At 52.3% G+C, this 57,190-nt stretch carries 56 protein-coding genes and 1 pseudogene (2 of these 57 only partly in view); 36 read left to right on the top strand and 21 right to left on the bottom strand.

The features are described 5' to 3' along the window. From I2C21_RS09905 to I2C21_RS09895, 3 genes are all read left to right on the top strand, one after another. Positions 1-794, top strand: the 3' portion of a protein-coding gene (locus I2C21_RS09905; RefSeq protein WP_193538367.1) for a DegV family protein. 79 nt of this gene lie to the left of the window's left edge; 794 of the gene's 873 nt are visible here — the last part of the coding sequence; the start codon falls outside the window, past its left edge; the stop codon is at positions 792-794. Between the two features lie 287 nt (positions 795-1,081). After that, positions 1,082-1,699, top strand: a complete 618-nt coding sequence (locus I2C21_RS09900) for a CatA-like O-acetyltransferase, family 2 (protein ID WP_193538366.1) — start codon at positions 1,082-1,084, stop codon at positions 1,697-1,699. Between the two features lie 60 nt (positions 1,700-1,759). After that, entirely contained in the window at positions 1,760-2,518 is a 759-nt protein-coding gene (locus I2C21_RS09895; RefSeq protein ID WP_195279188.1) for a MerR family transcriptional regulator, read from the top strand. A gap of 128 nt (positions 2,519-2,646) precedes the next feature. Here the strand turns inward: I2C21_RS09895 and I2C21_RS09890 are convergent, their stop codons facing one another. From I2C21_RS09890 to I2C21_RS09845, 10 genes are all read right to left on the bottom strand, one after another. After that, positions 2,647-3,246, bottom strand: coding sequence for a TetR/AcrR family transcriptional regulator (locus I2C21_RS09890; protein ID WP_195279187.1), 600 nt, complete (start codon positions 3,244-3,246; stop codon positions 2,647-2,649). 19 nt (positions 3,247-3,265) lie between these two features. Further along, a complete protein-coding gene (locus I2C21_RS09885) occupies positions 3,266-3,625 on the bottom strand; it encodes a dihydropteridine reductase (RefSeq protein WP_193538361.1) in 360 nt (119 codons plus the stop codon). Between the two features lie 4 nt (positions 3,626-3,629). After that, positions 3,630-3,965 (bottom strand): hypothetical protein, encoded by a 336-nt coding sequence (locus tag I2C21_RS09880; RefSeq protein ID WP_186964352.1) that lies wholly within the window; start codon positions 3,963-3,965, stop codon positions 3,630-3,632. A gap of 3 nt (positions 3,966-3,968) precedes the next feature. Next, positions 3,969-4,826 carry an AraC family transcriptional regulator gene (locus I2C21_RS09875; RefSeq protein ID WP_195279186.1) on the bottom strand — a complete coding sequence of 286 codons (858 nt, stop codon included), beginning with the start codon at positions 4,824-4,826 and terminating at the stop codon, positions 3,969-3,971. 130 nt (positions 4,827-4,956) lie between these two features. Further along, positions 4,957-5,352: an SRPBCC family protein gene (locus I2C21_RS09870; RefSeq protein WP_195279185.1), complete on the bottom strand. Its 396-nt coding sequence runs from the start codon at positions 5,350-5,352 to the stop codon at positions 4,957-4,959. A gap of 4 nt (positions 5,353-5,356) precedes the next feature. Next, complete coding sequence (locus I2C21_RS09865; RefSeq protein ID WP_195279184.1) at positions 5,357-5,914, bottom strand: DUF3795 domain-containing protein; 558 nt, start codon at positions 5,912-5,914, stop codon at positions 5,357-5,359. Positions 5,915-5,927: 13 nt separating this feature from the next. Continuing rightward, positions 5,928-6,830, bottom strand: a complete 903-nt coding sequence (locus tag I2C21_RS17920; RefSeq protein ID WP_452617746.1) for a GNAT family N-acetyltransferase — start codon at positions 6,828-6,830, stop codon at positions 5,928-5,930. A gap of 35 nt (positions 6,831-6,865) precedes the next feature. Next, positions 6,866-7,501 (bottom strand): GyrI-like domain-containing protein, encoded by a 636-nt coding sequence (locus tag I2C21_RS09855; protein WP_195279247.1) that lies wholly within the window; start codon positions 7,499-7,501, stop codon positions 6,866-6,868. Between the two features lie 2 nt (positions 7,502-7,503). Then, positions 7,504-7,827, bottom strand: a complete 324-nt coding sequence (locus tag I2C21_RS09850) for a TfoX/Sxy family protein (protein ID WP_195279183.1) — start codon at positions 7,825-7,827, stop codon at positions 7,504-7,506. 1 nt (position 7,828) lies between these two features. Next, complete coding sequence (locus I2C21_RS09845; RefSeq protein WP_195279182.1) at positions 7,829-8,737, bottom strand: helix-turn-helix transcriptional regulator; 909 nt, start codon at positions 8,735-8,737, stop codon at positions 7,829-7,831. 128 nt (positions 8,738-8,865) lie between these two features. Between I2C21_RS09845 and I2C21_RS09840 the strand changes: the two genes are divergently transcribed. From I2C21_RS09840 to I2C21_RS09830, 3 genes are read left to right on the top strand one after another with little or no spacing between them, the layout of a single operon-like run. Beyond that, positions 8,866-9,396, top strand: a complete 531-nt coding sequence (locus I2C21_RS09840; RefSeq protein WP_195279181.1) for a dihydrofolate reductase family protein — start codon at positions 8,866-8,868, stop codon at positions 9,394-9,396. Between the two features lie 6 nt (positions 9,397-9,402). After that, complete coding sequence (locus I2C21_RS09835; protein ID WP_195279180.1) at positions 9,403-10,152, top strand: GNAT family N-acetyltransferase; 750 nt, start codon at positions 9,403-9,405, stop codon at positions 10,150-10,152. Positions 10,153-10,161: 9 nt separating this feature from the next. Further along, the gene (locus tag I2C21_RS09830; RefSeq protein WP_195279179.1) at positions 10,162-10,605 is read left to right on the top strand and encodes a GNAT family N-acetyltransferase; all 444 of its coding nucleotides are present in this window, start codon (positions 10,162-10,164) and stop codon (positions 10,603-10,605) included. 53 nt (positions 10,606-10,658) lie between these two features. On the opposite strand, the gene I2C21_RS09825 is transcribed toward I2C21_RS09830, so the two are convergent. Then, positions 10,659-11,135: a flavodoxin gene (locus tag I2C21_RS09825; protein ID WP_195279178.1), complete on the bottom strand. Its 477-nt coding sequence runs from the start codon at positions 11,133-11,135 to the stop codon at positions 10,659-10,661. A 149-nt stretch (positions 11,136-11,284) separates the two neighbouring features. Here I2C21_RS09825 and I2C21_RS09820 point away from each other — a divergent pair, with 149 nt between their 5' ends. After that, complete coding sequence (locus I2C21_RS09820; RefSeq protein ID WP_207730614.1) at positions 11,285-12,196, top strand: LysR family transcriptional regulator; 912 nt, start codon at positions 11,285-11,287, stop codon at positions 12,194-12,196. A 203-nt stretch (positions 12,197-12,399) separates the two neighbouring features. Here the strand turns inward: I2C21_RS09820 and I2C21_RS09815 are convergent, their stop codons facing one another. The 3 genes from I2C21_RS09815 to I2C21_RS09805 are packed head-to-tail and all read right to left on the bottom strand — an operon-like array spanning position 12,400 to position 13,803. Next, positions 12,400-12,618 (bottom strand): aspartate dehydrogenase, encoded by a 219-nt coding sequence (locus I2C21_RS09815; protein ID WP_195279176.1) that lies wholly within the window; start codon positions 12,616-12,618, stop codon positions 12,400-12,402. Continuing rightward, complete coding sequence (locus tag I2C21_RS09810) at positions 12,581-13,360, bottom strand: alpha/beta fold hydrolase (protein ID WP_195279175.1); 780 nt, start codon at positions 13,358-13,360, stop codon at positions 12,581-12,583. The genes I2C21_RS09815 and I2C21_RS09810 overlap by 38 nt, the downstream gene beginning before the upstream one ends. Further along, the gene (locus I2C21_RS09805) at positions 13,357-13,803 is read right to left on the bottom strand and encodes a hypothetical protein (protein WP_195279174.1); all 447 of its coding nucleotides are present in this window, start codon (positions 13,801-13,803) and stop codon (positions 13,357-13,359) included. Before I2C21_RS09805 ends, I2C21_RS09810 begins: the two co-directional genes overlap by 4 nt. Before the next feature lie 204 nt (positions 13,804-14,007). Between I2C21_RS09805 and I2C21_RS09800 the strand changes: the two genes are divergently transcribed. Continuing rightward, entirely contained in the window at positions 14,008-14,412 is a 405-nt protein-coding gene (locus tag I2C21_RS09800) for a hypothetical protein (protein ID WP_186964336.1), read from the top strand. An 8-nt stretch (positions 14,413-14,420) separates the two neighbouring features. Here I2C21_RS09800 and I2C21_RS09795 read toward each other — a convergent pair whose 3' ends face one another. Together I2C21_RS09795 and I2C21_RS09790 are read right to left on the bottom strand one after the other, a co-directional pair. Further along, entirely contained in the window at positions 14,421-15,560 is a 1,140-nt protein-coding gene (locus I2C21_RS09795; protein WP_195279173.1) for a transglutaminase domain-containing protein, read from the bottom strand. A gap of 304 nt (positions 15,561-15,864) precedes the next feature. After that, entirely contained in the window at positions 15,865-16,416 is a 552-nt protein-coding gene (locus I2C21_RS09790) for a flavodoxin family protein (protein ID WP_195279172.1), read from the bottom strand. A gap of 126 nt (positions 16,417-16,542) precedes the next feature. Between I2C21_RS09790 and I2C21_RS09785 the strand changes: the two genes are divergently transcribed. The 3 genes from I2C21_RS09785 to I2C21_RS09775 all read left to right on the top strand — a co-directional run bounded on the left by I2C21_RS09785 (position 16,543) and on the right by I2C21_RS09775 (position 18,178). Next, complete coding sequence (locus I2C21_RS09785; protein ID WP_186964333.1) at positions 16,543-16,875, top strand: winged helix-turn-helix transcriptional regulator; 333 nt, start codon at positions 16,543-16,545, stop codon at positions 16,873-16,875. A 170-nt stretch (positions 16,876-17,045) separates the two neighbouring features. Continuing rightward, positions 17,046-17,411 carry an ArsR/SmtB family transcription factor gene (locus tag I2C21_RS09780; RefSeq protein WP_193538339.1) on the top strand — a complete coding sequence of 122 codons (366 nt, stop codon included), beginning with the start codon at positions 17,046-17,048 and terminating at the stop codon, positions 17,409-17,411. Continuing rightward, entirely contained in the window at positions 17,408-18,178 is a 771-nt protein-coding gene (locus I2C21_RS09775; protein WP_195279171.1) for a 4Fe-4S binding protein, read from the top strand. The genes I2C21_RS09780 and I2C21_RS09775 overlap by 4 nt, the downstream gene beginning before the upstream one ends. A 463-nt stretch (positions 18,179-18,641) precedes the next feature. On the opposite strand, the gene I2C21_RS09770 is transcribed toward I2C21_RS09775, so the two are convergent. Next, positions 18,642-19,313: an alpha/beta hydrolase gene (locus tag I2C21_RS09770; protein ID WP_193538958.1), complete on the bottom strand. Its 672-nt coding sequence runs from the start codon at positions 19,311-19,313 to the stop codon at positions 18,642-18,644. Between the two features lie 228 nt (positions 19,314-19,541). Here I2C21_RS09770 and I2C21_RS09765 point away from each other — a divergent pair. The 4 genes and pseudogenes from I2C21_RS09765 to I2C21_RS09750 all read left to right on the top strand — a co-directional run bounded on the left by I2C21_RS09765 (position 19,542) and on the right by I2C21_RS09750 (position 23,705). Then, positions 19,542-22,698, top strand: a pseudogene (locus I2C21_RS09765) (DEAD/DEAH box helicase). Next, positions 22,699-23,082, top strand: coding sequence for a (deoxy)nucleoside triphosphate pyrophosphohydrolase (locus I2C21_RS09760; RefSeq protein ID WP_195279170.1), 384 nt, complete (start codon positions 22,699-22,701; stop codon positions 23,080-23,082). It begins immediately after the preceding pseudogene. After that, positions 23,072-23,392 carry a nucleoside triphosphate pyrophosphohydrolase gene (locus I2C21_RS09755; RefSeq protein ID WP_195279169.1) on the top strand — a complete coding sequence of 107 codons (321 nt, stop codon included), beginning with the start codon at positions 23,072-23,074 and terminating at the stop codon, positions 23,390-23,392. Before I2C21_RS09760 ends, I2C21_RS09755 begins: the two co-directional genes overlap by 11 nt. 1 nt (position 23,393) lies before the next feature. Beyond that, positions 23,394-23,705, top strand: coding sequence for a hypothetical protein (locus I2C21_RS09750; RefSeq protein WP_195279168.1), 312 nt, complete (start codon positions 23,394-23,396; stop codon positions 23,703-23,705). 106 nt (positions 23,706-23,811) lie between these two features. Here the strand turns inward: I2C21_RS09750 and I2C21_RS09745 are convergent, their stop codons facing one another. Next, positions 23,812-24,072, bottom strand: a complete 261-nt coding sequence (locus I2C21_RS09745) for a hypothetical protein (protein WP_195279167.1) — start codon at positions 24,070-24,072, stop codon at positions 23,812-23,814. A gap of 151 nt (positions 24,073-24,223) precedes the next feature. Between I2C21_RS09745 and I2C21_RS09740 the strand changes: the two genes are divergently transcribed. The 8 genes from I2C21_RS09740 to I2C21_RS09705 all read left to right on the top strand — a co-directional run bounded on the left by I2C21_RS09740 (position 24,224) and on the right by I2C21_RS09705 (position 39,330). Beyond that, positions 24,224-27,499, top strand: a complete 3,276-nt coding sequence (locus I2C21_RS09740; protein WP_195279166.1) for a DUF8426 domain-containing protein — start codon at positions 24,224-24,226, stop codon at positions 27,497-27,499. 30 nt (positions 27,500-27,529) lie between these two features. Next, positions 27,530-28,840 (top strand): McrC family protein, encoded by a 1,311-nt coding sequence (locus I2C21_RS09735; RefSeq protein WP_286167259.1) that lies wholly within the window; start codon positions 27,530-27,532, stop codon positions 28,838-28,840. 73 nt (positions 28,841-28,913) lie between these two features. Further along, positions 28,914-31,616, top strand: a complete 2,703-nt coding sequence (locus tag I2C21_RS09730; RefSeq protein WP_286167258.1) for an AAA domain-containing protein — start codon at positions 28,914-28,916, stop codon at positions 31,614-31,616. Positions 31,617-31,653: 37 nt separating this feature from the next. Continuing rightward, on the top strand, positions 31,654-32,187 hold the full coding sequence (locus I2C21_RS09725) for a GDSL-type esterase/lipase family protein (RefSeq protein ID WP_195279164.1): 534 nt from the start codon (positions 31,654-31,656) through the stop codon (positions 32,185-32,187). Further along, the gene (locus tag I2C21_RS09720) at positions 32,184-32,564 is read left to right on the top strand and encodes a rhodanese-like domain-containing protein (RefSeq protein ID WP_193538964.1); all 381 of its coding nucleotides are present in this window, start codon (positions 32,184-32,186) and stop codon (positions 32,562-32,564) included. Before I2C21_RS09725 ends, I2C21_RS09720 begins: the two co-directional genes overlap by 4 nt. 99 nt (positions 32,565-32,663) lie before the next feature. Then, the gene (locus I2C21_RS09715) at positions 32,664-33,659 is read left to right on the top strand and encodes a helix-turn-helix transcriptional regulator (protein WP_195279163.1); all 996 of its coding nucleotides are present in this window, start codon (positions 32,664-32,666) and stop codon (positions 33,657-33,659) included. 116 nt (positions 33,660-33,775) lie between these two features. Further along, positions 33,776-37,246 (top strand): DEAD/DEAH box helicase family protein, encoded by a 3,471-nt coding sequence (locus I2C21_RS09710; protein WP_195279162.1) that lies wholly within the window; start codon positions 33,776-33,778, stop codon positions 37,244-37,246. Continuing rightward, positions 37,243-39,330 carry a hypothetical protein gene (locus tag I2C21_RS09705; RefSeq protein ID WP_195279161.1) on the top strand — a complete coding sequence of 696 codons (2,088 nt, stop codon included), beginning with the start codon at positions 37,243-37,245 and terminating at the stop codon, positions 39,328-39,330. Before I2C21_RS09710 ends, I2C21_RS09705 begins: the two co-directional genes overlap by 4 nt. Here I2C21_RS09705 and I2C21_RS09700 read toward each other — a convergent pair. After that, complete coding sequence (locus I2C21_RS09700) at positions 39,312-39,833, bottom strand: DUF6076 domain-containing protein (RefSeq protein WP_195279160.1); 522 nt, start codon at positions 39,831-39,833, stop codon at positions 39,312-39,314. The genes I2C21_RS09705 and I2C21_RS09700 overlap by 19 nt on opposite strands. Before the next feature lie 41 nt (positions 39,834-39,874). Then, positions 39,875-40,324 carry a zinc ribbon domain-containing protein gene (locus I2C21_RS09695; RefSeq protein WP_195279159.1) on the bottom strand — a complete coding sequence of 150 codons (450 nt, stop codon included), beginning with the start codon at positions 40,322-40,324 and terminating at the stop codon, positions 39,875-39,877. Positions 40,325-40,805: 481 nt separating this feature from the next. On the opposite strand from I2C21_RS09695, the gene I2C21_RS09690 reads away from it, so the two are divergent. The 13 genes from I2C21_RS09690 (at position 40,806) to I2C21_RS17585 (ending at position 56,563) form a co-directional block, all read left to right on the top strand. Continuing rightward, positions 40,806-41,423, top strand: a complete 618-nt coding sequence (locus I2C21_RS09690) for a TetR/AcrR family transcriptional regulator (protein ID WP_195279158.1) — start codon at positions 40,806-40,808, stop codon at positions 41,421-41,423. A 189-nt stretch (positions 41,424-41,612) separates the two neighbouring features. Continuing rightward, entirely contained in the window at positions 41,613-43,049 is a 1,437-nt protein-coding gene (locus I2C21_RS09685; RefSeq protein WP_286167257.1) for a DUF6138 family protein, read from the top strand. Positions 43,050-43,067: 18 nt separating this feature from the next. Next, positions 43,068-44,159, top strand: a complete 1,092-nt coding sequence (locus I2C21_RS09680) for an ankyrin repeat domain-containing protein (RefSeq protein ID WP_195279157.1) — start codon at positions 43,068-43,070, stop codon at positions 44,157-44,159. Positions 44,160-44,171: 12 nt separating this feature from the next. Then, on the top strand, positions 44,172-45,020 hold the full coding sequence (locus I2C21_RS09675) for a DUF2262 domain-containing protein (RefSeq protein ID WP_195279156.1): 849 nt from the start codon (positions 44,172-44,174) through the stop codon (positions 45,018-45,020). Between the two features lie 52 nt (positions 45,021-45,072). Next, positions 45,073-45,399: a DUF5713 family protein gene (locus I2C21_RS09670; RefSeq protein ID WP_015565826.1), complete on the top strand. Its 327-nt coding sequence runs from the start codon at positions 45,073-45,075 to the stop codon at positions 45,397-45,399. Positions 45,400-45,521: 122 nt separating this feature from the next. Continuing rightward, positions 45,522-46,166 (top strand): hypothetical protein, encoded by a 645-nt coding sequence (locus I2C21_RS09665; RefSeq protein ID WP_353654796.1) that lies wholly within the window; start codon positions 45,522-45,524, stop codon positions 46,164-46,166. Between the two features lie 30 nt (positions 46,167-46,196). Then, the gene (locus tag I2C21_RS09660; protein WP_195279155.1) at positions 46,197-48,629 is read left to right on the top strand and encodes a DUF6892 domain-containing protein; all 2,433 of its coding nucleotides are present in this window, start codon (positions 46,197-46,199) and stop codon (positions 48,627-48,629) included. Positions 48,630-48,640: 11 nt separating this feature from the next. Next, the gene (locus I2C21_RS09655; protein ID WP_195279154.1) at positions 48,641-49,645 is read left to right on the top strand and encodes a hypothetical protein; all 1,005 of its coding nucleotides are present in this window, start codon (positions 48,641-48,643) and stop codon (positions 49,643-49,645) included. Between the two features lie 77 nt (positions 49,646-49,722). Then, complete coding sequence (locus I2C21_RS09650) at positions 49,723-50,292, top strand: hypothetical protein (protein WP_193538986.1); 570 nt, start codon at positions 49,723-49,725, stop codon at positions 50,290-50,292. 41 nt (positions 50,293-50,333) lie between these two features. Beyond that, positions 50,334-54,767, top strand: coding sequence for a suppressor of fused domain protein (locus I2C21_RS09645; protein WP_195279153.1), 4,434 nt, complete (start codon positions 50,334-50,336; stop codon positions 54,765-54,767). Between the two features lie 309 nt (positions 54,768-55,076). Further along, complete coding sequence (locus I2C21_RS09640; RefSeq protein WP_193538990.1) at positions 55,077-55,292, top strand: helix-turn-helix transcriptional regulator; 216 nt, start codon at positions 55,077-55,079, stop codon at positions 55,290-55,292. Further along, positions 55,289-55,966, top strand: coding sequence for a helix-turn-helix domain-containing protein (locus I2C21_RS09635; RefSeq protein ID WP_193538992.1), 678 nt, complete (start codon positions 55,289-55,291; stop codon positions 55,964-55,966). The genes I2C21_RS09640 and I2C21_RS09635 overlap by 4 nt, the downstream gene beginning before the upstream one ends. Before the next feature lie 447 nt (positions 55,967-56,413). Then, positions 56,414-56,563 (top strand): hypothetical protein, encoded by a 150-nt coding sequence (locus I2C21_RS17585; protein ID WP_286167256.1) that lies wholly within the window; start codon positions 56,414-56,416, stop codon positions 56,561-56,563. Positions 56,564-56,911: 348 nt separating this feature from the next. On the opposite strand, the gene I2C21_RS09625 is transcribed toward I2C21_RS17585, so the two are convergent. Next, positions 56,912-57,190 carry the 3' portion of a tyrosine-type recombinase/integrase gene (locus tag I2C21_RS09625; protein ID WP_195279152.1) on the bottom strand. The gene runs 909 nt beyond the window's last position, so 279 of the gene's 1,188 nt are visible here — the last part of the coding sequence; its start codon lies off the right edge, out of view — the gene reads right to left on this strand; it ends in the stop codon at positions 56,912-56,914.

Here is a 57,190-nt window from a genome sequence, read left to right as displayed (position 1 = left end):
TCGTCCCGATGCGAGTTGAGATCGGTGGTCAGGAATATACATATGGCCCGGACGGCACAATTTCAGCCCAAAGGTTTTATGACCTCCAAAAGGAAGGAAATTATGCCTCCACCTCGCAGATCACCCCCATCCAATATTTCCAGTCTTTTGAACCGGTACTGAGGGCGGGAAACGACATTTTGTATTTGTGTTTCTCCTCCGGCATGTCCGGGACCTTTCAGTCTGCTCAAGTGTGTGCGGAGGAATTGCGAGAGGAATACCCGGAGCGGAACATCATATGTCTGGATACACGATGTGCCTCGGTGGGAGAAGGATTTCTGGTCTGCGAGGCGGCCCGGAGGCAGGCTGAGGGATATACCCTGGATGAACTGGCCGGATGGGTGAGCCGGCATCGTCTGGAGGTCTGTCATTGGTTTACAGTGGATGTGTTTGACCATTTGCGGCGGGGCGGACGGGTGTCTGCCGGGACTGCGGTCCTTGGAACGGCTCTGCAGATCAAGCCGCTCCTCCATGTGAACCAGGACGGAGAACTGGCTGTGGTGGAGAAACCAAGGGGGCGAAAGCAGGCCATCAAGGCCCAGTTGGCCAAAATGGAACAGGGCTGGTCGCCTGAGATGGGAAAAACGGTTGTCGTGGGCCACGGTGCTTGTCCAGATGGCGCACAGGCCTTACAGACTGCTATTCAGGAGCGATTTCCGGAAGCGAAGGTCTTCACAGCAGATATTGGGCCTATCATTGGGGCACACACCGGCCCTGGTATGCTGGCACTGATTTATTGGGGAAACACACGCTGATTGATATCGTATGTGAGCAAGTGAGCAGGCGTCTCTTTTGGGAAAGAGACGCCTGCTTCATCATCGACTGTGTATAAGCCGTCACCAGTCCTGTGCACCGCCAATCTGCGTCCCGGAAATTCACTCGGTCAAAGGTAAAGGAGCTTACGGATAGGGTAGACATTATATCTTCAAGTTATGGCTTTGGAGCATGGGAATCAGTTGCTGGTTATGAGGCGCTATGGTATGATATGGATTACTTACCGCGGCCATCCGAACCTGATTTGACGAACAGAATGGAGAACCATATGAGAGAAGTAGACCCAAAGAGCACCTCCCGGGCACAGGCCTTTGCACTCTGGATGAAGGCGCCCATGCCCATGGTGACTCTGATGAAAACCTTGGATGTAACTCCGCTGGTGCGCCTGAGCCGGAAACGGGGCTATAGGTTCAATATGCTCCTGTGCTGGTGCATTGGAAAGGCGGCGGCCGGGATGGAGGACTTTTACCTCCTTCCGGTGGGCGACAAGCTGATGCAGTACGACCGCCTGGCCGTCAACACGGTGGTGACCACCCGGGACGGCGGCATCGCCACCTGTGATATTCCCGTTTCCTCGGATCTGGAGCAATTCAGCCGGGATTACCGGAAGCTTACCGGACAGGTCCACGAGAGCGGGGAGAGTTTTGAGCTGGGCGAGGAGTATATGGTCATCGGCACCTCCGCCCTGGCGAGGTATGAGATCGACGGTGCGGTGAACATTTATGCCGGATGCTATAACAACCCCTTCCTCATCTGGGGCAAATACCGGAAAAGGTGGCTGCGGGCCACCCTGCCGGTGTCCTTCCAGTTCCATCACACCCAAATGGACGGCATCCCCGCGGCGGAATTTTTAGAGCGGCTGCAGCGGCAGATCAAAGAAATTTAGCATTTCCCCTTGACTCTGACGCTCCGTCAACTGATACCCTATCCTCAGGGAGGGATGTTTATGGAGTATTCCATTCAGGAGCTGTCGCGCCTGTCCGGGGTGACCACCCGCACCCTGCGCTGGTACGACCAGATCGGCCTGCTGAAGCCCAGCCGGGTGGCGGAGAGCGGCTACCGCTACTACAGCGGGGCGGAGGTGGACCGGCTGCAGGACATTCTCTATTACCGGGCCCTCGGGGTGGAGCTGGCCCAAATCAAGGAATGTCTGGATAATCCCTCCTTTGACCGTCTGGCCGCCCTGCGCAGCCATCTTGCCGCATTGGAGATGGAGCGGGAACGGCTGGAGCAGCTCATCCGGTCGGTGAAAGACACCATCGGAGCGGAAGAAAGGAAGGAAATCATGAGCGACGAGCAGAAATTTGAGGTGTTCAAGCAGCGCACGGTAGCCCATAACGAGGAGGTTTACGGAGCAGAGATCCGTGCCAAGTATGGCGATAAAGAGGTGGACGAGGCCAACGCGGTGGTAATGAACCTGACCCGGGAACAGTATCAGGAGTGGACGGACCTGGGCCGGGAGATCCAGGAGCGTCTGGAGGCTGCCGTCCGGGCAGGGCTGTCCCCGGAGAGTGAGGAGGGGAGGGAGGTCACCACCCTCCACCGCCGGTGGCTCACCATCACCGGGAACCGGTATGACCCGGCCAGGCACCGGGGGATCGCGGAGCTCTATGTGATGGATGAGCGGTTTACCGCCTACTACGACAAACAGGTACCCGGCTGCGCCCGCTTCCTGCGGGACGCTGTCGTCCACTGGGCAAAATAAAGCGAAAACAGGCTCAGGGCTGCACCTGGTGCGCAACCAATCAAATGCAAGCCTCCCCTCCTCTGTTGTTTTCTTGACAGCAGAGGAGGGGAGGCTTTCTATCATGCAGGAGCTCTGCAGCACGACGGTTATTCCGCATGACTGATGTCTTTGTGCCGTACGCAGGACTCAATAATGTCGGCGATCATCTCCACCTCATCGGCGCAGTCCTGCCGCAGCCACTCCTTGACGATGGCGATGATGCCCTCCACATAGTAGGCCATGTAATAGGGGCGGTGGGCGGACGGGACCTCAAACCGCTCCAGAATGGGGCCGAGGATATGCTGTTTCAGTTCCCCATATCGCGTATGAGCCTGCATGCTGCGTGGGTTCCGGAATGCCGCCCGGTAGACCTTTTTGTTGTCCCGGATAAAGCGGAGATAGGGGAGAAGATATTCCCGGGTGACCAACACAAGGTCTTCCCGCGCTAGGCTGCCCATATTCCCCAGAATTTCTTCTTCCTGCTGGGGGAAATAGGAGAGAAAGCGCTGGTTGATCATCTCCAAGGTCTCACTCACCAGGTCGGCGATGGTCTCATAGTGCAGGTAGAAGGTGGAGCGGTTCACACCGGCCTGGTGACAGATCTCTTTCACCGTGATGTATTCCAGGTCCTTCTCCTCCAGCAGGGCCAGGAGGGCCTCATCCATCCGCAGGGCGGTATTGAAGTATTTGCTTTCGGACTTGTTCATCTGCCGCCCTCCTCTCATTTTACTCGGCGGATTCGCTGATCTCCCGGGCCAGCTGCATGATCTCAAAAGCATACTTTTCCTTGCCGACCCGGAGAAGTTTTTTATAGATGGGGTAGTTGAGCCCCACGCCGACAAGCCCCAGAACGCCCAGGAGGACCCCGGCTCCCGTCATGAGAACGCCGCCTCCTCCGATCACATGCATGGAAAGGCACATCCCCAGGCCGAGGACCAGCGCCATCCCGATACCGAAGCCATAGGCGAAGAGAGTCGCCGCGCGCTTTGCTTTCCAATCCAGCTTTCTCAGGGCGACGACCTTGGAGGTATCCTTGGGGGCATATTCATTGGCAATGGCTTCCGCAAAAATTTTATCCGTGTTCATGGTATTATTCTCCTCGTATGATCCATTCTCTGCAGCTGCTGATATGATCATAGGGGATATAAGGCGAAAAGAGAACAACACGGTTTGGGTTTTGTGCTGATTTCAAAAACGGCATCGCAAAAAAGAGCCGCACGCCCACATTTTCCTGCAGATTGCGGTAGAAGAACTGGTAGTCATACCGGTGGAATACACCGTGGGAGAAGATGGGCAGCTCATAGACATTCAGACCCACCTGGCGGTGATAGGGGACAAAGAACCGGGCGTCCTGGTCGTAGATCCCTTTTTCCATGTTGGTGGCGCCTAGGAAATCGCTTTTGGTGGTGTCATCGTCCATGGACATGTTTTACTTCTTTTCCACCGGGATCCAGATCTCACAGTAGTAGTCCTGATCCTGGGTGCCATTTTCAAATTTGCTGGCATCGCTGTACAGCTCCACATTGATGCCCGCAGCGATCTTATAGTCGGGGTTCGTGGGCAGCCACTGGGAAAAAATCTGCTGGTTCAGCCCCTGGAGCGCCTGGGGCATCCGGCCGGTGCAGGGGAACACCGCCCAGGTGTGGGCCGGGATGGTGCGGGTGGTGAAGCCATCCGGGATCTCCCTGGCGGGATCGTAGTTGTCAGCGATGAGATATTCAAACTCATTGCCGCCCATGCTCTCGTCCAGGTTGATGCCGTACATGCCGCACACCACCTTGCCGCCGCCTGCGGCGAAGTGTTCCGCCCAGAACTGGGGGACCTGGGCCACCGCACCCTCATACTTGAAGGTCTTTGCCCGGCAGAGCACCGTAAAGGCCTCTTTTTTCATAATCTTGCAATCCATGTTTTGACCACCTTCCAATGTCACTTTGATCCGAAGCGGAGCAAAGGAGCGGACCGCGCCTCCGCTTTTTCGCAGTGCGGCAGGTGTAAGGCCATGGAATCGGGCAAAGGCTTTGGTGAAGCTGTCCGGCGAATCATAGCCGAATTCCAGCGCGATGTCGATGATTTTCCGGTCCGTTGTGAGGACCTCCAGCCCGGCGGCGGAGAGCCGGCGCTGGCGGATGTAGTCGCCTACCGTCATGCCGCACAGCATGGCAAAGCCCTTCTGAAAGTAAAAGGGAGACAGGGCCGCCTGCTGTGCGATCTCCCGGATGGTCAGCTCCTCCCGGAGATGTTCCTCGATATACTGGATCGCCTGATGAATGCTTGTTACCCAATCCATTGGTCACACCGTCCTTCTGTCCTCCAGCATACCGGAAACGGGCGGTTCCTGCCCGATTTTCCGTGCTCATGTTTGTCTGGTGGCGTCTATATTACACGGTTCTTGAAACTGCTTTTTCGTGTTATACAGCTTACTTCCACAATTCTTTTCGCAAATCGTCCAGATATCGCTTCTGCTGCCGCTTCAGATAGCCGGGGACGAAGGGATGCATCCACCAGTGTTTTGTGTGAACTATCTCGGTACAGGTCAGCCGGGTGCCGCCCTCAGCCGCCTCAAAGATCCCCTCCCAGGAGCCGAACATGTTGTCATTCTCCATGGTGAAGGACCAAAAACGGGGCGGCTCACAGGTTATGACGGTAAAGTTCGTGGCGTAGCCGCTTTTGGTATGCTCCACAAAGTGCGCCTCGTCCAAAAGTTCCACCCGGGCCAAGTCGCTGCGCCAGGCGGTATGGGCGAGGTCGGTCACGGTCTGCCACACCCGCACCACCGGGCAGGGAAAATAGACGGTCACCTTGGACGTCGCCATGGGATCACCCCTTCTTCGGTTTCTTGTTCAGTTTCAGGCTGATACCCCGGCGGTCCGCCGCCTCCTGAAGCAGTCCCACCGCGGTAAGGGCACGCTCCTTGATAGATTGCCCGCACAGCTCCGGACAGCTTTCCAGGGAGGCCATCACAGAGCGCAGATCCTCCAGGGGCAGAAGATAGACCGCTGTGTTGAACAGGGTTTTGCGGCGGCCGTCATTGTAATGGGCCAGAAGTTTCTCCAAAATGGCTTGCTTTTTCTCCAACTGGGCCAGGTAGGCTTCCAGCCCAATCTCCCGGGCTAGGGCGATGTCCTGCTGCCGGTTCCGGTGCGGGACAAAGGAATCCCCATCGTCAAAGCTCTCGTAGCGGGGACAGGGGTATTCCGAACATGCCCAACAGAATTGGATATTTTCGTGCTCCAGGGAGCATTTGGCTATTGTGCAGCTCTGGTTTCCTGCGCCTCCGCCGCAGCCGGGGCAGTAGCCACCCAGGCGCATGGAACACAGGGCGCAGTTGAGTCCACAGAGGGAGAATCGGGTCTCTTCTCTGGTAAAGCCTTTCATAACGTTTCCTCCCTCAGAACCACAGCACCTGCTCTTCCCGGAATACCGGGGTTTTCCCCTGAGCGTAGGGATCATAGCGGTTCTCGTTGCAGCCGAATTCCTGTAAAAAGCAGATCTGTCCCACCTCATTCCAGCGGATGAGGGAGAGACCGTCAAAACTCTGGATGGTGCCGTCCGCCATGACACACCGGAAAGCCCACTCCACCACGGTCTGGTCCCCCTTGTGGAAATACTGCCGGATGTTCCAGCGCTCTACGGTGCCCCGGCTGTTCCATTCATCAAACCACAGCTTGATCTTTCCGCTGCCGTAGTACTCCGGCCCCCAGCTCTCAATATAGACGGCATCCGGGGCGAATAGCTCCTCAATGCCCGTGTCCTGCCTATCCAGCCACATGGAAAACCACTGCCGGATTTTACTTTCCCTCTGTTTCTCTGCTTCCATATTCATATTCTCCTGTTGTCCCCTTTGGGTGCTGTCCCAAAGCATCAAATACTCCGTTTCCTTTTCCGCCACGATGCGGAATCCTGTCCGCTGGTAGAGATGCAGAGCCGGATTTTCTTTCTGCACGGAGAGGGATGCCCGCCGGTACCCATTCTCTTGGAGCAGGAGCAAAAGAGCCTTCAGAAGCCGCGCCCCGATGCCCAGCCCGCGATACTCCGGCAGTAACGAGATGGCCAGAGAGGGGGTGCCGTTGTCGATGTGTCCGTAGTCCACCATGATGCGGCACCACACCGCACCTACCACTTTTCCCGCCGCCTCGGCTACTATGCAGTGGTCGCCGGGCCGTGTGCCGAAGTCCGCAATATAGACCTGCAGCTCCGGCAGATCTATCACAGATCGGGACGGCGGCTCCACGCCCTGCGGGAGATAGATGGCATGATAGAGAAATTCCCGCAGAAGGTCATGTTCCTCCAAGCGTATTTTGCGAATGATCGTGTTCATCTCATTCCTCACTCTGCCCGTTTGATCGGCTGCCGGATCACGGTTTTCAGCCGTTCCGGCTTGCACCGCCGTACATCGCTCAAATAGATCTCATGGTGGAAGCGGCCCTCCCCAAAGTCTTCCTCGTAACCCTGGGCCGTGGCGTATTCCTCCATGGCGGCCACAGTGGCGGGCTCGTCGTCATAGGGACCGATGTGCATGCACTGGACGCACAGCCCCTCCTCCCAGGAGAAGAACTCCACGGGGGAGAAGTCCTGCTGTTTCTTTTCCGTGGTCTCCCGAATGGCCCAGGCGAAGAACTCTCTCGTCACGAACTCCGGCAGACGGAGGAGGGAGATCCAGTGAAAGTCCTTTTTACGGACGTAATCTACCCCGTGGATGCCCTCCTGCCACCAAAGCCCCTCCAGAGGCGGCACCACATAGTCGAAGTAGCCCGCCGGCCTGTGCTTGCCCAGCTTGCTCATTTTGATGGTGTAAGCCACGGCATAGAGCAGTCCCAGGGCCTGCTTGTAGGCGCCGTTCTCCTCGTTGGGATCGCCTCGGCCCCGCACGGCCAGAAAATGCATGGCAGGCACGGTGACGATGCCCGGCGTCCTGGGCGGCAGATAGAATTCCTTATACTCTTTCTTGTAGTCAAAGGCCATGGTCATTTCCGCCCCTTCTTTTGGAATGTGCTTTTCAGCGCCTCACAGGTGATGCGCGTCAGTTCGGTCATTTGCTCCCGGTCCTCCACATCCTCCACCAAAAAAGAATCCTTGGCCCCCTCGTAGGGAGGCGCCTTGGGCAGGTCGGGAAAGGCCGCTTCGCCCTGAGGGGTGACCTTTACGAAAAACTGGTCATCGCAGATGACGGCAAAAAACACATCGTCGCAGTAAAGACCGTATTCGCCGAACATTTTCCGGCTGCGGATGGCTCCGGCCTCCCGCAGCTGCTCGGCCACATAGTTTACAAAATCCAGATGAGACGCCATGTCAATTCCTCCTGTAGCGCTGGGCCAGTGTTTTGATCAAATCCCCAAGTTGGTCCCGCAGTTCTTCCGGCTCCAGCAGCTCCGCCTTGTCTCCAAAAGTCAGGACCCAGCTGAGTACGCTGTCGGCATCAGGAAAGCCGCCGGTGAAGCGCAGTCTTCCGTCCGGCTCCACGGTAAAACGGTCTGCGCCGTACTCCTCCACCAGCCGCCAGCGGCAGGTGGGATCAAAGCGCACGGTGACCTGATATTTTACCGGGAAGACCCGCTCCGGCTCCAGATTGGGCAGGGGAGCGGGGCGGGGAGTAAAGGGCTCGCCGGTAGAGAGCTCCGTCATGCGGTTGAGCTTAAAGAGGCGAAAATCCTCCCGGGTCTGGCACCAGCCCCACACATACCAAGTGGACCAGTGGAACAGCAGATAGTAGGGCTCCACGGTGCGGATCGACTCTTCCTTGGGGGAGAAGTAGGGGAAACGGATGGTGCGGTGCTGCTCGATGGCCCCTTGGATGAGCTCAATTTTCGGCGGCAGGCTGGTCTTGTACCAGGAGGATAGATCAATGAGCATGTGTGCGCCCCCGTTCACCAGTCCGCCGGTCCCGGCGGACAGCTTCTCCATCAGCTGGGCATAGCGCCGGGTGCCGCTGACGCTGTCCAGGCTCCTGAGCCCCGCCAGGATGGCCTGCATTTCCGGAGCGGTGAGCACGGTACGGTCCACCCGGTAGCCCTCCATGATGGAGATACCGCCGCCAGCCCCCTGGACGGTGGCGATGGGAATACCCGCCCGGCAGAGGGACTCAATGTCTCGCTGGATGGTCCGGCGGGATACCTCGAATTGTTCTGCAAGCTCCGGGGCGGTGACCTTCTCCCGCTGGAGCAGAATGGACAATATGCCGATGAGCCGCTCCATTTTCATGCGCCACGCCGCCTTTCCCGGTTTTGTCTGTATTATAGCACAGGAACCGGACAACAGTCTGTCATGTTTCGCTTGCCTTGTGTTTTTGGGGACCATTGGGTACAATAGGAACCACGGAGGGAATCGTTATGGGAAAGACTGTGTTATATCTCGCCATGAGTTTGGACGGATACATTGCGGACGCGCGGGGCGGTGTGGATTGGCTGGCGGGCGACGGCAGCGAGTCGGATGCCCCCGGCAGCTACCCGGCCTTTTTGGGTACAGTGGATGTCATCGTCATGGGCTGGACGACCTATCACCAGCTGGTGACAGAGCTCTCCCCGGACCGCTGGCCCTATGAGGGCCGCCCCTGTTATGTGGTGACCCACCGGCAGGAAGCGGACCAGGAGGACATTTTCTTCTGGAATGGGGAACTGACTGCCCTGGTGGACAAGCTGAAAGGGGAGTATGAGGGCAATGTCTGGATCTGCGGCGGTGCGTCCGTGGCCGGGCAGCTTTGGAAAGAGGGATGCATCGATCAGCTGTGGCTGTCCATCATCCCCACCGTGCTGGGCAGGGGTGTGCGGCTGTTTCCGGAGCTTTCTCAGGAAGCGCCGCTGAAGCTGGTGAGAACGGAACCTTGGAACGGGATCGTGGATCTGGTGTACGAAAAGCGGTGATAGGCAATGCGGGAACCATTTATCAATCTGACAGAAGAAAATCTGGAACAGGAGCACCTGTGCTGCATCATCCGCAGCAAGAAGCCCCATCCCGGTGTGGAGGCCAAGCGGGCCTGGCTCAGAGAGCGGCTGAAAGAAGGCCATGTGTTCCGCAAGCTGGATGCCAAGGGCGTGGTGTTCATCGAGTATGCTCCGTTGGAGACTGCCTGGGTGCCGGTAGAGGGGGAGAACTATCTCTACCTCTACTGCCTGTGGGTTACCGGGGACTTCAAAGGCAAGGGCTACGGCAGGCAGCTGATGGAGTACTGTCTGGCTGATGCCAGGGCCAAGGGGAAATCCGGCGTGTGTATGCTGGGAGCGGAAAAACAGAAGGCCTGGCTTTCAGACCAGGCCTTCGCAGAAAAATATGGGTTTGAAACGGTGGACACCACGCCGGACGGCTACCGGCTGCTGGCCCGCTCCTTTGACGGGACAAAGCCCCGCTTTGCGGAGAACGCCAAGGGGTTGGAGGTGGAACATCAGGAGCTGACCATCTACTACAGTCCCCAGTGTCCCTACACCCATCAGAGCGTAGAGCTGGTGCGCAAGACTTGCCAGGAGCTGGGGGTTCCCTATACCCTCATTCCGGTGGACACGCTGGAAAAGGCCAAGGCTCTGCCCTGTGTGTTCAACAACTGGGCGGTATTTTATCGGGGAAAGTTCGTGACCGTAAATCTACTGGACGCCGCCGCGCTGAAGCGACTTTTGAAAAAGTAGGGTGTGTTCATGGTAATTCGAAAAGTGGAAACCGATAAAAAGCAGTACCTTGATTTGCTGCTGCTGGCGGACGAGCAGGAGGACATGATCGACCGCTATCTGGAGCGTGGGACCATGTATGTGCTGGAGGAGGATGGAGTCAAGGCCGAATGTGTAGTGACGGACGAGGGCGATGGGATTTTGGAGCTGAAAAACATTGCCGTGGAGCCGGACTTTCAGGGGAGAGGCTATGGGAAGGCGCTGGTGGATTTCCTCATCCGAACCTACAGGGGGCAGTATACCGTGCTGCAGGTGGGCACCGGGGACAGTCCCGCCACCATCCCGTTTTATCAATCCTGCGGCTTTCGCAGGCACCACTTGGTCAAGAACTTTTTCACCGACCACTACGACCATCCCATCTACGAGTGCGGTGTCCAGTTGGTAGATATGGTGTATCTGCAAAGAGAGATATAAAAATGTGGAGTGCCTTAATTGGCACTCCACATTTTTTCAGTATCCGGGATATGTTACAGCTTCAGCCCTTCCACCCAGGCCTTCAGCTCAGCTTCGCTCAGGCGGCCATTGAGCAGCGTGCCATCCACGATCTTGGCACCGGGGGCGCTGGGGCGCAGCCCGGCCGCCGACTTGCCCAGGCCGCTGCCGCCGGAGGTGGCGAAGAGAACGATGGTCTTTCCGGTGAAGTCATAGGCCTCCAGGAAGGTGTTGAGGATGGTGGGGGCCACATACCACCACACGGGGAACCCCAGGAAGATCACATCGTGTCCGGCTACCGGGGCATCGGTGTCGGCCAGAGCGGGGCGGGAGTGGGCATCCTTCATCTCCACGCTGGAGCGGGAGCCCTTGTCCATCCAGTTCAGATCGGCGTTGGTGTAGGGAACGGCAGGTTTGATCTCATAGAGATCCCCGCCCACGGCGTTTGCCAGAGCCTTCGCCGCCTTGGCGGTGGTGCCGGTAGCGGAAAAATAAGCAACCAATGCGTTCATACGAATAACCTCCTTATGGTATGCTTCGCCTCTATTGTAAATCTACCGCTCAAAAATGTAAAATACTCATTTTCTATTTGCAGTTATTCTAAAAAGGCATCTTTATCTTGCGGGAGCGGGAGGAGAGTAGTAGGATAGAAGAAGGAGGGATGACCGTGGAACTTCGCGTTTTGAGGTATTTTCTGGCAGTGGCCCGGGAGGAGAACATCACCAAGGCCGCGGCCCTGCTCCATCTGACCCAGCCCACCCTGTCCCGGCAGCTGATGCAGCTGGAGGAGGAGCTGGGCGTGCAGCTCTTTCACCGCAGCCGCTACCACATCGTCCTCACCGACGAGGGGATGCTGCTGCGCCGCCGGGCCCAGGAATTGGTGGACTTGGCGGACAAAACAGCCCGGGAATTTGCTGCCCGAGAGACGGAGCTGATGGGCGAGATCACCATCGGCGCGGGGGAGACCCGGAGCATGACCTTCCTCTCCCAGGCCATCCGCACCTTTCGAGAGCGCTATCCCAAGGTTACCTTCCGCATCTTCAGCGCCAATGCCGACGATGTGAAAGAGCGGCTGGATATGGGCCTTCTGGATATGGGACTGCTGACGGAGCCGGTGGATGTGGGCAAGTATGCCTTCTGCCGGATGCGGGAGAAGGACCGCTGGGGCGTGTTAGTGCGGACAGATTCTCCCTTGGCTGAACTGGAGGCGGTCACGCCGCAGGATCTGGAATCGGTTCCTCTGCTGGTCAGTGGGCGGGAGAGTGTACAGCGGGAGCTTGCCAGTTGGTTTGGCGATGGTTGGGATCGTCTGCAGATCGCCGCGACCTTCAATCTGATCCTCAATGCAGCCAATATGGTGCGCTGCGGTGTGGGAGCGGCGCTGGGGTTCGACCTGAACCTGGCGTTTGATGGCCTCCGGTTCCTGCCCCTTTCTCCGCCTATGGAGACGGGGACGGTGCTGGTCTGGAAGAAGGATGAGGCGCTGACCCCGGTGGTGGAGGCCTTCCGTCAGCACATTAAAAATGTTCCGTGGGCATCGGAAGGAAAAGAAAATAAGCATTCGACCTTGTGAAGGAGTCATTTTAGCACGTGGGCATCCGAGGAAGGATACCCACATGTTTTCATTTGGAGGCTTCCATATGACCAGGCAGAAGGCGTGGAAACGCGATCACACCTCCAGGTACATTCTGCGGGAATACGAGAGCTGGGGCCGGTGCGGCATGATTGGAACGATAGAAAGAACAGAGCAGATCCCATTTGGGATCTGCTCTGTTCTCAGTATTGGGTGGGGATCTCGCGCTCGCCGATACCGTAGAGTCGGCGGAATTCCTCCAGATCACTGGGCGTACGGATCAGCATGACCTCGCGGAATGTTCCGGTGCGGACGTCCTGAAATCCTGCGACCTTTTCCCCGGTGCAGATGCTGGCGCGGATCACCGGCTTCTGGTTTTCCTTGTCATAGGACTGTGTCTCTGGCTTTTTCTTGAAAAACATCCCGTGCCCCTCCTCGATCCGGCGCATCTGCCGACTCCAGAAATACCGCAATGGCGGCTACTGTCTGGGCCTGCTGCTCCTGGGCAGAGATCGCAGCGGGCAGGTCCCACTTCTGCGGACCGTAGTTGCCGAACTGGGCGTGGTTGCCGCCCTCGATTTCCACGATGTTCTCCGTGTAGTCGATGTGGTCCTCCACGCTCTGGTTGAGGGAGCCGTAAATGGTCAGTGTCTTTTCCGCCGGATAATCACCGTAGATGTAAGCGCCCATCAGAATCAGTCCGTCCACCTGGTCGGGATGGTCGGAGGCAAACTTGGAGGCCATGGCGCCGCCCATGGAGTGCCCGGCAATATACCAGTGCTGCATCTCGGGGAACTGGGCAATGACATCCTCCGCCGCATCAGCATCGAAAATCGCCATGTGGAAAGGCATATGGACCAAAATGCAGGTGACTCCGAGCTGTCGGATCTGATCCAGCAGAGGCAGGTAGGCCTCGGCCTCCACCTTGGCGCCCGGATAGAAAATGATGGCGGTATCGGTGGGATAGGTAGGGGAGAGGATGGTCAGATTGTCCTGCGCCGTGATGCCGCTGTCCTGTTCCATCACCGCAAGGGCCACATCCTCCGCCCGGTAGTAATCGGACACATACCAGAAAAACAGCCCAGTCAGAAGGACCAGGATCAGAAGAAGGATTCCTCCGGCGACGAGCCATTTTTTGCGCTGGGACTTCGGTTTTGTTTTCATGCTCCCATCACCTCGGTCAGTATATGCCCAATCAAAGCCAGGGTGAACATGATGAGAAATCCGGTGATCATCCAGCCCAGCGCCTTGGAATAGCCCTTGGGCGTGATGCAGCCCATGGCGTCCAGCTTTTGGATGGTGGGGTGCAGCCGCCGGAAGTAGGTGGCGATGGACAAGATCATGGCCACCACCGCCCACAGCTTCACCTGCTCCGTGCCGATCACCAGAATCACCGCCAGCAGGAAGAGAAAAATCAGCTTCACACCAGCCACCCAGTTTACCAGATAAGAGGCGAACAACCGCTGCTCCTCGCTCTCCGGATTGGAAAAGGCGTTGAAGACGCCCACACCGTTACCCAACCGACTGCCGGGCCAGAAGTAGAGAATGGCCACATTGGCCGACTCCATGATGATAAAAAGGATCATTGCGATGGATAGAAAATCCATGTCTGTACACTCCTCAGAATTGCTCCTCCTGGGCAGACAGGTTCAGCCTGAAACACTCCGTCCAGGAGGGGAAATCGCACGATTTTAAAGAGAATTAAGGAAATATTTATCTCAAATGCGCTTTTATCTGCTATTGTACTCTTTAGATCCAGGCTGTTTTGTCATGAGCCCGGACGCAAGATTCAAAACGCGGGAGGATGAAAAATGAAGACAGGTCACAAAGCTGCGGCCCTTGGCTGCCTGGCAGTCGCCGTTGGATCCGCGGTCTACCGGCGCTGGATGATCCGGATGTCGCTCCGGGAGTTCACCCGATGTGCGCTCTATATGGCGGTCATGGACGATGAGATCTGCCGGAACGAATTGGAGGGGAACCAGATCGGGGACGCGGTCATTACCTTCCCACCGAAGGCAGAATCCCTGCAAGCGCGGTACCATCTCTTTCTGCAGAGAAACCGGGCCAAAAGCCGCCGGCAGATCCAGGAGGAAATCGTGGCGCTGGAGCGGCGGCTCCGGGAGTCCCGGCAGTACATCGGCCAGCCGAAAGAGCAGCTGGAAGTGGAGTTCTCCGGGGAACATGATTTCGGAGAGACCGATTCGGTCACGTTATAGCCCGCATCCTATTTTGCATCGGTCAATGCGTGGATCAGTTCCTCCTGTCCGGGCCCCCACTGATGATTTTGGGTGATTTCCTCCTCTGTGCATGCAAAATACCGCCACTGTGCCTCATCTGTAATTCCGGCGTCCCAGGTAGTATCAAAGTACCGGTATTCGCCATCCATCCGGGCACAGTTCCACATATGCTCCTCTCCGGCGGCCACGCCGGTGACATTCCAGCAGGGGATCCCGGCCTCTTGGCAGAGCATGTTGAAGGCCCAGGAAAAGCCGCCGCAGATGGCGGTTCCATACTTCAGTGGGCCATATGCGGTGCGGGACTCATAGGGCAGGGCATTGGGGTCCTGATAATAGCGGGAATCATAGGAGGTATGTTCCACGATGTAGCGGTAAATGGCGCGCAGCTTCGCCTCGTCCCCCATATCATCCGTAAAAATCTGCTCCGCAATGGACTGGGTTAGATTCTTTAACTCTCTTGCCTGTGCCACACTCGGCTCCAGCGTGTCGGAATTGCCGGGGAAGGCACAGATGGCGGTGGCGTCGCTGTTGAGCATATAAAGCACATAGCCATAGCCCGCCTGCTGCAAAGCCCGCTGCATATCATCCACCAAAAGATCCGGATCAAGGATGGCGATGGGGATTTCGGTTTCTCCCAGGTGGGCATCGGCAACCTCCACCAGGTCGGCCAGACAGCGGATCTCCATTCCGCCCTCCGGCATCCCGTCCGGATAGCCCAATTTATAGGGCATGTAGCGGATCTGACAGACGGTACCCTCCGGGCCGTCCGTACAATCCAGCTGATATGCATATTTCAGTTCGGGATACTGACTCAAAACCTGACTGGACGCATTTTGCAGGAAAATAGACCGGTCCTGCAGAGACAATTCCGCATCGGAAAAGGCAAAGGTCAGTTGGGGGATCATTCCCTCATAGGCCTGTTTTAGAATCTCCGCCGCATCCTCCGGGGATGTGACCGGATAGACGCCGTCCATTGGGGCGGATGGCTTCGGTACCGGAACTTCTTCTGGTGCCGAAGTGGCGGTCGGCACACTGGTACTGTGGACTTCCGCTGCCTGCTCGGAACAGCTGCACAGACTCAGCAGCAGGAAAAGCGCGCAGACAGCGGCAATTCTTCTTTTGGACATGGGAATCCCTCCTGCAATACTCCGTGACCGTATCATAGCATAAACCCAGGGGATGGGGCAATGAACTTTCGCTTTCATGAGCGACACGGGCCTTCCTGTTTTCAGAGACCGCTTTTTTCAGGATAAGGTCCAGCCGCATTTGTGGGAACCAAGAGTTTCTCCGCCTATCTGCATGAAAAGGTGCCGCAGCAGGATCCCAGTCGGGAATCCGCTGCGGCACCTTCTTTTGTCATTTGTGATGTGGGCCCTTCCGCTGACGCCATGGATGGGGCCTGGCGCGGAATTCCGTACTCTTTTGGAAGAGTTATGAAATCGATTTTCCAAGCGCAAAGGCCTGTTGAAGTTCGTCTTTTCCTTGGATGTCACCCGCATCCATGTTGCCGCCAGCCAAGACATGACCGAGATTGTTCCACCGCAGATGCTCCAGCAGGTGGTCATAGTAGAGGACGGCGTCGTCAAATTCATATCCTTCCGCCGCCATCAAAAGCGCGGAAGATGTTCCGTTGCCGCGCAGGAGGTTTCTGCCGCCTTCCTCCAGGGCAAACAGGCGGTCAAGGGCGGTGCGCAGCTGCCCGCTCATCGTCCAGTAATACAGTGGACTGGCAAGAACGACCACATCGCAGTCCCGGACAGCCGGATAAATCTGATTCATATCGTCCTGCTGGACACAGGGACAATCCCGATCGCTGTGGCCGCCGAAGCATCCCTTACACCCATGAATGCTCATTTTGTCCAAAAAGAACTCGGTGACAGTATGGCCTGCACTCTCCGCACCTTCCTGGAACGCTTTTACCAGTGCAGAGGTGTTGCCGCTTTTGCGGGGGCTGCCGTTTAAAATTACAATTTTTCTGCGCATCGTACATTCCTCCTGGTTTCGGTTGGATTGACTTTTCCTATGTTTGATACTAAAATTTTAGCAAGCATGAAACAAAAAGCAAGTACGCACATAAAAGTGCGGTACTTACTAAAAGGAGAGTGTAACATGGGCGTGCGCTGTATTGCCAATGAGTGCCTGGGGACCACCGGGTTCAGTTATACGCTTTCTCTCATCAACGGCAAGTACAAGATGACCATTCTCTATACCTTGATGGAGTTTGGCGTGGTGCGGTTCAATGAGATGAAACGATACATCGGAGGAATCTCTTATAAAACGCTCAGCACCACCTTGAAGGAACTGGAAGCGGATCAGCTGGTTCACCGGGAGGAATATCCCCAGATCCCCCCAAAGGTGGAGTACAGCCTGACGGAGCGTGGGAAGTCCCTGATCCCCATTCTGGACGGCATGTGCGAATGGGGAGACCGCAATCGGCTATAAAAAGCAGAAGGAAACCGGTGTGGTTTCCTTCTGCTTTTTATTTGGGACGATCATATTCTGGTCGGGAAACATAGGTGAATGGACTTGATTTTCTTTACCAATCGTTCGTAGGCCATAGTTTGTGCTATAATGGTTTATCCATATGGACCATTAAAAACGAAGGTGACAGAATGGACGAAGCAATGAAAATGAATCGGGATCAGTTGGCGCAAAGATTCAATGCTTGCCGTCCTGCGCTATGTGCGATTGGAGATGAAACACGTCAGCTCATCATCCGTGTTTTCATTGAAAACTGCGGAGCAGGGGGCTTGCGTGTAGGAGAAATTCAAAATAGTACGAATATTTCGCGTGCGGCGGTGTCCCATCACCTGAAAATTCTGAAAGATGCAGGTATCATAGACGTCAGACGCGAAGGTACAAAAAATTTTTATTATTTGGACGCTGCAAGCAGTAGTTTGCTGGCAGTATCAGAACTGTTCCATCATGCAGTAGAGCTGATGAAACATTGCCCTACATATAAGGAGAGAAGCAGATGAGCATCTATAAAATCATCTTTAGCCCCACTGGAGGCACAGATAAGGTTGCCAATTCATTTGTACAGGCCTTTGGACAGGAGGCAAAAACAATCGATCTGACCGATTTTGCAACGGACTTTCACCAAATTTCATTGACACAAGAGGATATCTGCATGGTTGCGGTTCCTTCTTTCGGCGGACGGGTTCCGGCGATTGCAGCGGAACGGTTGGAAAAGATACGCGCAAATGGTGCAAAAGCGATACTGATTGTGGTGTATGGGAATCGCGCCTACGATGATACGTTACTTGAATTAAAAACGATACTGAGGAATTCCGGGTTTTGCTGTGTGGCCGCTGTTGCTGCGGTCGCAGAGCATTCTATCATGCATCGGTATGCACAGGGGCGCCCCGATCACAAAGATTTGGAAGAACTTTCTCAATTCGCAAAACAAATCTGGCAGCGCATAGAGGAGGGGCGGATACCAGACGATCTGGTCCTTCCCGGCAGCAGTCCATACCGGGAGTATCACGGCGTACCCATCAAGCCTGTTACAAAGAAGAACTGTACGAACTGCGGATTGTGTGCGAAAAAATGTCCTGTTCAGGCAATTCCATTGACCAATCCCTCCAAAACCGATCATAAAAAATGTATCAGCTGCATGCGCTGTATCGGTATTTGCCTGACGCACTCAAGAAGTATAAATAAAATTTTGGCGGCGATTGCAGCAAATAAGATGAAAAAAAGTTGCAGTGAATCCAAGAAAAACGAACTATTTCTCGGAGCATAACTGCAGGTTTGTGTTCTTGCATTCTTGGAAACCGTCCCATCCAATGCAGCCGCTTGGGTCAGCAAAGATATTTTGATCGGAGCGTGACTCCCGTATTATGTTTTTCAGGAGCCGATGTCTGGTTCCAAGTTCCGAAAATTTTTACATTGCGATACAGAGAACAGGGTCTCTGAAACATTTCCATTCAGAGGCCCTGTTCTTATTTTTGAATTTCGCTGTCTTTTAATACGGATATAATTTGTTCCATCGAGTGATATGAATCTGAAATAGGCCAAGCCCTATGCGTTGAAAACCATTTTAGACAATTTGCAAGTATGAAAGCCGCAAATCACTGTTTCGCTGATTTGCGGCTTTTCTAATATAAAATACGATGGAACTTCCGAAAAGACTTGTTAATATCCAATTGTGTCATGGGGAAGGGGGGGAGTTCAGGAACTCCAGCAATTTCTGCTGCAGCTCCTGTTCACCCAAGCAGCCAGGCAATGCTGGATGCGGTGCGCTGTACCGCATGGTCGTAGTGGTTGCCTGGATTCAGCTGAAATACTGTGTCGATCCCCTTGCTCTGATAGAAGGACTGGATCTCCTCCGTGTTCTGTCGGACACTTCTCAGAACAGGATTGCGGGTTTTGCTCTCCTTGTCCCCCAGGGAAAAATACATACACTCCGGCCGGCACTTTGGTTCATGGGAGACGATATACTCTTTCATGCCGGGAAACCAAAGAGAGCCGGATATGCTGCCAACCCGTGAAAAGAGATCCGTCTGGTAGATGGCATACAGTGCAAACAGCCCCGCCAGAGAGTACCCGGCGATCCCGCGCCAACAAGGAACTCCGCTAATCTCTTTCTCTACCGTCGGAATAATCTCCTCGGTCAGGAGCCGCAAATAGTCATCTGCACCGCCGGTACAGGGCTCGGCATTTCGGAAGGCGGGTGGGCTGTCCCAGGGCGCCATGTCGTGGCTCCAGTCCAGATTGCTGATGGCTACCAGTGTGAATGGCGGGCAGCCGATAGCCTGTGCGGCCTCATATAGCTTCTGGCCTTCGGCAGAGAAGGTGTTGAGATAGATGATAGGCGTATTTGTTTTAAGACTTGGAAAAAGGGATATGGTTTTGCTTTGAACTGAGAAGGTATACATAACTTTTATCATCCACTTTCTGTTTTGACAGGGGGCTATACACGGAATAGTCCTGCTTATTGGACAAATATGAGGCTAAACTGAGTTCTCCATGATGGGAAAATGGGACAGAGCAAAGGGAGACCGCTTTGTTGATATTTGCCAATAAGTCCTTGTCGGATTTTGGAATTCCAGTTATACTAGGTACAATATACATCCATAAAGAGAAGATAGGAAGAGTGAAATATAGTGTTGCCTCCTGGTCTCTACAAACAAGTCATCAATACTGCCCTGAACCGCGAGCTTTCGGAGATTCCCGATGCCCGCAAATCGGTTGCACCTATTGACAAGGCAGAGGCTTCCAAGGTGCTGGCGCGGTACCTGGCGGATGTGGTGCAAAAGGGTCTGGAGAATGTGGCGGACAACGGTGGTGACATCTCTATGCAGATTGGCCTGGCAAACCAGATTGTAACCCTCATCCAAAACACAACTGGGGAAGCCGACTTTGCTGCGTTGAGTATCGACCAGCGGGCAGAGCAGCTTCTTGCGCTTTTACGGGAGCAAGACCCCCGCCTGGCAGTGGGCAAAACGGCTGCTGACCTGAGCCGGCCGGAGACCTCCATCGCCCAGAGCAGTCTGTTCACCGGGGCCATTCATGAGCCCCAGATGTACACAGAGCTCAAAAAGGAGATCGTCTCCGCCAACCGCATTGACATGCTGGTGTCCTTCATCAAGTGGAGCGGCCTGCGGCTCCTGATGGACGAGCTGTTGGAGTTCACCCAAAACGGAGGGGAGCTGCGGATCATCACCACCTCCTACATGGGAGCCACCGATGTGAAGGCCATTGAGGAGCTGCGGGCCCTTCCCAACACGAAAATCAAGGTCAGCTACGACACCAAACGTACCCGGCTTCACGCCAAGGCCTATGTCTTTTACCGGGATACCGGCTTTACTACCGCCTATGTGGGTTCCTCCAACCTGTCCAACGCCGCCATTTCCAGCGGCCTGGAATGGAATGTGAAGGTCACTCGCCGGGATCTGCCGGAGACCATCGACAAGATCGCCGCCACCTTCGAGAGCTACTGGAATTCCAGTGAGTTTGAGTACTACTCCGAGGATCAGAAAGAGCGGCTGGCACGGGCGCTGAGAGCAGAAAAATACTTTGATGCCAACAACGCCGAAGTGTACACCATGGATATTGCACCCTACTCCTACCAGCAGGAGATTCTGGATAAGCTGGAGGCCGAGCGCACCGTCCGAGGCTATACCCGCAACTTGGTAGTGGCCGCCACCGGCACCGGAAAGACGGTGATCTCCGCTCTGGACTACAAGCGTTTTTGCAAGCAGCACCCCGGAAAGCCTTGCAGGCTGCTCTTTGTGGCACACCGGGAGGAGATTCTGCGGCAGAGCCTGTACACCTTCCGGGCCGTTTTGAAGGACGCTAACTTCGGGGAGCTGTTTGGTGGGTAACTGCAAACCCGAGAGTATTGACCAGTTGTTTTTGTCCATTCAGACCTTCAACTCTCAGGATTTTGCCGCCAAGACTGTTTCGGATTTTTACGACTACATCGTTGTGGATGAGTTCCACCACGCGGCAGCGCCTACCTATCAGAAACTGCTGTCCTACTATCAGCCTCAAATTCTCCTGGGCCTGACCGCTACCCCGGAGCGTATGGACGGCAAGAGTGTGCTGCCCTATTTCAATAACCGGATTGCCGCAGAAATCCGACTGCCGGAGGCCATCGACCGCAAGTTGCTGTGTCCCTTCCAGTATTTTGGCGTCACCGACACGGTGGATCTGAACACCCTGAAATGGAGTGCCGGCGGCTACGATAAAGGTGAACTTTCCAACCTCTACACCTTCAGCGGCGCTGTGGCCCATCGCCGCGCCGATCTGGTGGTGTCCTCGCTTCTGAAGTATGTGACCGATATCGACGAGGTCAAGGGACTGGGCTTCTGCGTGTCCATTGAGCATGCGGAGTTTATGTGCCGCTCTTTCAACAACCGCGGAATTCCGTCCATCTTCCTGACCGGGAAATCCACCGATGAGGAGAGAAAAACCGCCAAAGGACGGCTGGTCAGTGGCGAGGTGCGCTTCATCTTCGTGGTGGATATCTACAACGAGGGCGTGGATATTCCGGAGGTCAATACGGTGCTGTTCCTGCGGCCCACTGAGTCCCTGACCATCTTCCTCCAGCAGCTGGGCCGTGGCCTGCGGTTGGCGGAGGATAAGGAATGCCTGACGGTGCTGGACTTTATCGGCCAGGCCAACAAGCGGTACAACTTCGAGGACAAGTTTGCCGCCCTGCTGAGCAATACCACCCGCAGCGTGACCCGAGAGATTAAAGATGGATTTGTCTCAGCGCCCAAGGGCTGCTACATACAGCTGGAGAAGAAGGCCGCCAAGTATATTCTGGAGAACATCCGTGCCTCTTACGGCAATACCGCCGGGCTGGTGTCCCGAGTGGCCAGCTTTGCGGAGGACAGCGGACTGGAGCTGACCCTGGCCAACTTTCTGGACTATTACCACCTGGACCCCAGGGCAATTTACAAGTTTTCTTCCTTCTCCCGCATCTGTGCCAGATCAGATGTAATTGCGGACTTTAGCGAACCGCTGGAGGAGGTCCTTACAAAAGCCCTCGGCCGGTTGGCCGTTGTGGACTCCCGCCGCTGGATCCGCTTTTTGCTGGACCTGTTGCCTCCTCTGGACGATATGGACTTTACGGCGCTGAGTGAGCTGGATCGGCGGATGCTTCAGATGTTCTATGTGACCGTCTGGGGCAAAGCGGCAGAGAGTTGGGAAGCCGATAAGGTGCTGGATAATCTGTATGCCCTTTTGGACAGCCCAGTGCTGTTGGGAGAACTTCTGGATCTGCTCCGCTATCGGTATGAACAGATCGATTTCATTGACGAGCCGGTGGATTTGGGCTTTGACTGCCCGCTGGACCTCCACTGCACCTATACTCGGGATCAGCTGCTGGTGGCACTGGATTTCCTGAAACCGATGACCGTACGCGAGGGCGTGAAGTGGCTGCCGGAGAAGCAGTTGGACGTGTTCTTTGTGACGCTGAACAAGGCGGATAAGGACTAGTCGCCCACCACCATGTATCACGATTACTCCATCAACGAAAACCTGTTTCACTGGCAGAGCCAGAGCACCACAGCGGCGGACTCGCCCACCGGCCAGCGGTACATTCACCACGGGGAGCGGGGAAGTAAGGTGCTGCTATTTGTTCGGGAGTTCAAGGCAGATCGGATTACAGGTGGTGCAGCGGCCTATACCTTCCTGGGAACGGCGAACTATGTAAAGCATGATGGAAGCAAGCCCATGAATATTACCTGGAAGCTGGACAGTCCGATTCCGGCAAAGTTTTTGAAGAAGACAAATAAATTGGTGGTGGGATAAATGACAGAGGTAGTTGCAGCCCTGATCTGGGATCAGGATAAGTTTATGATTTGCCAGCGCCCGGCCCATAAGGCCAGAGGGCTGCTATGGGAGTTTGTAGGCGGCAAGGTAGAGCCAGGCGAAACCAAAGAACAGGCACTCATTCGGGAATGTCAGGAGGAGCTGGCTATTACCCTGAATGTGGGGGAAGTATTCATGGATGTGGTCCACGAATACCCCGATTTGACAGTTCATCTGACGCTGTTTCATGCAACCATCCGGGAAGGCATTCCTCAGAGACTCGAGCACAACGACATCCGTTGGATCACCGTGAATGAGATTGATCAGTATGTATTTTCTCCGGCAGATGTAGAGATTTTGAGAAGAATAAAGGATGCCTACTAAAGCCTATCACAAACTGGTGCGGGATCGTATTCCAGAGATTATTGAAGCAGATGGGAAAATCTGTGTCTGCGAAACGCTTTCTGACGAAGACTACCTGTATCTTCTGGATCAAAAATTGAACGAAGAACTGGCAGAATATCAGGAAAGCAAATCCTTAGAGGAATTGGCGGATTTGCTGGAGGTCATGCAGGATGTCGTAAAGGCCCACGGCTGGACACTGGAAGAACTGGAGCAGGTGCGAGCAGATAAGGCATCCAAACGGGGTGGATTTGAGAAAAAGATTTTGTTGAAGAAAGTTGTTGACGAATAGTATGCTGCTCTTTTATAAGAGTGTTGATTATTCTGTATTGACAGCCGGCCTAACAATACCGATACAGCACCAAGAATCCGTCTTCCGTGAATTGGGATTTACACTGGAGCATGGGCAGCGCAAACAAATACAGATTCTGATTGACGGCACTCCATACCCCGCTCAGATCATAAACATTCAGTTTGATAAAAGTAAATATCCAACTCATAGGGATCTTCTGCAAATCCGATATTCTGCCAAGAGTGCCATTGCTCAAAAATTACAGGGGCTATTTGCATATTCAAAGGAGCAAATTACATTACAACGTCAATAATATTATGATCATATGTCCCAACCATCACGCAATTATTTACGATTTGAATCCTGTATTTGATTTCGATCAAAAGCAGTTTCACTATCCTAACGGGGATGTTGAAGGATTAGCCATCAATCTTCATTTGTAAACTGAGGTGAGCTCCATGCCTACCTACCGCGCTGCCTCCGGCAGTAGTGCTGAAGACTTGTTCATCGAATTGTTTTCCGACTTCCGGTAGTTCTACGAGGCCCGCCGGGCGGCTGGACTGGTGGTGGAGAAGTCCAATAGCATTTACGCCAAGGAGAACTATACCGACGCCCAGGTCCAGCGGAATATCCTGTCCAACCCCTTCAAGCGTTTTGAGGACATGCAGATGCTCCACCATACCAAAAACCCTGGGCGTGATCCAAGTGGACGAGTCTGTCTGGAAGAAGCTGACTCGGGAGGAAAAGCAGGAGATCGAGCGGATTTGCGACGAGAAGCTGGAGCAGTAATTATGGCCGCTTCTAGGCTGCACAAACGGATGGTGATCTCAAATGAATCAAGAGATATTGAATAAACTGAAAAGCACTCCGGAACTGTCACCTGATGAGCATGATGGAAGCTATGAACTGGTGCGCGCAATTGTGTCCGGCTATCGTGATGTGGATGAGGCTGTCCTGGACTACCATGATCTGAACGCCATTTATCTTATGTGCATTGGAACATGGCGGCACAGCTATGACAAAAAGCATGAGGCGGTTCATACAGCGCACCTGTCCGAAGCGCGCAAACAAGAGCTGGATCACCTAATTGATGCCTTGAAAAGCCGAGCGGAGGCTGGTGCCTACAAAAACCAGGAAAAGGCTGTCTCAGGCACAGGCCATATTGGAATGTTTGGTACTGGATTCTACTCGTTTCAGGGCAAGGCGGATATCCAATCCGTGCGCGCTTTTATCAGGATGTGCGTGGATCTTCTGGATATGACAGATGATGAGGAGATGTTTCAGCGTGCCGCATCAGTGCTTACAAAATCGTTCCGCGGTATGCAGGCCGCCGCAGTCTCTGTGGTGCTTCATTGCTTAAAGCCGTTTACCTTCCCTGCCATTAACAGCAATATGGGCAGCGAGGATATTTTTGCGGCACTGGGAATTGAGCTGAAATCCCGAGGTAAATTGGAAACTTATGTCGATAACTGCCGGAAAATCAAAGCTTTCCGGGATGCCAATTTTTCTTTCAAAAATTATCGGATTCTGGACATGGCAGCGTGGGAGCTGTCTGCTGATCCCATCCGTCGTGTTGTTAGCCAATACAAGGAATCCTTTGCCGCCTGGTTTCCGGAAGAAGCGTATAAGTGGCGGGCAGTCCAATGTTTCCAGGAGCATTGGAATCCAGAGAGAGCCGATTTTGCAGAAATGCTGAAGGAATCCTTCGCCCAGGCGGGAAATCTGCTGGACACCAATTACTCATTTCCCTGTAAGATGATCGCATTTTTTGCGGAAAAGGAGCCTGATACGGTCCGCTCGATGTTTCAGCAGCTGTTGGCTCCCGGAGTAGATATTGTCGAGCAGATCCAAAACTTTAAACAAAGCGCAGATGCCCTGTTAGCCAAGTATCAGTTCAAAGAAAGCATGAAGCAGCATTATCAGGGCGATCGTACCATCTGCACCTATCTGTTTTTTGCACAGCCTGATCGGTATTTTCTCTATCAATACGGGAAACTCAAGGCTTTTCTGGCAGAGACCGGCTTGCAGGCCGCCTGTAAAATGGGAGATACCCAGAATGTGCTTACCTACCAGGAGGTTGCCAACCAAGTTCTTACTTGTGTCCAGCAGGACAGCGAGCTGCTGAACATGTTCGAGACAAAACGAGCAGAGTTGGGAAGCGCATATTATCCGGATGTTGAACATCACCTGTTAGCCGATGACATCATCTACTTTGGCAGCCAGCTGCATAAAAGCGACTATTGGCCCACCTTGGCAGAGTATGATCCGGAGATCAGTGCAGAACAGTGGCTAAAACTTCTTGCGGACAGAACAATCTGCACAGTGGAAAATTTGCAGATTCTGAAAGCTATTCAGCAGGCAGGCGGAGAGGCAACCTGTAAACAGCTGAGTCTGAAATTAGGGAATACTTCTGCCCACTATAACGGCAGCATGATTCAGTTTGCCCGGAGAGTACAGGAAAAAACGGGCTGCCCGTTGGTTCAGAATGAAAACAATGATCAGAAGTGGTGGCCAATTCTTTTTGTGGGACGCACAGCACTTCAGGATCAGCCTGGTACATACTCCTGGAAACTTCGTAATGAATTGGCGGATGCGCTGGAACTTTTAGCGCAGAGAGGAAGGGACGACCCCATGCCGTTTGCAAAAAATACGATCCTCTATGGTCCTCCCGGGACGGGAAAGACCTATCAGACGGCCAACTATGCGGTGGCGATCATAGAGGGGAAATCGCTGGAAGAAGTCCAAGCAGAGAACCACGAAACGGTCTTGGAGCGTTACCGGAAGTACCGGCAGGATGGGCGGATTGAGTTCACCACTTTCCACCAGTCTTTTGGGTATGAAGATTTTATCGAGGGAATTCGTCCTAAGTTCTTCGGCGAAAACGAGGAAGAAGCCGGTGAGATCCAATACGAGATTACAAAGGGCGTATTCAAAGCGTTTTGTTTGAAAGCTCAAATTCCAATCGCAGATGCTAGGCAATCTCCCTACGGTTTTTCTGATACACCTTCTGTTTGGAAAGTCTCTCTTGGCGGTACAGGAGGGCATCCGCTTCGCAATTACTGCATGCAAAACGACTGTATTCGCATTGGATGGGATGAGTATGGCGAAACCGTTACAGACGAAACGAATTACTTTGTTGGCGGAAAGTATGTGCTGAACGCATTCCTGAATCGGATGCAGTTAGGAGATATTGTCCTTTCTTGCTATTCTGCCCGAACCATTGATGCGATCGGCGTTATCACTGGTGATCCGGAATGGCTCCCCAATGAAGATCACTATAAACGTTCCAGAAAAGTGAACTGGCTCCTGAAGGGCAAAAAAATTGATATCGAAGAGTTTCAATTATCACGTTCGCTGGTTCAATCCACAGTGTATCAGCTGGATACCACTGCGGCTGAAGTTATCAAAGCCCTGGAGAAAAATGGCTTTGCACCGACAACTGCGGTAGGAACAAAGCCCTATGTATTTATAATTGACGAGATCAATCGTGGAAATATTTCTAAAATTTTTGGAGAACTGATCACATTAGTTGAACCTTCTAAACGGCTCGGCCAAAGTGAGGGATTACAAGTCAGACTGCCGTATTCTCAAAAGCTTTTCGGAATCCCTGACAATGTCTATCTGCTGGGCACCATGAATACGGCGGATCGCTCCATTGCTCTGTTGGATACCGCCCTCCGTCGCCGGTTCAGCTTTGTGGAGATGATGCCGGACAGCGGCGTCTTGGATGGCATAGAGGTCGAGGGCATTTCCATCAGCGGCCTGCTTACGACGCTGAACCGCCGGATTGAGGTGCTGTTTGACCGGGAGCATACGCTGGGGCATGCTTTCTTTACCCCACTGCGTCAGTCCCCGTCCATTGAGACCTTGGGCGAGATCTTCCGGGACAAAGTCGTTCCGCTTCTTCAGGAGTATTTCTATGACGACTATGAAAAGATCTGCCTGGTACTTGGGGACAGGAAGCGTCCGGAACAGCAGCAATTCTTTAAGGTTGAAACCGCGGATTTGCAGAGCCTGTTCGGTGTGGAACCTGATTTTGAAGTAAATCCCACATACCATATCAATCCGGCTGCTTTCTTTGATGTGGAAGTATACCGGAATCTCTGACAGGCACATTCTATTGGGAGGTGAGCTCCATTGAAACAATATACCATTCGGGAATACATGGGGTTTACCCGCAATGGACCGCCACGGGCAGGCCTGATCTCTCTGCCGGAACACGCATTTGATCAACTGGAGCAGTTCATTCTCTCCAACCGGGAGGAAGGTTCCGGTACCCAGCCACTGGAGTTGATGAGTCTGAGCGCAAAGCCCGGCGTGGGCAAAGTGATTACCGCCAAAAACTATGTAGGGGTTATTACCACCAGAGACGGAACAGAGATTGAGATCCTGCCCAAACTGACGATAGAGGGAGACGACAGCGACCAAGCTGTCCGCAAAGTGTTTCTTACCATGCTGCGAACGGTTCAGGAGGCGCCATTCAAGACATTTCGTACTGCCCACCTGAATACTTCCCGTATGCGCTTGCTGGATCTGTTTGTGCGCATGTTTTTGGACGAGGCCCACCGGCTGATTCAACGCGGCTTAAAATCAGATTACACGGCAAGGCAGGACAATGAACCCTGTGTCCGTGGGAAAATCGTATTCTCGGAGCATATTCGAAAAAATCTGCTGCACCGGGAGCGAATCTTCGTGGAGTACGATGTGTTCAGCGTGGACTGCCCGGAAAACCGCCTGGTAAAGTCAACCGCTGTCTATCTACAGCGGCATGCCACAGATCTGCAGAACCGCAAGGACCTTCGAATCGTGTTATCTGTTATGGATCAAGTTCCAGTGTCCAAACATGTGGAGCAGGACTTCCTGCGCTGCGGCCAGTCACGCTCTATGGCGGACTACCGGCGACTTTTGGAGCTGTGCCGGGTGTTTTTGCAGGGGAAGAGCTTTACTGCCTTTTCTGGTGGAGAAGCCGCGCTGGCGCTTCTCTTTCCCATGGAGCGCGTGTTTGAAAGCTATGTGGCAGCGGTGCTGCGGCGGCATTTGGACTTCAGGCAATATCGTGTTCATGTGCAGGCAAAGGGCAAATATCTCTTTGAACTGCCGCGGAAGCAGTTTGCCCTGCGGCCGGATTTGGTCATTGAAGACTTGGATAGCGGCGAGCGGACTATATTGGATACCAAGTGGAAGCTTCTGTCTCCTCAGTGGCGCAATTATGGAATCTCACAGGCTGATATGTACCAGATGTACGCATATCAGAAAGAATATGCGGCAAAACAGGTGGTGTTGCTTTATCCGGATTGCGAAGCAATGGCAGGACAGAAAAGCTCTCTTTGCTATTCTTCTCCCAGCGGAAGTCTGGTCATAGTGCAGACATTGCGTTTGGATTCTCCGATTGCGATGGCAGAAGCAGTGAAAGAGTTGCTGGATGTAGCATCTCAGCCTTCAAAATAGCAATGCACGCCCAATCACGGAGAGATATCAGCGAAACAAAGAAGGTAGGTTTGTGATGGACAGCAAAAAATACATGTTCCTGATCAATGGGCAGGACAAGACGGACTCCGTTGCCAGTTTCCGTTTTCAGGACGGTATGTGCGAGGTGGTTTACAGCAGTTCCCCAAAGCCCTACCACTACCGTTCCGAAAAAGTACAGCTCCTAGAAGTACAGAGCCGGATCGATCCCACGCAGTTCATCATTACCGTGGATGGAAACCCTTTTTCTCAGATCGATGAGATTCTGGATTTTGGCTCCTTTTACCGTTTCATCCGGACAGGGAAAAGAGCCCTTACATATCCAAAAGGCCAAGTGGAACTTCAGAAAAACTGCCTTACAAGCCAGAGACAAGCGGGCGTTTTTGAGTATTTCAAAGAAACAGCAGCAGCGGTCAGTCTGGTGGCCGAAGACGGTCGCAATATTCTGAATGCCCAGTACGAGCGAATCCAGAGTGTCAGCGACGCAACGGTGCTGTCCTGCTATCTGGATTCTTCCAAGGAGCCTGCGGTGCGGGCGCTCCCTGAGGCAGTCATCTACCCCTTTGGTCTGAATCAGAGCCAGAAAACAGCGGTGGAGAATGCGCTTTCCTCCCAGATCAGCATCATCCAGGGGCCTCCCGGTACTGGAAAGACACAGACCATTTTGAATATCATCGCCAATGCAGTTCGGAATGGTCAAACGGTAGCGGTTGTCTCCAATAACAACTCTGCCACCCTGAATGTGGCGGAAAAGCTGGAGAAGAAGGGACTTTCGTTCCTGGCCGCTTTTCTGGGGAGCCGAGCGAATAAGGAACATTTTCTGGAAGCACAGACTGGTCAATATCCCGATATGTCGGCCTGGGCTCTGGAGGCGGAAGAGGAGGCACAGCTGAACCAGGAGATAACGGTTCTCTCCAAAGAGCTCAGTGAGATGCTCAACGCGAAGAACCGCATTGCCGCCATCGAACAGGAACTCCTACAGCTGACGCCAGAGCAGCACTATTTCAGTGAGTACTACAGCACCTATGCGAAAGGTCTGAGGGATGAGGTAAAAGGGCTCTCTTCTCGAGAGATTTTGTCTCTCTGGTTGGAGTATGAGCAACATGCCCAGCAGGAGAGTATGTGGGCAAGCCTACTCCAAAAGATCGCTATTCTGCTTCGCTTCAATCGCAGTGCTCTGAGAGTATTTTTCAAAGCTCCGGAACTGGTCATTCCGTATCTCCAGCGGCAATTTTATATGGTGCGCCAACAGGAGTTGACAGAAGAGCGGGTTCAGTTGGAAAAGAAACTGGAGCGGTATGCCTTTGACGAGAAGATGGCAGAGCTGACGGAAAAGTCTCTGCGGTTGTTCCGAGCAGAGTTAAGCGAAAAGTTTCCTTGGGAAGAGCCCCGTCGGTGCTTTGAGATGCGGGATTTCCGAGGTAAGTCCAGGGAACTCAATCGAGAGTATCCAGTGATCCTGAGTACGACTTACTCCATCAAGGGTACTCTAAACTTTGAACATACCTACGATTATCTCATCGTGGATGAGGCATCCCAGGTGGATCTGGCCACTGGTGTACTGGCCTTCGCCAGCGCCAAGAATATCGTCATTGTTGGAGATCTCCAGCAGCTTCCCAATGTGCTGGACAACCAGAACATTCAGAAAAGTGAGAAGATTTGGGGCCGGTATTCTCTCCCGGAGACGTATCATTTCACCGCCCACAGTCTGCTCTCCTCCGCCATTGCCACATGGCCGGAGGCTCCTACCGTTCTTCTGCGGGAACACTACCGCTGCCATCCCAAGATTATCAATTTCTGCAATCAGAAATTCTATGGCGGGAAGCTCATCGTCATGACGGAGGACCATGAAGAGCCGGATGTCCTGACGATGTACCGGACAGCACCCGGCAACCACGCCCGTGGCCATCTGAACCAGAGACAAATTGATGTGATTCGGCAAGAGGTGCTTCCCAGCCTGGAGAGACAGGGGTATGGAAGCATTGGCATCATTACGCCGTACCGGGACCAGGTGGCGGCAATCCAAACACAGCTGGGCAAGGAATTGGAAGTGGCTACCGTCCATAAATTCCAGGGCCGGGAAAAGGATGCCATCGTTCTGACCTCCGTGGACAATGTTATTACGGACTTTGTGGATGATCCACGGATGCTGAATGTGGCGGTATCCAGGGCGGTCAAGTCCTTGACCGTCATTACCTCACAGGACCCGCAGAACGACCGAACCAACTACGGCGATCTGGCGCGCTATATCGAATATAACAACTGTGCGGTAATTGAGAGCGCGGTGTACTCTGTTTTTGATCTGCTCTACCAGGGGTATGCCGAGCAGCGGAGGGCCTTTCTGAAAAAGCATGGGCGGGTTTCAGAATACGACTCGGAAAATCTCGTCTATGCTGTGATTCAAAATATGCTCCAAAAAGCAGAGTTTTCTTTTGTGGATTGTGCGGCCCATGTGTCCTTGGTCAACTTGGTGAAGGACTACTCCATGTTGACGGAGGAAGAAACAGCATATGCCCGTAATCCCCTGAGCCATGTAGATTTTCTTTTGTTCCGTCGTATGGACAAATCTCCTTTGCTGGCGGTAGAGGTGGATGGTGCCGCCTTCCATGCCGCAGGAAGCGTCCAGGCGGACAGAGATGAAAAGAAAAACCGGATTTTTGAACAGTGTAATATTCCGCTGCTTCGACTTCGGACAGATGGGAGCGGGGAGGAGGAGCGCATAGAACAGGCGCTTCGGTCAGCAGTTTCTAACAGTTGACACCCCCCGAGATTACCAAGAGAAGAGGAAATATAAGATGAATGTCATTTGCTTCGGTGATTCCAATACCTACGGCTATGACCCACGGGGCTATTTCGGCGGGCGCTATGACGCAGACAGCCGGTGGGTGGACATCCTGTCTGCGGAGACCGGGTGGACAATCTCCAACATGGGTCAGAACGGCCGGGAGATCCCATCTGCCGTTCCCATCCTGCCCGCTGACACGGACTTGTTGATTGTCATGCTGGGGACCAACGATCTGCTCCAGGGGCGAAGCCCGGAGCAGGCGGCTGAGAAGCTGGAGCGGTTCCTCTCGAGCGTCTCCATGGATCGAAACAAGATCCTGCTGATTGCACCGCCGCCGGTGACCACTGGAGCGTGGGTGCCCAGCCAACAGCTCATTGACAACTCCCACACCTTTGCACGACGTTGTCAGGACCTGGCGGAACAGCTGACGATCCGCTTTATAGACGCTGGAAAGTGGAATATCTCCCTGGCCTACGACGGCGTACATTTTACCGAGCAGGGGCACAAAACGTTTGCTGCCGGACTTCTGGAGGAACTGAAATGAAACGAATGATCCCTTTTCTGTTTGCCCTTTTACTACTGACCGGATGCGGCGGGAATACTGCAGATGGCTCCTACCAGCAGATCACACAGGAAGAAGCCAAAGAGAGGATGGACAACCAAGAGGTCATCGTCCTGGATGTGCGGGAACAGGACGAATATGACAGCGGGCACATTCCAGGTGCCGTTCTTCTGCCGGCAGGCACGATTGACGAAGATACTGCCGCTGAGGTGATCCCAGAAAAGGACTCCACGGTTCTGGTCTACTGCCGCAGCGGAAACCGCAGTAAGACAGCTTCCTCCATACTAGCCGAACTAGGCTATACCAACATCTATGAATTCGGCGGCATCAACACATGGCCCTATGAGACGGAGCCGTAAGATAAACGGCCCTTGGACGTAAAATCTATATTGCGACAAACAAAGAAAGAGTCAGTTAGAAGCTCAGGCTGCCCAACGTGTAAACTGTGGAGGGATCATATGAGTCGCGCCAGACTGCTACATGTCCTTTCAATTTTAGAAACGGAAACCAATATATCCTGTGGGCTAACATTACAAGAAATTTGCCGGATACTGCTTGAAAAGTACCCGGAAGAAAGGTGCTCTGAACAGCGGGTGCGCAAGGATATCTCTGTTCTGCAGGTGCTTAGTGCAGAGAAACTTGTGCCATTTGAGCTAAAGTATGAGTCAGGGCCTCACAATCAACGAAAATATAAACTTTATCGTCCTGCTTTTGGGTTAAATGAGGCGCGAATGGTATTTGATTCAATCTCTATCAGCCAATTTTTAAGCCCGACGCAGAAGAACTCACTAATTTCTCAACTGGAAGGGTTTCTCTCCCAGCGTGAAGTGCGGCAGTTAAAACAGCGTGTCCGAGTAAGACCTTGTTTAATGCAAAATGAGCAGCTTCCGCAGACACTTCAAGTAACTTACCGAGCAATTGATGAACAGAAGTGCTTGCGCTTTGATTATTCGAGATTCGATATAGCAGGGAGACAACAGATCAGAAAAACTTATCGCCACATTCGCCCAATTCAAGTTGTATGGGAGCAAGAACATTATTATTTGGTGGCCATAAATCCAGAACACGACGAAGATGACCGGCAAAGAAATTACCGCATTGACCGAATGAGAAATGTGGCCTTTGATACTGGGGAGTGGAGGAAAGTTAAGGAATTCGGCTTCAGCTATGGTCAATTTGATATGTTCTCCGCCAAAGAAAAACGGATTGTAACATTTCGAGTGCATCCATATCTTCTTGATATGGTATTTGAAACATTTGGGACAAATATTATATGTCATCCGGATGATAAACGACAGGATTGGATTGTATTCTCTGCTGAAGTAGAGTTATCTGCCGGCTTTGACCGATGGGTGCTTCGGCAAACAGATAAAATAGAAGTATTAGCGCCTCCCTCGGTACGCAATCGTATCCATGAATTGCTAGAAAACATTATCAAAAGCTACCGCAAATAAAGCGGTAGCTTTTTTATATTTCAAAACTAATTTATTATTTTGCATCAGTTTTTCAGATTTCAAAAAACTGATTTGCTATTCTTATGATAAAGTCATTATAAATTCGGAGGTCACCCATGAGATATGAACTTGAAAAATACTTCTCAAATCCATGTGAATCCAGTGGGCTGTTAATTGCAGAAGCACCTACCGGATATGGAAAGACATACGAAACAATCCAGGCAATTTATCAGTATATCGAAAAAGGCGGATCCTCTCAGGTTCTATTTATTACAACCCTTCTTAAAAATTTGCCCGTAGATGAATTGCGGAATCTCTATGAAAAGAATGGCCGGGGTGTGCTGTTTGAAAAAGAAGTATTGGTTCTGCCCTCTGCTGAGTCAAGTGTGGAGAAGGCTATTTTAACAGAAAAAATTCCATTGGAGTTCCAGACAGACGCATACCAGGAACTTTTATCTGCCTGCCGGAAGAAAAAACAATATCAACAATTTGGTGAGGCAGGCAAAGATATAACGAAATACCTTGGAGATCAGATCTGTAAAACACTGGAACCTCAATTTCGGCATGAACTGGAAGACCGCCTTCGAAAGGATTTTCCGGAGGGATCAGGGCCCCGGCTGGATGCAATCCGAAATAAGGAAAAATACAAATGGATGGCCAAATTTTATCCCTCTGTGTTCTGGTCGGAATATAAGGTGCTTCTGTTATCTGTGAAGAAGCTCATGGCACGCAATATTTCCCTGGTAGAGCCTAGCTTTGCTTGTCTATCTGAGCGGATGCTGAAAAACAGAATTGTATGTATGGATGAGTTCGATGCTTCACGGTCGGTTATCTTAGACAGCTTGATCGATCGGGCACTTGATCTGCGAGCAGATTATCTACAATTATTCTTGCAGGTTTATCGGGGTGCGACTACCCATCAAGTATGCAATGAACTGCAGACAGTCCGAAAAGCTTATGAGGCGGGGCAGACCCTGACATGGGAAAAACTCTTAAAAGAAGCGCAGGATATTTATCAGGAAGGTGCCCTCTATTACAGCATGAAAACCGTAGACATGGCAATCGATAAAGGAAGAAACTTTCTATTTCACGACACCTCCTACCACACTGTTTTGGACGGGAATCGCACACACATACGCGCGGTGTGCAATCAATCCGATGCGCAAGTGCAGATTCACTTCGAGGCAAAAGATGAGTATGATGCGCATCAGGATGAACCGCGCATTGTGCTTCAAAATCTGTTGCGGAGAATCCATGTATTCTTGCTGCGTTTTCAAAGGTATGTATACGGATGGGCCAAATCCTATGCCAAACTGGTCAACACACGCAGGCCACAAGAGGAAGACTCCTATACCATAGCTGCTGCGACAGAAAGCATTTTTCGGCAGTTCGATTTGACATCAGAGCAAACACGCCTCATGTCAGAAGAACTTGCAGACAGCACGGGTGGGCGATCCCTACAAGATGTGATTTCTCCCGATCTGTCCTTTTATGAAACTGGATTTCGTCTTTTTGAATTTATTGACGATGACCATCATCGAGCCCAAACCTATTTGCAGTATCTGCAGATGAGAAATACACCGGAAAATGTTCTGCTATACCTGTGTTGCCAAGCGAAAGTGGTTGGTCTCTCCGCAACGGCAGCACTGCCCACCGTCCTTGGAAATTATGATTTGAAGTATATAAAGGAACAACTGAAAGAACATTACCATGAACTTTCCGATGAAACAAAGGCCTCTATTCAGAGCGGGCTGGAAACACTGTGGAAGCCATACAAAGAGGGCAGAATTCAAGTCAATTTACAGGTGGTAGACCGTGGCAAGGATCACTTGTTGCTCTCGGAACGACTGAAAGATATTTTCTCTCAAAAAGCGCTGGCGCAAAAATATACACATCGTTTTACCGCTTTGGGTAGCGAAGAATACGTCCAGAAGCGGTATTGCAATATATTGACAGCGATGAAAGCATTTTGGACACACCCAGACATTCGTGCGTTTCTCTGCCTGAATCAAGTATTGCCGACGCCAGAGAAACGAGCGATGGATGAAAATCTACTGCGGGATGCATTAGAAGACCTGCGGAAAGCATATGCCCCACAGGCCATTGGAGAAATGGTTATCTTGCGCAGCGGGGAGCAGTTTGAGGCAAACAAAGACTGTTTGCTGCAAGCTTTGCAAACCGGTGCCAAACGATTTGTGTTATCCAGCTACCAGACCCTTGGGGCGGGGCAGAATTTGCAGTATCCAATTCAAGATAGTAGTAATCTGGTTACACTAAATGCGGAATATGACGAAAAAGATCCCCGATTTCAGAAAAAAGATTTTGATGCTCTATATTTGGGAGATGTCACACATACCGTTGTGAATCTAAATGAGGATGGACCTTTGAGCGGGCAGGAATTGATGAAATTCTGCTTTCAGGCAGAGTGTCTCTATGAAAATGATGAGATCTCCTACCGCACATTGAGTCGTCTTCTCAAAGATGGTATCGGCCGTTTTTCGGGGAGACGCGTCCTAAATGCTTTTGCTCAGAGCATCTTACGACAAAGTGACAGTGTTCACGGACAGATTACGCGAGATGTCATCCAGGCAGTGGGGCGTATGGGGCGGACTTTCTTAAAAAATCCGTCTGTGTATCTATTTACCACAGAGAAAACATTGTATGACTTAGATCTCGCCTGCTTGAATGGACGTATTTTAAGTCCGGAGATGGAGGTACTGCGGAAGGCACGAACTGAGTTGGGCGGTAGAGAAACCTGTATGGATCATGCCCACAATGAAGCAGAACGCAAAGCGACCAGAGGCAATACATACATATTGCGGATGTTAAATGTCGACTGGACCGAGGAGACGATGGCGCTTTGGAAAGCCCTGCGTCAAACAGTCCTTCAATACCCCAGAGCCGGACTTGATGTCTTGAATGGCAATCCTATGATACGAACCTACTATATCCCGCTGGCGCAGGACAGACACTGCTATTTCTATGCGCAAAAAGGAGACTTCTCGGAAGTTATCCTCTCTTTTAACCAAGACAAAATGCAGTTTGCGGCAAGTCTCCCAGAGGGACTGTCTCCCTCGACCGTAAGTGAAGAAGAAGCGCGTCTCGCGCAAATCCTGTTGTATCCGGGATTGAAGGAGTATTTTATCCATCATGGATGGGCTACCGAGTTTGGAACTGGTCCATATATTATGAGCCCGGTTCTGTTCCAAAATATTTATAAAGGAGCTTTGGGAGAAGTGGCCGGTAAGTTTATTTTGGAGAAGGAACTGGGAGTCCCACTACAGGAAATAGAAGATCCGGCGAAATTTGAATCATTTGATTTTGTCGCTGATGGAGATGTATTCTTTGATTTTAAGCACTGGAAATGGAATATGCAGGTAGAGGAACGGCCAATGCGGGAAAAAGTTCTGGAAAAATTGGATGCGGTAGGCGGCAAAAGAGCGTTCATTGTAAATCTATTCTCAGATGGCGTGTCGAGACCGTCATGTAGCAAGGACGAGCGTCTCGTTGAAGTACCGGGAATCCTTCTTCCGACCGGCCAACTTGATCCGTCCGCAGTGGACTATATAAGGAGGTTTCTATTGTGATTCAGACCAATCAAATGGAGATTGCTTTTGATTTTGAAGCAATTGCAAGGGATTTTTCAATTTTTGAAGCAAGGCGAGATCAGGGTAATTATTGGAAGAGTAGGGTTCCAGATGTCGCCTTACAGGAGTGCAGGGCATTGGCCGTCGTGTATGAATGGGGGACAAGTTGCTATATCTTATATCATCGGGCTTCCGCTGAACAATACTCGCTTAAACAGGCGCTGGGATGCTGTGAAGATAATGTACGGGTACAGGAAATCTCAGCGCAGGAGTTGGCTAAAACGAAAAAACACCTTTTAGTCCAATTACTCTGTAATGCGCTTCCCAGTATCCAAACAAACGGGGAACTATATCATAATGTGACGGGGAAGCTGTATTACATGAACCCCGGCTGGTTTTACTACCGGAAAGAAGTATTGGCCAGTTTTTGGACACTCCAGATTTCATTTACAAAAGACGGTTGTGTTAAGCTGGATGTAAAAACCTTTAGCAATACCCGAATCAAACAAGACTGTAAAAATAAACCTCAGTATCTATTTGATCCGGAATGCTATATACTGCGGCGGGCATTGCGAGATGATCCAGGTAAAAGTACAGATCACTTCGTAATTGGAGCGCTTAATCAAAGACGGAAGAACACCGTGTCATTTTTGAAATTTGGCTCATTACCCGATTATCAAAATTGCAAAGTCGGAATTTTACATCAGTTTTTGCGAGATGTGCGGACATCATTATCTCCGTATTTATCTTTGAAAATGGTTTCTCTCGATGAAAGTACCCATCTGGGAGTATGTGGCTCAGTTGATAGTATGACAGGAATCAGAAATCGTTTGAGAGAGACACCCCTATATCTGGAGGATACGGTACAAAACGAGCAATCCCGCACATTAATCTCCATGCTGCGTTATGAACTGGCGCAATATAGTGGGGTTACCTTTATGGAGGGAACTCCAGGAAAAGACGATGCACTGCTTCGGATCATACACTATCCTCTGTTTTACGAAGATCATCCGGAAGATGATGCATATTTTAAAGCGCCCAAGCATTGCATTGTACAGCATATAACGGTCGAAGATTTTCAGCTAACAGGCATGAATGCGCGCAGAACAAAAGAAAAAGAAGACCACAAACTGCTAAAAGTGATCCAGGAACTTGCCATTAAGATCGATATAAGCCGGCGGCAGATGAGCTGCTATGATTGGGCCAAGCTTGGAATCAATAGACCGGTTACATTTGTTATGGCATGTTCGGATTCTAAGGACCAAAGCAAACCGATCTGTTATGATATGTTCCGCATACAGCCGGGCGGAGAACTATATTTTGAATCGTGGCAGCAATCTTTCTGTGAAGATAATTCAGAACGAGAGAAAATCTCCGCAGCGTTTGAAACACCCTATGGAAAGTTCGATACTACCATCAAAGGTCTTGTCTATGAAGAGGAAAACAACATCCATATCATTTACGACACGGACCGTTATACTCTTCCCAATATGCAAGATCTCGAACGGGTTCTTAGCGCGACGCGAGATGATGAACAAATCTCGGCCAAGCCGCTTGTAGAAACAATACAGAAATACGCTGATAGCTTATCCGGCAACGAGAGAGCGCGGTGCGAAATGATTCTGGATGAAATCAACCAGTGTGGTATGCAAGTTAGCAGAAAAGAATTGCGGCATATTCTCAATTTGAGGAGTAACCTGGGCAAGCAGATCAACCGATTCATTTTTGAGGAAACCGGCGTTTTAATCGGAAATGCCCTCAAAAGCGCCCGAAATAAAGAAGCACTTTTCGGCGGGGTGTTAGGAATTCGCCATTTTTGTAAAGATGGTGCCCAGTACTACTACTCCGGATATCTTGGGAAATCCTTAAATCGGTCGTTCCCTCATGCCTGTAAAATCCGAAAGGTTTGCTCAACCGGTCAGACATTGGAATTCCAGGCATACCTTCCTCTGCTTGAGGTTGATTTCATACGTGCAAATGGATGGACGGTCATTCCTTTCCCGTTTAAGTATTTGCGAGAGTGGAAAGTGCAGCAAGAGCGGTTCCGGAGTTCTTCCACCAGTTCTCATATTCCTCCAGAGTGATATTTCTGTTTCATTTCTCTGGTCTGCTCACTCCGGGTGTAGAAATCCGTGTCAGAGATACGTCTAGCCTTGATCCGCGCAAAGCGTTTCTTATACTCCTTGCAGTATGCCTTGAATACTAGATTGTCAAACCATTTCTTTGCCCGCTGCTGGAGGAGGTCTCCGGTCTCACGGCAGGTCTTCTGTCCTTCTGTCACTGAACGCTCACGGTACTCCGCGCTGACCCGTCCGGTCTGCGGGAAGTAGCGGCCACAGTTCTTGCAGCGCCGCACCGTAATGCCTCTCTCAACACAACTGCGTAGAGAGTAACCAATCATGTCCAGAATGCTGGCGGAGTACAAAACCGACGAACACTGCCCCGGCGCCACTGGCTCAAAGCTGAGAGGAACGGGACGAAAGGGAAGCAGGTCAGGATCCTTCGGCCTATCGTAAAGATAGTGCATAGCCGCCTGTTGCTGGGGATCACGCCCTGTGCTGTCCCCATCTTGAATGACACAGAGCAAAAATACCTCCCTCTGAAACCACAGATTTCAGAGGGAGGTATTCATGTCTCAGGCTGTTTCCAGTGGTTTAGTTTTGGCAGCTGGGCTTCAAAATAGGCTCTAACTTGCTCCAGGGGCCAGGCTTCATTGGACATATGACTCTCCAGGAAGTTCAGCAGTTCCTCAAGGCTTGTGTAGACGAATTTCCCGTCGGCATAACACCATTTGCAGTACTCCTCGTTGAAGGTGCCGTCCAGCTCCCGGCTGATATTAGCATCCTCCAAGGGCATACCACAGCACTGGCAGATCAGCTGCCTGGGCGAACCCAGCAGGGTGTTGATGGAGACATCAAACAGCCTGGAGAGCAACTTCAGAGTTTCTGTGTTGGGCACCGTTTCACCGGTATCACAGCGGGAAACCGCCTGACGGGTCACATGCACTTGTTCCGCCAGCTGCTCCTGGGAGAGTCCGTGCCTGGTGCGCAGTTCCAAAAGGATTTCTTTGGTTTGCATGCCGATCACCACCTTGCTCGAATTGTACCACAGCGGGAGCAAAAAGCAAAGCAACTGGCTGTTGCCCTAATTTTACTTTACTTTCACACCAGGCATATCAGTATTTAACAAGCTATAAACAAAGAGGTAGAATTCTCTTTTTTGTATTATTTCTAATACTTTATAGTCGTTTTTGCTCCATTCCGCTTACTCTTTAGCACTCTTCGGATGGACTGTTTCCGTGTGTTCCGAGCCGCACTGTGGCTGAAAATGTGGTCAGCGCAATGATTGAGGGGTTCTGTATCTCTACCTCACAGGATGGTTTTAGTACACTGCTAACAAAGATTACTCCGGCATCTCAAACGCATCCTACTATGCCCCCCGGTGTATTGCACCGGGGGACTTATTTTTTGGAACAGTCTTGCATTTCAATCAAGTTTCGCTATAATACAAATAAAGACTATTTTTTAATTTTATACTTTATATGGGGAGGTGACGGCTTGTGGCAAGAAAGGCGTATTCTGATGAGGAGAGGGCACAGGTAAAGGAAGCCCTGATGGTCACCATGATCCGGTGTATCGCCGACCGGGGATTGATTCACAGCAGTATTGATGTTCTGTGCAGAAAAGTGGGGATCTCCAAGACCTTCTTCTACAGTTTCTTCTCATCCAAGGAGGAGTTGGTACTCCATGCCTTGCGGTACCAGCAACCCAAGTTACTACAGTATGCCCGGTCCTTGATGGAAGACCCCGGACTCAGTTGGCGGGCGGGAGTGGAGACCTTCCTGAAAAACTGTTGCTACGGGGCCAAAAGCGGAGTTGCCGTTTTGTCTATTGAGGAGGAGCAGCAAGTACGCCACTGCCTTTCCGAGGAGAATTTTCAGGCGTTCCGGCGGGATCAGATTATTTTTTATGGAAAGCTGCTTTCCGTCTTTGGCCTCCCTGTGGACAGTATTGATCCCCGGCTGTTTGGCAATCTGGCCCTCAGCATGATGATGGTACACAAAGCCATTCCAGACACCATGCCATTTCTATTCCCAGAGGTGGCGGAGGACATGGTGGACTTCCAGGTCAGGGCTCTGGTGGATGAGATGGAGCGGGTAAAAGAGGATGTTCGGTAGGTGAAAGAAAATGGATAGAGATGAGTACCCATGTCCAAGCGGACGGGAAAGACAGCAGAATATCGTCAGACACAGAGCCTTGGGATACAGGTCTTGGTTCTGTACGGCCTTTTCGCGCCCTACGTCAGCCTGTCCAAATGACAGGGTGTCGCGGGGCGTTTTTTATTGTTCGGAAAGAGGTGGCCTGATATGAGTTTACCAAAACGAAATAGTGCGGACGGGCGCTGTTACTGGATGAAGCCAGAGGTACAGGAGGAACTGCAGCCGCTCTTTGACCAGTGCATCCAGGATGCCATTGACGGGAGAATCACGCGGCTTGATTCCCTCTGGCCACCGGTCGTGGTCAGCAGCGAAGGCGCGCCCTTTGAGGTGTGGCAACTGCTTCGGACATGGACCGAAGCGCAGCGGGCTGAGACCCTTGACGCGGAAAAGGCCATCGCCTTCAGCGAAAACCTGCGCCGCCAGAGCCGGTGGGGTGAAATTGACCACCATTTACTTGATATGCTGAAACGGGAGCTGCAGGAGAAGTATTTTGTCGTGACAGGCAATGAAGATGACCACCGCTGGAATCGGGAATACTCCCTGAAACCAGGTATCCGTGCAGAGGAGGTCCCGGAGCCGCTACTGCGTTTCGCCTGCTATGTGGCAGTGAGCTATAAGGTATATGGTATGGACTTTGAGTATCTGGACACCAATTATCTCTTGGGCTTGGTGGAGAAAGTCCGTCCTGATATGGTGAAAAAGCTCCGGGAAAATGGAACCGGCAGGCTGCCGCTCCACCTGCAAAAGAGGAAAACAGAACACTTTACCGCATCGGCCAACGACGCCTTTGCCATCATCCGCATCACCGCCAGGGACAGCACGGAGGAATGCTATGCCGAAGTGCTGGATTATCTGTGTGAGCTTCTGGAGCAGGAGGACTTTCCCCGCAGCTATGCGGTGGAGTTCAAAGGGCCGGAAAAGAGGTATCTGCCCATCACGGGACTGCCCAAAAAGGGAGTAAGCCAGCTCTTTGCCTGTGCCGTGCAGTACCCCGGCCTCCACCCCCTGATGGAACGGTACGCCCGGCTTGCCATGCGGCAATATGAGCAGTACACCAATCTCAGCGATGAGCAGTGCGCGCTCCCCGGAAGTTTTGCCGTGTTCGCCCTGGGAATGCTGGGGCAAGAGTGGCGGCAGCTGGTATGGGATTATCTCGATCTCTGTGATGATGAGCACTCCCACTTACAGGAAAAATTCCTCCGGGAGTATGTGAAACAGTTCGGATTTACCGCCGATACCGTCCCTGTATTTGTCCGTGGGGTGCTGTCCATGCAGAACATGAAGTATTCCAAGGACTATGCCGCGTGGATGGCAAATGCAGAAAGCCTAGACGCTCTGCTGGAGGCAAAAGTCCATCTGGCTGAGATCGTCCCCAGCGGTTTTTCCTCCGACGAGGATGACGATGATGACGAGAATGAGGAACCCACCCAGGAAACAGAAGCCAGCCCGGAGGAAGTGTTGCAATACGCATGGGAAACGGTCTGCTATGTGATCTGGGGCAAAGCCAGCGCCAAGGGTGGTCAGAAAGTGGTGGAAGCAGCTCCGGAGGAACTGAGAGAAAGGTATCAGGAAATTTTTCAATAGACTATAAGGAGGACTCGGATGAGTGAAGTAAGCTATTCAAATGTACCTCCCATGATGGCTGCCATCAAAAGTGGTGACATAGAGGCGATTCGTTCCCTGCTTCACGCAGGGCATTCTCCCAATGAGCCACAATGCTATCAGGTAATGATTGGAGATTGGCCGCGGGATGACGAAGCCTCTCCGCTGGAATTGGCTGTACTGGAAAATCGGATGGACATGGTACAGCTCCTGATCGAATGCGGAGCAGATTTGACCCATAACCCGGAAGAATTGCTTTGTGGTTCCCTGCGCAGTCAAGACCTAACCCTGTTTTCCTTTTTGGTAGATGTGGGAGTCAGAATCCCCGCAACGCAAAGGGATATATGCAGGCTGTTTCTCCACTTGGTGGATCGGGATGAGCCTAATGTACTCCCCATTTTGAAAAGGATGGGCATGGATTTGAAACAATACGGCGGTGAAGCCCTGCGCAGTATGGCGAGCCATGGAAATCAGCTGCTGGTGGAGTATCTGATTCAAAACGGGGCGGACATCAACTATCACAAGCCAGATATGGTGTTTCCCTACGCTTCGACTCCTGTCACTGAAGCTGCACGGCACAACGATTTTTCTATGGTGCGCTGGCTTGTGGAACAGGGTGCAGACATCACCATCCCGGATAAATACGGTGACCGGCCCTACACCGTGGCAGTACAGAACAAAAATCAGGAAATGGCGGCCTACTTAAAAGCTCTGGAGCCGGAGGAATGGCATAACGAACAGGAAAAAGCGCGTCAACTCATGCCTTACAAGCTGCCTGCCAAGCTGGTGGAATACTTAAAGACCGGCCCCTTGCGTCTGGAATTTCCAGAGCGGGAACTGGTGAAATGGGCGGAACTGTACCCCTACATGGATGTACAGGAGATGACCTGGAAACGGAAAAAGTTGCTCTCCCTTATGGCGAAAATGGACAATTACAGCGACTATTTGCTGCTGTGGAGTCCCAGAGATAAGAAACTCTGGTATCTGGACATTGAGCATAAGGAGTTTCATCCGTTAGCCAAATGGGAGGAATTTATTGCTGATCCCGGAAAATATCTTAATGGAATGATTGAGGGCGAGTTTGAGGAATAAGGAGCTAACGCAATGTTTGAGGAATTTTATCAAAAATATGAGACTGAGGAGCAGGAAGTGATTGCCCTGATTCGTAAGTGCATTGGGGCTGGGTACCATAAGAGCGATAACAGTGACTTTTGGGAGATGACTGTCATTACACTGGGTATGGTGTTCTGCAATACCGGCAAGGTCAGCATTAAAGAAGGTCGGCTGAAATGGCCGGTTACGGAGGAGGAACGCAACAGTGAAAAGAGCTGGGGGCGTTTGCAGCAAGGGCAGATTTGCCGTCTGAAGGTACGCAGATTGTTGGATGGGTTGGTACCTGAACACACCACTCCGGAACAGTTCAACAGCTGGGCTGTTATAGATGTGCTGGAGCCTTCTGTCCCCTGCCCTCCGTTGGAGGCAGTATGGGAGGAATACCAGAAACCCGTAAACATTGAGGATGAAGTTCTGGGAACTTTGAAACTGAACCGGGACTTCGGGCTGCTGGATGGCAAAATCTTGTGGAACGAAAAGGAAGTCTCCCTTGCACTGGAAATAGATCTGGAGGATGCGGAAACCTGGGATACCGTCCGCAGCATTGCCCACAAAGTTATGGCAGACCGCGAAAGCTGGGACAAGTCCATGCGGGAATTTGCGGCAAAGGAACTGACCGGGCTGGCCAATGAGTGGCAGGCAGATGACGATGAGAAGAAAAATGCTGATCCCATTACAGAAGAAGGATTTGCCCAGCGCATTACTTTGTCAGAACTGAGCCTTACTTATGAGGGTGACTTTACGGCCTATTTTGATGACGACGATATGTTCTGGGGACACACTGTTGAGGTTTGCGGCTCCCTGGAAAATGGGATAGAGAGCGCCAATATTGCGGGATAACGGTTGCATAAGACATACAAGCTGATATTTGAATGTGAAAGGAGAAATCATGATGAAAGCATTTGACCCGAATTACAAACTGCTGGACGAGATGTATCAGGATAATTACTATCCAGTTTTTCTGGTAGATAAGGTCAGGGACGAGCTTCAGAAGGTCATTGACCTGCTGGAGAGCGGCGAAACGGACACCGAAGTGATACAGAAAACGCTGGATAAGGCGGTCTGCGGCATCAATGATCTTCAGGATGAATTTTACGAAAACGACAGCGAGATTGAAACGGTGGCCCGGGATTGTATTGGAGACACCGTTGCCTACATTCTGGAGTGGTTCGGTATCCCGATTGATATGGAGGAGGCCATCCGAGAACGGGACTGGTGATCTTTATGAAAATAGAGCCCCCTCATAGCACCGCTGTTTTCTGGCGCGGCGGAGAAAAAATTGAGCTGAATGGGCTGGAACCGGATGCGGTACGGTGTCTGTCTGTGACGGGAGAGCGGAAGGTGAATCTGTCCTTCCTACGAGATTATCCCAATCTGGAGGAACTGATCTTAATGGAAAAGTGTGAGGGTGTGGAAGTTCTCTCCGAGCTAAAGCAGCTTCATACACTGTCCCTATGGCTGTCGGCCCCTGTTTCCTGGGACAATGTTTCGCTCCCCGGCCTGCGTGTCCTCCACCTGCGTGGGGAAAAGAATGGCGACATTACCCCGCTTCTCTCCAGCATTACCGATCTCCATTTGGAGGAAATGCGGAAAACGGAAGATCTCACCCCTTTCCTGACTCCGGCGACCCGGCTTCAGAAACTCTATCTCCAGTCACTCCCATCTGTGCAGAAACTACCGGCTCTGGATGGGCTGCCTTCCCTTTATGCCCTGAAACTCTATGAGTTGCATAAGCTCAGCGATTTGTCCACCCTCTCTCACAGCCATTTGCGCTACTTTGCCGCCACTCTGATTGCGGATAAACTCTCCGCCCAGGCGCTGGCAGATGCTGTGATGGCGATTCCCGATCTGGAGGCAGCCGCGCTCCAGCTGGTAGACCGCTCCGGGCGGCGCTATGGCGGTATCCAAAAAGCCTTTGCCGCCGCTGGGAAGTCCCCGCTGTTGCGGGAGGAAATCAGTGCTTTGACCACATGGCTGTCGCTATGATGTAGGAAATGGGAAAAGGAGAAACTACCTATGGCAGAGTTCAAACAAATCATAGATGATGCGCTGGACATTCTGAAATTTGACGGAGCCGTACAGGACACTCTGGCGGAACTGCGAGAAAAATGGGGCGCGCAGGTCCCGGCGCTGCTGGATGAACGCTTTGATGCCGTTGGCGTTCAGTATATGAAGCTATCCCATGAAAAAGGGGCGGCGGCATTGGGGCAGGAGCTGTCTGCCTTCGGCTGGGCGCTGTATAACCTGGATGATGAGGACGAGTATCTGTTTGCCTTGATCCCAGAGGAAGAACGCAGCGAATGGGAACGCTACTGCAAAAAGCAGGGGCAATATTGCCACCTGATGAAACAGCAAGGGCGAAAATGGGGCGACCATGCCAAGGAGCAGGACCCTGGGAAGCTGATGCCCTGCGAGGAATACATACTTCAGGATGAGTACGATTATTTCTTCAACTCCCTGGCGGGTGATTTTGCAGCGGGCGAATGGAAAAACCAGGATGCAGAAGAATGGAAAAACGGCTGTGTGGCCGATCTGCGCCAGCGTCCGCCCCAGGTGACCCGCGCCCACAATTTGCCGCACCTTGGGTGCCTCACTTATTCCGCAGAAAATGGACTCTATGCCGCGTCCAGAGCCGCTGGCAGCGGGACTATTGGGCGGGCATTACTGAGCAAGAATCCGGCTACCCTCAACTGGTTCGAGCCGTCCCCCATTGGATATGACGGTCCGCCCCGGACCCTGTGCTGGGCTGACCATTCCCTCTGGGTGGGCGATCCCACCAACGCTACACGGATTGAACTGACAGACCGGGGCACCTGCCAGGATGTGAAAAACTGGATTCTGCCGGAAGATGGATGGAGCGGCACCTACCATTGCGGCATTACGACAGACGGGCTGGGCCGGGTCTACTTTTCCAACGAGTGGTACAAGGGGCAGATTTACCGCTGGGAAAACGGCAAGGTAACAAAACACGCCTTCTCGCTGGATGGATACGACCATCTCTCCGAAGCGGTTCCCGTTCCCGGCACAGGCCGCATCTATATAATCCACGCCGTCAGCGGCAAAGGGCGGATGGAAGAATGCCTGCTGGAACTGGACATGGACACCGGGCGGTGCCGCATCGCCCCCCTGCCCGGAATGGGCGAGGGGCTGAAACTGCGCTGGTTTACCGGGGACTGGCTGCTGGTGCAGGGAAATGGCGAAATCCTCTCCGATGACTTTGCCCAGCTCATCAATAGGAACACCCGTGAGGTGCTGCGTATCCGTCCGGGAATGTTCGGCGGGGAGAACATGCAGCACATTGGAATACTCACCGATGGCACGGTGGTCATCGTCACCCGGCGGGATAGGGTTGGGCCGGTGTTTCGTTATCCCATCGACTTCTGGGGTTTCCTTCGGACGGCAAACAAGCCCCAAAAGCTGGAATGGCGGGAGTACAAAGAAGTGTACCCGAATCTGCCCATCTTTCTACCGCCCAAGGCCACGGAGCGAAAAATCGTTCTTAAAAAAGACAGCCTGACCATTCTGGGGTCGGTATTTACGCCGCCGTTTACCATGTCGCAGCTGGCGGAAAAGCTGGGACCAGCCCGCATCGTCCTGCAAAATGGAACACGGAAAAGCCCCATCACAGGCCGGGAGAGTCCCTATACCCAGGCCCTTGCTTTGTGGGACGAGCTTGGACTCCAGGGCTGGTTGGATGAAGATGAACAGACCATCAAAACCATTGGCGTTCGGGTAGCTGAGCAGGGAGAGTATGCGGTCCGGCAGCCATTTGAAGGGGCAGTTTGGATCGGCTCCAAAGATTATCGGGAGGCCAAATGGAAGGATTTCGCCGGCTTTGCCCATACCTTCACATTAGGTGGTTTTACCGTTTACACCCGCCTGCCGGGGCCTGTTCCAGAGGAGCAGGCAACGCAGAGAGCAAAGCTGGAGGCTCTCTCCGCCATGGTACAGATCAGCTGGAAAGAGCCGGAGAAAAAGGCAGCGAAAGCGCAGAAATACAAGTTATCCAAGCCGACTGAACCAGTGCTCACCTTTGCCAGCTTCAACTTCAAGCTGGCGGTCATGGAAGTCCTGATGTACGAGAAAGGCTTACTGGCTCCTAAACTGGATGCCCGTGAGTTTGCCAGAGAGTATAGCCGACGCAAGATAGACATTGACACGGAAGGGTATGAACCCATCCCGGAGATTCGGAAGTGGCTGGAACAATACCCTGTCCCGGAGCGGCTGGCCCGGTCGGTGACAGAGATCGAGATGGATGGCGGCAGCGAGATTTATACCCAGCTCTGTCCGTTCTGGGATGGCGAGGATGGAGCCTTTGATCTCAACACCATTACCGAGGCAGAACTGCGCCAGTTCCCCAATCTCAAACAGATTACCCTCATGTCCTCCAAGCCGGAACAGGTGCTGCCGGTTCTGGAACGGTGCGGTATCAAGGCAGACTTGCTGTGAGGTGCGTTGCTATGAACGAAAAACTATTTCGTCCACAATTTGACACCTTGAAACTGTCCGATAAGCTCTGGCTGATGCAGACGCTGGCGACTCGTTATCATTTGACATTCAAAGAACTATACGCCTTTTCCCGCTGGGGACAAAGCTGCACCACCGGCCTATTTGAAAAAGGTGGCCGGGAGTTTGTCTTTGTCCCAGGCGATACCGTGATTCTTGGCTGGGAAAGCTTTGTCCAAGGAATGGACAAGGCCAACCAAGAGGAACTGGCGGATATTTTTGCGGAAATCGAATATGAGGGCTCTGCGGAGGAATTTCTCAGTCAGGGCATGACCCCAGTACGCCAGGTGACCATCGCCCCCATGTTCGTGGGCAGAAAACTGGAGGAAATTGGCTGGGAAAGCGTACCCATGAACGATCCACGCATCACCGCCCACCCCGACTGGCTGGAGAACTTGCAGAAGTGGGCGGGCCAGAACAGCCAGAGCTTTGAAATACACGGAACTGTCCGCTTTGAACGCAATGGTGATAGCTGGCGAGCGTGGCTGTGCCATCCAATGACCTACCCGGAGTTTCAGCGGTCCCTGTTGTGGGAGCTGGCAGCCAGCCTTCCCACGCCGGATGAGTGGGCCTATCTGTGCGGAGGCGGATGCCGTACCCTGTTTCCATGGGGGGATGGACTGGACTACTCCATGCATCTGCACCACTTTGAAAGCGAGGAAGATCGGGGCAAGCCATACGACATGGAACAGCCCAACTTCTTTGGCCTGTCTATTGCCTACGACCCCTATAAGCGGGAGCTGGTAGATGGGAAAACATTGACCACCTGCGGCGGCGACGGCGGCTGTAATATCTGCGGTGGCATGGGTCCTTTGCTTGGATATTTACCCTGTTCACCTCACTGTAAACCGGAGGTTCGGGAAGATAACGAGATTCACAATGACTATGACTTTTTCCGTCCTGTTATCCGGGTGCAGACATCCGGGTGGAGAATGGTATCGCCCGGAGATGAGAGGTGATATTACCAGACGATTGACGCGGTGCAGGAGCGGCTGAACGGCTGGCAGCGGATAGGATTGTAAGGGAGGCATAATGGATGATATATAGGTTTACGGAAGTATTAAACGATCTTGTTAATTATTTTCTCCTTGGTGACATTTTGTTGCTGGAGAACTGGAAGCAGGCAAATCATCTTTCAGATGATTTAGCGATGGAGTTTACCACAAACGAAAGCGGCGACAGGGTATTTTCCGAAGGAATTGTAATCCCAATGACCGGTATTGAAAACTATCCCTATACCATATTGTTCAATCTCTCTGGTGATAGACCGGAGCTGCGTAAAGAAAGAAACCGATTGCAGCTTAGAAAAAGTGGCTATTCCCTCAAAGTAGATCATAATATGCTGATGCTTTTTACATGGCCAATATTGGAACAGTTTACGCCTGAAAAGGTGAATGATCTGATTTCTTACTATAGAGTGCATAAGAAGCCGATGATTGAGCTTGCAAATGGCTGGTATCATATCGAGATTTTGGGTGGAGAAACCTTGCAGGACGGGGACTATGAACCTACATTTGAGTTTGTGATACAACCAGCCACAAATGAAGAAGCCACCATAAATTCAGATATGAATTTTAGCTTTGAAATTACAAGCTCTGCTTATTAGAGAAACCTATCCATACCGAAGATGGAAAAGGAGATCATGATATGGATTTATTGAAACAATGCCAGCAATGGTTTGAACAGGATGAAGCGCAGAAGGTAATCGACACCCTGGAAGCCATCCCTGCCGAGGAGCGCACCCCGGAACTGGACAGCGAATTAGCTAAGGCATATATTGCTGTTGCAGATATAGGAGAACGGGAGCCTTTTGAAAAGGCGTTGGAACTTCTGGCTCCCCACGAGGAGTATTTTGCGGACGATCACTGCTGGAATTATCGGATTGCTTCCGCTTATTATTTTCTGGATGAGGAAGGCCCTGCCCTGCGTCACTTTGAAAGGGCACTGGAAGCCCGCCCTGGAGATAAAGATACCCAGGAGTACATAGACGATTGCCGCCGTCGTTTGTCCCTGCCCCGGTTTGAAAAGAACTTTCGGGAAAGGACGCGGGAAGCGTGGGCAGCCTTTACTCAGATCGAGGGGTCGCTGCGTCAAATCATGGATACGGACGAAACGCACCAGCGCGGCGAAGAACTGATTGAAAAATGCGGGAATGCACTCAAAACGGCCCTGCGTGATACTTCCTTTGAGCTGGGCTTCAATGGCGAAAAGTATGAATTGATCCTCAGTCCAGAGGGTCTTCGCTCCCGCCTGTTTCCGCTCGTGTACTTCCAGAAGCAGGCCCCGGAATCGGTACTTGAGCATTGGAATATCTGGGTGGGACGCCAGCCTTCCAAGGACTTTATGCTTCGGGCCGGAGACATGGAAATTCGGGCCGAGGATGTGCAAGTGTGGGCGGAGAAAACAGAGGATCAGCGATTGAGCCTGATCCTTTGCTGTGAAAAGCTGACGCCAATCTTAAAAGAGAACACAGACAAGGTCTGGTGGGCGCTCTCTATGCTGGTGGACCAAACCATTGGAGAAGTTTCCGCTATCGCTTTTGTTGCCGGGTTTGATGTTTATGCTCAGCCGAAAGAGGAACCGGCTATGCTCCTCTCCCAGCTGCCGGAACTGCTGCAAAGCATGGGACTCTCCCTCTGGCGGGACGGCAGTGACTACCTGGAAAACAGCTACCTTGCCTATGAACTGGAACCGGTAGAAGACCCGGAGGCCGACTGGCGACTGGATGTCTATACCGGCACCTGCCGTCTCCCGGTAATCATCAACGACTACATGTCTGCCCGCAGTGATGCGGTGGACGAATACCACAAGGACGGCATTGCGGTGGGGTTCCTCTGCTACCCATTAGAAGGCTTTACCGGCGAGGAGCGGAGCAACGCCATTCTGGACTTCCGGGATGACCTGCGGGATGCCATCCTGCGGGATGCGGGAGCGGAAGCAGTGACCTTCCTGGGCGGGGCCACTGGCTTGTATTGCGGGTACCTGGATTTCATTGCCTGGGATTTGCCCGCTGTACTGACTGCGGCACAGGCGTTTTTTGAAGGAAGCGGCTTGCCCTATGCCCACTTCCACGCATTCCGGCGGGATGTGGGCGGTGTGCCGCTGCTGGATGAGAACGAACCGGAGCCTGATATTCATGAGGAAACCGGCTCCCTGCTCTCGGCAGAGGATATCAAAACGCTGGAATCCTTTGATGAAGGCGTTTCCGGCTACTTTGGGAAAATGCTCCGCTGGCTGGAGGATTTTATCAAAAGCGGCGTAGAAGAAGGAAGATTCAGCGAAAAGCAGGCCCATCAGGATTTGCAGATTGCGCTCTGGTACGCCTTCGCCTGCAACAACCTGGATGACTATATCCATTATTACCAGGCGGCAGAGTGGATGAAGAATTCGGAGAAGAACGCCGCAGGCTGCGCTACCTGGTACTACCGCTATTCCGTGGCACTGATGTACTGCGGCAGACTGGAAGAAGCGCGCAGCTACGCGGAAAAGGGCGCTCAGGAGGAACCGGACTACCCCTGGATCTGGTTGCAGGTGGGCAAGCTGCGGGCGCATTTTGGCGATCAAGCCGGCGCGCTGGTTGCCGTCGAGCAGGGATTAAAACTGGAGCCGGGCGATTATGAGTTCTTGACCTTGCAGGAGGAGATTAAAGCCGGAGCAACCCTGGAACAGATGGAGTACCATTGGATCAACCCCAATGCCGACCAACTGCTCCAGCAGGGGCTGGGTGAGGATGTGGATGATAAACAGCGCGCCTTGGCCTGTATTCGAGTGGACGAAGCGGGATTTGCCGAATTTTATGAGTTGTTCTGCCCGGAGCGGTATGGCTATGAGAAAAATGCCCCCTGCTGTGAATTCCGATACCCGGTGAAGGAACACTTGGTGGAGCTCTCCTTCCGCATGAACGAGGCCGGACTTTCCAAGATGGGAACGGACTGGCTGCGGCAACTTAAGGAACGGCTGGACAGCGGGGAATGGCTGAACCACACCCCCGAAGGAGAACCAGAGGGCATCCTGATAGCAGTGCTTGTGGACCAGACCCGCCGCATTGGTCTTGTCTATCAACAGCCGGGAGACGATCAGTATTTTCAGATTTTTCTGAATCCAGACGGTACAAAGGCGGATGCCGTCTGGTCCTCGACGGATAGCAGGGGACCGGAGGTTTATACAGAGGATGAGATGTCCGCAATCGAGGAGCACATCAAAAACATCTTTGGTGAGTTTGAAAATGTGTTTCATGAACTGGTTTCCCCCGACATCCATGTGGACATCTGCGTTGTTCCGCCTTCTGAGAAGCGAGACTACTACACGCTGGTGACGATGGGCATGGGCGCCCACCGGATGAATGTACCGGAGGAACTGGCGGAATACAAGCTGGAGCGGGCGGAGCTGGCCATTGCTCTGCCGCCGGACTGGAAACTGGATGAGGAATCCCTGAAGGATGAGCGGTGGTACTGGCCCATTGGCCTCTTGAAAGTGCTGGCCCGCTTGCCTATTTCCGGTGATACCTGGCTGGGCTTTGGTCACACGATGGACAAGCAGTCGCCGTTTGCGGAGAACACGACGCTCTGCGGCGCACTTCTGGTGGGCCCGCAGGATGTTGTCTGGAACGGAGGCGAGGTCTGCACTTTGCCCAGCGGCGAGGAGGTCAACTTCTATCAGATAATTCCTCTCTATCGGAACGAATTGAAGTATAAACTGGAGCATGATGCGGACGCTCTGCTGGAAAAGATGGCAGGTATCAGCTTTGTGGTCAATCCCACCCGCCAGAATGCCATTACCAGAGGAACGCTTGCGGAGGAGGATTTCACCGGCGATATGGACGATGCCGCCTGGCACCTGGAATCCATTCGGGAAAAGGGACTGCCGGTGGATGAGATCAATGCCTACAACCACATGGCAATCTATCTGCGCTGGTGCATGGAGCATGACCTGATGAGCGTGGAATTTATGGAGCGGTACTGGGAGCAGGTGCAGCCATTTATGGCGGATCTGAGCCGCGCCGATCTGCGTGGCTTTATCCGGGACCAGCTGAACGGGCAGCTTTTTGGGGCACTGTTCAACAAGGAGGGCGCGGCCTTTGCCTCCTACTACTATGGGGAGGCGGACAGCCCTTACTTCCCCAGCGACATTGACGATTATGCCTTGGCATATTTCGGCTCGGAGCAATATTACTCCGACAAGTTCCAGGAGGAAGCCTATCTGTTCATTCCCTTTGATGAGGAGTATTATCAGGCTATGGCAAAAGTGATTGATAAACGCTTTGCCAACTGGCAGGGACAAGATTTCGATCACGATACTCTGGAGCCTTCGGAGCTTGCGAAGGCCATGATGGAATATCTGAACTGTGAATGTACCTATTTCCCCGCGATGGCGGACGATGATCCCATCATGTCGGCATATAACTATTCCAAACGAGAAAGTGTCAAAGAGGGCTTTGTGCCAGTTCTGATTAAGGCGGATGACGAAATCTTGTGGGAATGCCTGATTATGAATTCCGACCCGGACAGCGATGGCGAGGACGATTATGCCTTTGATCCGGACAAGGTAGCGGAATATCGCAAAAAGATGCTTGCCACTTTTCTCAAGGATGGAAAGATGGTTCTGGAGGAAATGATAGGGCGGCGCAAAGAAGAAGCCGAGGATGACGATATGGACTGGGATGAGGATATCCTGGGCGAGATGGTGGGCGGATATGATAACCGTCGTTTTTCAAGCTACTGGAATTCCGATAGCAAAATGACTTATCCTCTCATTCTGGCTAAAATCCCAGTGAAGAATCCTTGGGAGGTCTTTGCCTATCTGCCCTTTGGCGACTGGAATGAATGTCCTGACACGCAGTCGCTGATGGCAGTGGCGAAATACTGGTTTGAGCAATATGGCGCGGTGCCCGCAGCTATGACCCACGATGAACTGGAGTTCCTGCTCCCGACTCCTGTTTCCCAGGAGAAGGCCATGGATGTAGCGGTGGAGCAATACGGTTTCTGCCCCGATGTGATCGACCAGGGTCCGGAGGAAGCCACCGTGGGCGCTCTGGCCGATGTGTTGCGGCAGTCCACGGTCTGGTATTTCTGGTGGGATTGATGGGGGCTGCGTGTTATAAAGGAGTTCTTCTCTTGCTTTGCCCAGCTTCTGGAGGAGAGAAATAAGGCAGAAAGAACATACCGACTGCCAAAGTCAAGACAAAAGTGAATTACCGGAACATCAAGCGGAGCGCCTGCGGCAAAGCAGATGCTCCGTTTTTCTGTCAAATGTATGTCAATAGGATATGATTCCCCCAATACAAGTAGAGAGGTAACTCGGACACCATCCAAACATTATGCCAAATCTATGTCACATGCAAATGTTCTTGGCTAAAGAAGTAGAGAGAGTTTCGAGAAGGAGATGGTCAACATGAAAGAATCCAATTACAAAAGCTACAACGAACTGCCGCTGTTTCTTAATTCGGAACTGGTGGCAAAGGTACTGGGTGTGTCACCATCCAGCGCTTACGAGCTCATGCACGAACCGGACTTTCCGGTGCTGCGTGTCGGCAACCGCATGGTGGTACCCAAGGAGCAGTTCATCCAATGGGTGGTGAATCATACAGAGGGAGGTGTGCACAAATGAATTTGCTTTCCAATCAGCGTAATCCGAAGCGAAGTCGCTTCACACTTCCAAATGATATCTGGAAGTGTGAACTAAAGCCGCAGGGATTTGCCATCCTCGCCTATCTCTGCTATCTACATGTCCACTGCAACAAAAATGCCTCACCCAGTGCGGATGAAATCGCATCCCAACTGCACATGAGCAAAGACATGGCTGTGAAGCAGATTGCCGAACTCAACCGTCGCGGTCTACTGGATCAGCACATGGTTCCGATACTTAAAAGCAACGGCAAGAACTTTTTCTCTCTGCCCAATGAGTTGTTTTTCTTGAACATCGGTCACGGAGCGATGACGGTCTACGCCTACCTGCTCTATTGCGAAAATCGCAGAACTCATCAGTGCCATCCCAGCTGCCGCACGATTGCCGCGGCAGTACATCTCTCAGCGGCCACGGTAATGAAGCACATCACAAAGCTGGAGGATCAGCGGCTTATCGCTGTTGAGAACACCAACTATATTGATGACCACGGCATGAAGTGGAACGGCAACAACCAGTACACCATTCTGCCTATTCAAATGGCGATGGATCATTGCTACCAGCAGCAGATGCTTCGACTGGAGGAACAGCAGAAACGGGATCAGACGCAGAAACGCTTGGGATGGAACGCGGAGAACGCCCCGTGTGTCCCACTGTGAGGGGCTGTGTGCCCTCCTTTGGGGCAGGGCATAGTCCCTGCTCCACCAGGGGCTTTTAGAGCGGATTTGGCCCGCTTTCAGAGGTGCTCCCGGGGACGAAAGAAAAAGCGGGGACGAAAGAAAAAGCAGGATAAAGGCAAGGCGTCGTCCGCGACGCCTTTTGCCGGTCACAACTGCCCGCAGTGCGGGCAGTTTCAAGAGCTTCCGTGGGCGTTGGAAATGGGGTCAAAATCAGAGAGAAAATGAAATCCTGCGGTCGTTATTCCCCAATGCTTACTCCCACAAGAAAAAAACAGGGGTCAAACCTTGGAAAGGAGCCGTTATGAGCAAAAAAAGAAATTCCCCCTCTACCTGTCGCCGGAGAAAAAGGCCATTCTGGAGCGCCGGTAACAGGAGGATGGGAGCCGGAGCATCACCGCCTTTTGGCAGGCGGTAGAGCAGAAAATGGTGGCCTATGTCCTCGTCAACGAATGCCAGTTCAACGGCGAGGATCTGCGCCAGCGGCGGGCGGAGAGCGTTCGAAATGTGCGGAAAACCAATGGCTGTATCTCGTTGGAGCAGCATGTGCGCGAGGCCTGGGAGGAAGACGCTGAGTGAAAGATCCAGGAAAAGAAGATTGCTATGGGCCACAAGCTAGATGACTATGAGGAAGAGCAGACTATAGACGGCATGACCATGGGCGGATGGTAAGCAAAAATAGCACAGTGTTAACAATGATAAGGGCCGCGCAGAAATAGTCCGGAAAAATTGATAACAATCTGATATATTAAGTTGATCCCTCTCATCGTCGCAAGCACAAAACTCGCTTGAAATTGTGCTTGTTCCCTCTGATTTTACCGATATTCAGAACTTTTCTGATTTTGTCGTTTTTCTTCCCCTCTGCAACTCTACACCATTCTACGCAGATTTACACCAATCTGGTGTAAATCCGGTGTATGGTTCCGGCTACGCAAGACCTTTTTCGGGGGACTTTTCCCGGCTGACAGCCTGCGCCATCTGCTCGGCGGCACACTCGTAATTGATGTGGGTGTAGGTGTCCAGCGTGGTGGAGATCGTTGCGTGTCCCATCAGATACTGCAGTGACTTTGCCTCGATCCCAGCGGCGGCAAGTTCCGTGCAGAAGGTGTGGCGGTATACATGGGGCGAAATGGGAGGGAGTGTGCTGTCCGGGTGCAGTTTTTGATACCGTTTCACCGCTCCCCGGATTTCGTTTTCGATATGCTG

The organism is Clostridium sp. J1101437_171009_A5 (genome assembly GCF_015547905.1).
GTDB lineage: Bacteria > Bacillota > Clostridia > Oscillospirales > Oscillospiraceae > Pseudoflavonifractor_A > Pseudoflavonifractor_A gallinarum.
Note: the sequence above shows the minus strand (reverse complement) of the source record. Positions and strands in the feature narration are given on the sequence as shown.

Excerpts from the sequence above, each read along its gene's own strand:
- I2C21_RS09670 (WP_015565826.1), top strand. The coding sequence starts at position 45,073 with ATGAAAGCATTTGACCCGAATTACAAACTGCTGGACGAGATGTATCAG.
- I2C21_RS09900 (WP_193538366.1), top strand. The coding sequence starts at position 1,082 with ATGAGAGAAGTAGACCCAAAGAGCACCTCCCGGGCACAGGCCTTTGCA.
- I2C21_RS09875 (WP_195279186.1), bottom strand. The coding sequence starts at position 4,826 with ATGGATTGGGTAACAAGCATTCATCAGGCGATCCAGTATATCGAGGAA.
- I2C21_RS09865 (WP_195279184.1), bottom strand. The coding sequence starts at position 5,914 with ATGAAAGGCTTTACCAGAGAAGAGACCCGATTCTCCCTCTGTGGACTC.
- I2C21_RS09825 (WP_195279178.1), bottom strand. The coding sequence starts at position 11,135 with ATGAACGCATTGGTTGCTTATTTTTCCGCTACCGGCACCACCGCCAAG.
- I2C21_RS09775 (WP_195279171.1), top strand. The coding sequence starts at position 17,408 with ATGAGCATCTATAAAATCATCTTTAGCCCCACTGGAGGCACAGATAAG.
- I2C21_RS09720 (WP_193538964.1), top strand. The coding sequence starts at position 32,184 with ATGAAACGAATGATCCCTTTTCTGTTTGCCCTTTTACTACTGACCGGA.
- I2C21_RS09660 (WP_195279155.1), top strand. The coding sequence starts at position 46,197 with ATGGCAGAGTTCAAACAAATCATAGATGATGCGCTGGACATTCTGAAA.
- I2C21_RS09695 (WP_195279159.1), bottom strand. The coding sequence starts at position 40,324 with ATGCAAACCAAAGAAATCCTTTTGGAACTGCGCACCAGGCACGGACTC.
- I2C21_RS09750 (WP_195279168.1), top strand. The coding sequence starts at position 23,394 with ATGCTGCTCTTTTATAAGAGTGTTGATTATTCTGTATTGACAGCCGGC.
- I2C21_RS09805 (WP_195279174.1), bottom strand. The coding sequence starts at position 13,803 with ATGGATTTTCTATCCATCGCAATGATCCTTTTTATCATCATGGAGTCG.
- I2C21_RS09835 (WP_195279180.1), top strand. The coding sequence starts at position 9,403 with ATGCGGGAACCATTTATCAATCTGACAGAAGAAAATCTGGAACAGGAG.
- I2C21_RS09680 (WP_195279157.1), top strand. The coding sequence starts at position 43,068 with ATGAGTGAAGTAAGCTATTCAAATGTACCTCCCATGATGGCTGCCATC.
- I2C21_RS09640 (WP_193538990.1), top strand. The coding sequence starts at position 55,077 with ATGAAAGAATCCAATTACAAAAGCTACAACGAACTGCCGCTGTTTCTT.
- I2C21_RS09850 (WP_195279183.1), bottom strand. The coding sequence starts at position 7,827 with ATGGCGTCTCATCTGGATTTTGTAAACTATGTGGCCGAGCAGCTGCGG.
- I2C21_RS09725 (WP_195279164.1), top strand. The coding sequence starts at position 31,654 with ATGAATGTCATTTGCTTCGGTGATTCCAATACCTACGGCTATGACCCA.
- I2C21_RS09645 (WP_195279153.1), top strand. The coding sequence starts at position 50,334 with ATGGATTTATTGAAACAATGCCAGCAATGGTTTGAACAGGATGAAGCG.
- I2C21_RS09880 (WP_186964352.1), bottom strand. The coding sequence starts at position 3,965 with ATGTCCATGGACGATGACACCACCAAAAGCGATTTCCTAGGCGCCACC.
- I2C21_RS09890 (WP_195279187.1), bottom strand. The coding sequence starts at position 3,246 with ATGAACAAGTCCGAAAGCAAATACTTCAATACCGCCCTGCGGATGGAT.
- I2C21_RS09675 (WP_195279156.1), top strand. The coding sequence starts at position 44,172 with ATGTTTGAGGAATTTTATCAAAAATATGAGACTGAGGAGCAGGAAGTG.
- I2C21_RS09815 (WP_195279176.1), bottom strand. The coding sequence starts at position 12,618 with ATGTTTTTCAAGAAAAAGCCAGAGACACAGTCCTATGACAAGGAAAAC.
- I2C21_RS09770 (WP_193538958.1), bottom strand. The coding sequence starts at position 19,313 with ATGTATACCTTCTCAGTTCAAAGCAAAACCATATCCCTTTTTCCAAGT.
- I2C21_RS09870 (WP_195279185.1), bottom strand. The coding sequence starts at position 5,352 with ATGGCGACGTCCAAGGTGACCGTCTATTTTCCCTGCCCGGTGGTGCGG.
- I2C21_RS09745 (WP_195279167.1), bottom strand. The coding sequence starts at position 24,072 with ATGGTGGAGCATCTGCATGTCCTCAAAACGCTTGAAGGGGTTGGACAG.
- I2C21_RS09810 (WP_195279175.1), bottom strand. The coding sequence starts at position 13,360 with ATGAAAACAAAACCGAAGTCCCAGCGCAAAAAATGGCTCGTCGCCGGA.
- I2C21_RS09715 (WP_195279163.1), top strand. The coding sequence starts at position 32,664 with ATGAGTCGCGCCAGACTGCTACATGTCCTTTCAATTTTAGAAACGGAA.
- I2C21_RS09650 (WP_193538986.1), top strand. The coding sequence starts at position 49,723 with ATGATATATAGGTTTACGGAAGTATTAAACGATCTTGTTAATTATTTT.
- I2C21_RS09845 (WP_195279182.1), bottom strand. The coding sequence starts at position 8,737 with ATGAAAATGGAGCGGCTCATCGGCATATTGTCCATTCTGCTCCAGCGG.
- I2C21_RS09800 (WP_186964336.1), top strand. The coding sequence starts at position 14,008 with ATGAAGACAGGTCACAAAGCTGCGGCCCTTGGCTGCCTGGCAGTCGCC.
- I2C21_RS09855 (WP_195279247.1), bottom strand. The coding sequence starts at position 7,501 with ATGGCCTTTGACTACAAGAAAGAGTATAAGGAATTCTATCTGCCGCCC.
- I2C21_RS09785 (WP_186964333.1), top strand. The coding sequence starts at position 16,543 with ATGGGCGTGCGCTGTATTGCCAATGAGTGCCTGGGGACCACCGGGTTC.
- I2C21_RS09730 (WP_286167258.1), top strand. The coding sequence starts at position 28,914 with ATGTTCCTGATCAATGGGCAGGACAAGACGGACTCCGTTGCCAGTTTC.
- I2C21_RS09840 (WP_195279181.1), top strand. The coding sequence starts at position 8,866 with ATGGGAAAGACTGTGTTATATCTCGCCATGAGTTTGGACGGATACATT.
- I2C21_RS09790 (WP_195279172.1), bottom strand. The coding sequence starts at position 16,416 with ATGCGCAGAAAAATTGTAATTTTAAACGGCAGCCCCCGCAAAAGCGGC.
- I2C21_RS09780 (WP_193538339.1), top strand. The coding sequence starts at position 17,046 with ATGGACGAAGCAATGAAAATGAATCGGGATCAGTTGGCGCAAAGATTC.
- I2C21_RS09885 (WP_193538361.1), bottom strand. The coding sequence starts at position 3,625 with ATGAACACGGATAAAATTTTTGCGGAAGCCATTGCCAATGAATATGCC.
- I2C21_RS09655 (WP_195279154.1), top strand. The coding sequence starts at position 48,641 with ATGAACGAAAAACTATTTCGTCCACAATTTGACACCTTGAAACTGTCC.
- I2C21_RS09830 (WP_195279179.1), top strand. The coding sequence starts at position 10,162 with ATGGTAATTCGAAAAGTGGAAACCGATAAAAAGCAGTACCTTGATTTG.
- I2C21_RS09710 (WP_195279162.1), top strand. The coding sequence starts at position 33,776 with ATGAGATATGAACTTGAAAAATACTTCTCAAATCCATGTGAATCCAGT.
- I2C21_RS09755 (WP_195279169.1), top strand. The coding sequence starts at position 23,072 with ATGCCTACTAAAGCCTATCACAAACTGGTGCGGGATCGTATTCCAGAG.
- I2C21_RS09685 (WP_286167257.1), top strand. The coding sequence starts at position 41,613 with ATGAGTTTACCAAAACGAAATAGTGCGGACGGGCGCTGTTACTGGATG.
- I2C21_RS09820 (WP_207730614.1), top strand. The coding sequence starts at position 11,285 with ATGACCGTGGAACTTCGCGTTTTGAGGTATTTTCTGGCAGTGGCCCGG.
- I2C21_RS09635 (WP_193538992.1), top strand. The coding sequence starts at position 55,289 with ATGAATTTGCTTTCCAATCAGCGTAATCCGAAGCGAAGTCGCTTCACA.
- I2C21_RS09795 (WP_195279173.1), bottom strand. The coding sequence starts at position 15,560 with ATGTCCAAAAGAAGAATTGCCGCTGTCTGCGCGCTTTTCCTGCTGCTG.
- I2C21_RS09895 (WP_195279188.1), top strand. The coding sequence starts at position 1,760 with ATGGAGTATTCCATTCAGGAGCTGTCGCGCCTGTCCGGGGTGACCACC.
- I2C21_RS09740 (WP_195279166.1), top strand. The coding sequence starts at position 24,224 with ATGAATCAAGAGATATTGAATAAACTGAAAAGCACTCCGGAACTGTCA.
- I2C21_RS09760 (WP_195279170.1), top strand. The coding sequence starts at position 22,699 with ATGACAGAGGTAGTTGCAGCCCTGATCTGGGATCAGGATAAGTTTATG.